The 57,270-nt window shown below is 72.3% G+C and carries 51 protein-coding genes (1 of these 51 only partly in view); 24 read left to right on the top strand and 27 right to left on the bottom strand.

The features are described 5' to 3' along the window. Positions 1-95 carry the end of a GNAT family N-acetyltransferase gene (locus ACFY9E_RS07740; protein ID WP_390980428.1) on the top strand. It extends 775 nt beyond the left edge of the window, so 95 of the gene's 870 nt are visible here — the last part of the coding sequence; its start codon lies beyond the left edge, outside the window; the stop codon is at positions 93-95. On the opposite strand, the gene ACFY9E_RS07735 is transcribed toward ACFY9E_RS07740, so the two are convergent. Together ACFY9E_RS07735 and glnA are read right to left on the bottom strand one after the other, a co-directional pair. Next, the gene (locus ACFY9E_RS07735) at positions 92-358 is read right to left on the bottom strand and encodes a hypothetical protein (protein ID WP_390980426.1); all 267 of its coding nucleotides are present in this window, start codon (positions 356-358) and stop codon (positions 92-94) included. The genes ACFY9E_RS07740 and ACFY9E_RS07735 overlap by 4 nt on opposite strands. A 111-nt stretch (positions 359-469) precedes the next feature. Beyond that, complete coding sequence (gene glnA, locus ACFY9E_RS07730; protein ID WP_363120828.1) at positions 470-1,879, bottom strand: type I glutamate--ammonia ligase; 1,410 nt, start codon at positions 1,877-1,879, stop codon at positions 470-472. A 210-nt stretch (positions 1,880-2,089) separates the two neighbouring features. On the opposite strand from glnA, the gene ACFY9E_RS07725 reads away from it, so the two are divergent. Continuing rightward, positions 2,090-2,557, top strand: coding sequence for an RDD family protein (locus ACFY9E_RS07725; RefSeq protein ID WP_390980424.1), 468 nt, complete (start codon positions 2,090-2,092; stop codon positions 2,555-2,557). Positions 2,558-2,636: 79 nt separating this feature from the next. Here the strand turns inward: ACFY9E_RS07725 and ACFY9E_RS07720 are convergent, their stop codons facing one another. The 4 genes from ACFY9E_RS07720 to lipB all read right to left on the bottom strand — a co-directional run bounded on the left by ACFY9E_RS07720 (position 2,637) and on the right by lipB (position 5,748). Then, the gene (locus ACFY9E_RS07720; protein ID WP_390980422.1) at positions 2,637-3,338 is read right to left on the bottom strand and encodes a DUF4191 family protein; all 702 of its coding nucleotides are present in this window, start codon (positions 3,336-3,338) and stop codon (positions 2,637-2,639) included. Positions 3,339-3,413: 75 nt separating this feature from the next. Then, positions 3,414-3,617: a hypothetical protein gene (locus ACFY9E_RS07715; protein WP_390980420.1), complete on the bottom strand. Its 204-nt coding sequence runs from the start codon at positions 3,615-3,617 to the stop codon at positions 3,414-3,416. 262 nt (positions 3,618-3,879) lie between these two features. Next, on the bottom strand, positions 3,880-4,845 hold the full coding sequence (lipA, locus tag ACFY9E_RS07710; RefSeq protein WP_390980418.1) for a lipoyl synthase: 966 nt from the start codon (positions 4,843-4,845) through the stop codon (positions 3,880-3,882). A 102-nt stretch (positions 4,846-4,947) separates the two neighbouring features. Continuing rightward, positions 4,948-5,748 carry a lipoyl(octanoyl) transferase LipB gene (gene lipB / locus ACFY9E_RS07705; RefSeq protein ID WP_390980417.1) on the bottom strand — a complete coding sequence of 267 codons (801 nt, stop codon included), beginning with the start codon at positions 5,746-5,748 and terminating at the stop codon, positions 4,948-4,950. Positions 5,749-5,986: 238 nt separating this feature from the next. Here lipB and ACFY9E_RS07700 point away from each other — a divergent pair, with 238 nt between their 5' ends. Beyond that, entirely contained in the window at positions 5,987-7,465 is a 1,479-nt protein-coding gene (locus ACFY9E_RS07700) for a regulator (protein ID WP_390980415.1), read from the top strand. A 211-nt stretch (positions 7,466-7,676) separates the two neighbouring features. Here ACFY9E_RS07700 and ACFY9E_RS07695 read toward each other — a convergent pair whose 3' ends face one another. Together ACFY9E_RS07695 and ACFY9E_RS07690 are read right to left on the bottom strand one after the other, a co-directional pair. Further along, positions 7,677-9,083, bottom strand: a complete 1,407-nt coding sequence (locus ACFY9E_RS07695) for an FAD-dependent oxidoreductase (protein ID WP_390980413.1) — start codon at positions 9,081-9,083, stop codon at positions 7,677-7,679. A 283-nt stretch (positions 9,084-9,366) separates the two neighbouring features. Continuing rightward, complete coding sequence (locus ACFY9E_RS07690) at positions 9,367-10,269, bottom strand: TIGR01777 family oxidoreductase (protein ID WP_390980411.1); 903 nt, start codon at positions 10,267-10,269, stop codon at positions 9,367-9,369. 71 nt (positions 10,270-10,340) lie between these two features. Here ACFY9E_RS07690 and ACFY9E_RS07685 point away from each other — a divergent pair, with 71 nt between their 5' ends. Next, entirely contained in the window at positions 10,341-10,838 is a 498-nt protein-coding gene (locus tag ACFY9E_RS07685; RefSeq protein ID WP_390980409.1) for a GNAT family N-acetyltransferase, read from the top strand. Positions 10,839-10,845: 7 nt separating this feature from the next. Here the strand turns inward: ACFY9E_RS07685 and ACFY9E_RS07680 are convergent, their stop codons facing one another. Further along, on the bottom strand, positions 10,846-12,030 hold the full coding sequence (locus ACFY9E_RS07680; RefSeq protein ID WP_390980407.1) for a MarP family serine protease: 1,185 nt from the start codon (positions 12,028-12,030) through the stop codon (positions 10,846-10,848). A gap of 278 nt (positions 12,031-12,308) precedes the next feature. Here ACFY9E_RS07680 and ACFY9E_RS07675 point away from each other — a divergent pair, with 278 nt between their 5' ends. Continuing rightward, a complete protein-coding gene (locus tag ACFY9E_RS07675; RefSeq protein ID WP_390982001.1) occupies positions 12,309-13,085 on the top strand; it encodes an N-acetylmuramoyl-L-alanine amidase in 777 nt (258 codons plus the stop codon). Positions 13,086-13,139: 54 nt separating this feature from the next. Then, a complete protein-coding gene (locus tag ACFY9E_RS07670) occupies positions 13,140-13,376 on the top strand; it encodes a hypothetical protein (RefSeq protein ID WP_390980405.1) in 237 nt (78 codons plus the stop codon). On the opposite strand, the gene ACFY9E_RS07665 is transcribed toward ACFY9E_RS07670, so the two are convergent. From ACFY9E_RS07665 to ACFY9E_RS07635, 7 genes are all read right to left on the bottom strand, one after another. Then, positions 13,377-13,895 carry a DUF4240 domain-containing protein gene (locus ACFY9E_RS07665; RefSeq protein WP_390981999.1) on the bottom strand — a complete coding sequence of 173 codons (519 nt, stop codon included), beginning with the start codon at positions 13,893-13,895 and terminating at the stop codon, positions 13,377-13,379. It lies immediately after the preceding gene. A gap of 56 nt (positions 13,896-13,951) precedes the next feature. Further along, positions 13,952-14,938 (bottom strand): WYL domain-containing protein, encoded by a 987-nt coding sequence (locus ACFY9E_RS07660; RefSeq protein WP_390980403.1) that lies wholly within the window; start codon positions 14,936-14,938, stop codon positions 13,952-13,954. A gap of 59 nt (positions 14,939-14,997) precedes the next feature. After that, on the bottom strand, positions 14,998-17,700 hold the full coding sequence (gene aceE / locus ACFY9E_RS07655) for a pyruvate dehydrogenase (acetyl-transferring), homodimeric type (protein ID WP_390980401.1): 2,703 nt from the start codon (positions 17,698-17,700) through the stop codon (positions 14,998-15,000). Between the two features lie 267 nt (positions 17,701-17,967). Next, positions 17,968-18,591 carry a GntR family transcriptional regulator gene (locus tag ACFY9E_RS07650; RefSeq protein ID WP_033312601.1) on the bottom strand — a complete coding sequence of 208 codons (624 nt, stop codon included), beginning with the start codon at positions 18,589-18,591 and terminating at the stop codon, positions 17,968-17,970. Positions 18,592-18,827: 236 nt separating this feature from the next. Then, positions 18,828-20,636, bottom strand: coding sequence for a 2-oxoglutarate dehydrogenase, E2 component, dihydrolipoamide succinyltransferase (gene sucB, locus ACFY9E_RS07645; RefSeq protein ID WP_390980399.1), 1,809 nt, complete (start codon positions 20,634-20,636; stop codon positions 18,828-18,830). Positions 20,637-20,699: 63 nt separating this feature from the next. After that, positions 20,700-22,088: a dihydrolipoyl dehydrogenase gene (gene lpdA, locus ACFY9E_RS07640; protein WP_362039465.1), complete on the bottom strand. Its 1,389-nt coding sequence runs from the start codon at positions 22,086-22,088 to the stop codon at positions 20,700-20,702. A 452-nt stretch (positions 22,089-22,540) separates the two neighbouring features. Further along, the gene (locus tag ACFY9E_RS07635; RefSeq protein ID WP_390980397.1) at positions 22,541-24,067 is read right to left on the bottom strand and encodes a leucyl aminopeptidase; all 1,527 of its coding nucleotides are present in this window, start codon (positions 24,065-24,067) and stop codon (positions 22,541-22,543) included. Between the two features lie 346 nt (positions 24,068-24,413). On the opposite strand from ACFY9E_RS07635, the gene ACFY9E_RS07630 reads away from it, so the two are divergent. The 5 genes from ACFY9E_RS07630 (at position 24,414) to ACFY9E_RS07610 (ending at position 31,050) form a co-directional block, all read left to right on the top strand. Beyond that, positions 24,414-26,447 carry a hypothetical protein gene (locus ACFY9E_RS07630; protein ID WP_390980395.1) on the top strand — a complete coding sequence of 678 codons (2,034 nt, stop codon included), beginning with the start codon at positions 24,414-24,416 and terminating at the stop codon, positions 26,445-26,447. A 130-nt stretch (positions 26,448-26,577) separates the two neighbouring features. Then, positions 26,578-28,110 (top strand): GT4 family glycosyltransferase PelF, encoded by a 1,533-nt coding sequence (gene pelF / locus ACFY9E_RS07625; protein ID WP_390980393.1) that lies wholly within the window; start codon positions 26,578-26,580, stop codon positions 28,108-28,110. Then, positions 28,107-29,615, top strand: coding sequence for a hypothetical protein (locus ACFY9E_RS07620; RefSeq protein WP_390980391.1), 1,509 nt, complete (start codon positions 28,107-28,109; stop codon positions 29,613-29,615). Before pelF ends, ACFY9E_RS07620 begins: the two co-directional genes overlap by 4 nt. After that, positions 29,612-30,271: a spherulation-specific family 4 protein gene (locus ACFY9E_RS07615; RefSeq protein ID WP_390980389.1), complete on the top strand. Its 660-nt coding sequence runs from the start codon at positions 29,612-29,614 to the stop codon at positions 30,269-30,271. The genes ACFY9E_RS07620 and ACFY9E_RS07615 overlap by 4 nt, the downstream gene beginning before the upstream one ends. After that, positions 30,268-31,050, top strand: coding sequence for an endo alpha-1,4 polygalactosaminidase (locus ACFY9E_RS07610; RefSeq protein ID WP_390980387.1), 783 nt, complete (start codon positions 30,268-30,270; stop codon positions 31,048-31,050). Before ACFY9E_RS07615 ends, ACFY9E_RS07610 begins: the two co-directional genes overlap by 4 nt. Here ACFY9E_RS07610 and ACFY9E_RS07605 read toward each other — a convergent pair. Beyond that, entirely contained in the window at positions 31,010-31,621 is a 612-nt protein-coding gene (locus ACFY9E_RS07605; RefSeq protein ID WP_390980385.1) for an RDD family protein, read from the bottom strand. The two genes, ACFY9E_RS07610 and ACFY9E_RS07605, sit on opposite strands and share 41 nt — an antisense overlap. Positions 31,622-31,704: 83 nt before the next feature. After that, entirely contained in the window at positions 31,705-32,487 is a 783-nt protein-coding gene (locus ACFY9E_RS07600) for an adenosylcobinamide-GDP ribazoletransferase (protein ID WP_390980383.1), read from the bottom strand. 60 nt (positions 32,488-32,547) lie between these two features. On the opposite strand from ACFY9E_RS07600, the gene ACFY9E_RS07595 reads away from it, so the two are divergent. Beyond that, positions 32,548-33,312, top strand: coding sequence for a hypothetical protein (locus tag ACFY9E_RS07595; RefSeq protein ID WP_390980381.1), 765 nt, complete (start codon positions 32,548-32,550; stop codon positions 33,310-33,312). Here the strand turns inward: ACFY9E_RS07595 and ACFY9E_RS07590 are convergent. Further along, on the bottom strand, positions 33,252-33,950 hold the full coding sequence (locus tag ACFY9E_RS07590) for a hypothetical protein (protein ID WP_390980379.1): 699 nt from the start codon (positions 33,948-33,950) through the stop codon (positions 33,252-33,254). The two genes, ACFY9E_RS07595 and ACFY9E_RS07590, sit on opposite strands and share 61 nt — an antisense overlap. A gap of 134 nt (positions 33,951-34,084) precedes the next feature. Further along, on the bottom strand, positions 34,085-35,203 hold the full coding sequence (gene cobT, locus ACFY9E_RS07585; protein ID WP_390980377.1) for a nicotinate-nucleotide--dimethylbenzimidazole phosphoribosyltransferase: 1,119 nt from the start codon (positions 35,201-35,203) through the stop codon (positions 34,085-34,087). 184 nt (positions 35,204-35,387) lie between these two features. Here cobT and ACFY9E_RS07580 point away from each other — a divergent pair, with 184 nt between their 5' ends. Then, complete coding sequence (locus ACFY9E_RS07580; RefSeq protein ID WP_390980375.1) at positions 35,388-36,434, top strand: methyltransferase domain-containing protein; 1,047 nt, start codon at positions 35,388-35,390, stop codon at positions 36,432-36,434. Between the two features lie 25 nt (positions 36,435-36,459). Here ACFY9E_RS07580 and ACFY9E_RS07575 read toward each other — a convergent pair whose 3' ends face one another. After that, on the bottom strand, positions 36,460-37,659 hold the full coding sequence (locus tag ACFY9E_RS07575) for a bifunctional adenosylcobinamide kinase/adenosylcobinamide-phosphate guanylyltransferase (RefSeq protein WP_390980373.1): 1,200 nt from the start codon (positions 37,657-37,659) through the stop codon (positions 36,460-36,462). 221 nt (positions 37,660-37,880) lie between these two features. On the opposite strand from ACFY9E_RS07575, the gene ACFY9E_RS07570 reads away from it, so the two are divergent. Then, positions 37,881-38,093 (top strand): hypothetical protein, encoded by a 213-nt coding sequence (locus ACFY9E_RS07570; protein ID WP_352115922.1) that lies wholly within the window; start codon positions 37,881-37,883, stop codon positions 38,091-38,093. A gap of 55 nt (positions 38,094-38,148) precedes the next feature. Here ACFY9E_RS07570 and ACFY9E_RS07565 read toward each other — a convergent pair whose 3' ends face one another. Beyond that, positions 38,149-38,850 (bottom strand): methyltransferase domain-containing protein, encoded by a 702-nt coding sequence (locus ACFY9E_RS07565; protein ID WP_390980371.1) that lies wholly within the window; start codon positions 38,848-38,850, stop codon positions 38,149-38,151. A gap of 83 nt (positions 38,851-38,933) precedes the next feature. Continuing rightward, positions 38,934-39,533 (bottom strand): DUF3043 domain-containing protein, encoded by a 600-nt coding sequence (locus ACFY9E_RS07560; RefSeq protein ID WP_390980369.1) that lies wholly within the window; start codon positions 39,531-39,533, stop codon positions 38,934-38,936. 318 nt (positions 39,534-39,851) lie between these two features. Here ACFY9E_RS07560 and ACFY9E_RS07555 point away from each other — a divergent pair, with 318 nt between their 5' ends. From ACFY9E_RS07555 to ACFY9E_RS07530, 6 genes are all read left to right on the top strand, one after another. Continuing rightward, positions 39,852-40,634 carry a PspA/IM30 family protein gene (locus ACFY9E_RS07555; protein ID WP_390980367.1) on the top strand — a complete coding sequence of 261 codons (783 nt, stop codon included), beginning with the start codon at positions 39,852-39,854 and terminating at the stop codon, positions 40,632-40,634. Between the two features lie 22 nt (positions 40,635-40,656). Continuing rightward, positions 40,657-40,935, top strand: coding sequence for a hypothetical protein (locus ACFY9E_RS07550; RefSeq protein WP_390980365.1), 279 nt, complete (start codon positions 40,657-40,659; stop codon positions 40,933-40,935). A 69-nt stretch (positions 40,936-41,004) separates the two neighbouring features. Further along, positions 41,005-42,225, top strand: coding sequence for a histidine kinase (locus tag ACFY9E_RS07545; protein WP_390980363.1), 1,221 nt, complete (start codon positions 41,005-41,007; stop codon positions 42,223-42,225). Then, a complete protein-coding gene (locus ACFY9E_RS07540; RefSeq protein ID WP_390980361.1) occupies positions 42,222-42,905 on the top strand; it encodes a response regulator in 684 nt (227 codons plus the stop codon). The genes ACFY9E_RS07545 and ACFY9E_RS07540 overlap by 4 nt, the downstream gene beginning before the upstream one ends. A gap of 159 nt (positions 42,906-43,064) precedes the next feature. Beyond that, a complete protein-coding gene (locus ACFY9E_RS07535) occupies positions 43,065-46,187 on the top strand; it encodes an efflux RND transporter permease subunit (protein WP_390980359.1) in 3,123 nt (1,040 codons plus the stop codon). A 116-nt stretch (positions 46,188-46,303) separates the two neighbouring features. Next, complete coding sequence (locus ACFY9E_RS07530) at positions 46,304-48,532, top strand: protein kinase (RefSeq protein ID WP_390980357.1); 2,229 nt, start codon at positions 46,304-46,306, stop codon at positions 48,530-48,532. A gap of 16 nt (positions 48,533-48,548) precedes the next feature. Here ACFY9E_RS07530 and nadA read toward each other — a convergent pair whose 3' ends face one another. Further along, on the bottom strand, positions 48,549-49,733 hold the full coding sequence (gene nadA / locus ACFY9E_RS07525; protein WP_390980355.1) for a quinolinate synthase NadA: 1,185 nt from the start codon (positions 49,731-49,733) through the stop codon (positions 48,549-48,551). Positions 49,734-50,016: 283 nt separating this feature from the next. On the opposite strand from nadA, the gene ACFY9E_RS07520 reads away from it, so the two are divergent. Then, on the top strand, positions 50,017-50,373 hold the full coding sequence (locus tag ACFY9E_RS07520; RefSeq protein ID WP_031109243.1) for an iron-sulfur cluster assembly accessory protein: 357 nt from the start codon (positions 50,017-50,019) through the stop codon (positions 50,371-50,373). Positions 50,374-50,463: 90 nt separating this feature from the next. Here the strand turns inward: ACFY9E_RS07520 and ACFY9E_RS07515 are convergent, their stop codons facing one another. Beyond that, a complete protein-coding gene (locus ACFY9E_RS07515) occupies positions 50,464-52,551 on the bottom strand; it encodes a hypothetical protein (protein WP_390980353.1) in 2,088 nt (695 codons plus the stop codon). A 146-nt stretch (positions 52,552-52,697) separates the two neighbouring features. Continuing rightward, the gene (locus tag ACFY9E_RS07510) at positions 52,698-52,907 is read right to left on the bottom strand and encodes a hypothetical protein (protein WP_390980351.1); all 210 of its coding nucleotides are present in this window, start codon (positions 52,905-52,907) and stop codon (positions 52,698-52,700) included. 132 nt (positions 52,908-53,039) lie between these two features. Between ACFY9E_RS07510 and ACFY9E_RS07505 the strand changes: the two genes are divergently transcribed. After that, complete coding sequence (locus ACFY9E_RS07505; protein WP_390980349.1) at positions 53,040-54,014, top strand: PfkB family carbohydrate kinase; 975 nt, start codon at positions 53,040-53,042, stop codon at positions 54,012-54,014. 63 nt (positions 54,015-54,077) lie between these two features. Here the strand turns inward: ACFY9E_RS07505 and ACFY9E_RS07500 are convergent, their stop codons facing one another. Further along, entirely contained in the window at positions 54,078-55,457 is a 1,380-nt protein-coding gene (locus ACFY9E_RS07500; protein WP_390980347.1) for an aminotransferase class V-fold PLP-dependent enzyme, read from the bottom strand. Between the two features lie 264 nt (positions 55,458-55,721). Between ACFY9E_RS07500 and coxB the strand changes: the two genes are divergently transcribed. After that, positions 55,722-56,687: a cytochrome c oxidase subunit II gene (gene coxB / locus ACFY9E_RS07495; protein ID WP_031131839.1), complete on the top strand. Its 966-nt coding sequence runs from the start codon at positions 55,722-55,724 to the stop codon at positions 56,685-56,687. Continuing rightward, positions 56,684-57,270 (top strand): cbb3-type cytochrome c oxidase subunit I (locus tag ACFY9E_RS07490; RefSeq protein ID WP_390980345.1); only part of this gene is annotated, 587 nt, incomplete at its 3' end. The genes coxB and ACFY9E_RS07490, both read left to right, overlap by 4 nt.

Raw genomic sequence — 57,270 nt, 5'->3', positions numbered from 1 at the left:
CCCCGAGCTCCAACGGCGGCGCCGTCGCGACCTACGAGGCAGCCGGCTTCGAGCCACTCCCCGAGGTCAGGGACCGACGCCGCGACAGGCCCTAGTACGGCGCCCTGAAGTTGACGTACCCCAGCAGCAGGATCACCGCCGCCACGCAGCCCAGCACCAGGGCGGTCGAGATCCAGGAGGAGCGGTGGCGGGACGAGACGTACTCCGGGTCGGGGCGGAACGGCACGGGTCCGGGCGGGTTTTCCTTCCAGCGCGCGGCGAGCATACGGGCCCTGGCGGAGGGCTCCTTGTGCTCGGCGCCGTCCGCCCACGCGAGGTCGAACTCGCGCTCCTGGTCGTCCTGTTCGTGTTGGGACATGCCCGCTCCACCCCCCGTGTGGTCCTGCCCCAAGAATAGAACACACGCCCGCGCCCCCGCTGTCGGAAACGACAGCGGGGGCGCGGGCGTCATGCCTCGATCAGGCGTCGATCACACGTCGAAGTACAGCTCGAACTCGTGCGGGTGCGGACGCAGCTGCAGCGGCGCGATCTCGTTCGCGCGCTTGAAGTCGATCCACGTCTCGATCAGGTCCGGGGTGAACACGTCGCCCTGGAGCAGGAACTCGTGGTCGGCCTCCAGACGGTCCAGGACCGCGCCGAGGGAGGTCGGGACCTGCGCGACGTTCGCGTGCTCCTCGGGAGCCAGCTCGTACAGGTCCTTGTCGATCGGCTCGGCCGGCTCGATCTTGTTCTTGATGCCGTCCAGGCCCGCCAGCAGCAGCGCCGAGAAGGCCAGGTACGGGTTGCCGGAGGCGTCGGGTGCGCGGAACTCCACGCGCTTGGCCTTCGGGTTCGAGCCCGTGATCGGGATACGCATCGCGGCGGAGCGGTTGCGCTGCGAGTACACCAGGTTCACCGGCGCCTCGAAGCCCGGCACCAGGCGGTGGTACGAGTTCACCGTCGGGTTGGTGAAGGCCAGCAGCGACGGGGCGTGCTTGAGGATGCCGCCGATGTAGTAGCGGGCGGTGTCCGACAGGCCCGCGTAACCGGCCTCGTCGTAGAAGAGCGGCTGGCCGCCGGTCCACAGCGACTGGTGGACGTGCATGCCCGAGCCGTTGTCACCGAAGATCGGCTTCGGCATGAAGGTCGCGGTCTTGCCGTTGCGCCAGGCGACGTTCTTCACGATGTACTTGAAGAGCTGGAGGTCGTCGGCCGCGGCGAGCAGCGTGTTGAACTTGTAGTTGATCTCGGCCTGGCCGGCGGTGCCCACCTCGTGGTGCTGACGCTCGACCTGCAGGCCGGCCCTGTTCAGCTCCAGGGAGATCTCGGCGCGCAGGTCGGCGAAGTGGTCGACCGGCGGGACCGGGAAGTAGCCGCCCTTGTAGCGGACCTTGTAACCACGGTTGTCCTCCAGGGCGCCGGTGTTCCAGGCGCCGGCCTCGGAGTCGATGTGGTAGAAGGACTCGTTCGCGCTGGTGGCGAAGCGGACGGAGTCGAAGACGTAGAACTCGGCCTCGGGACCGAAGTACGCGGTGTCGGCGATACCGGTCGACGCGAGGTAGGCCTCGGCCTTCTTCGCCACGTTGCGCGGGTCACGGGAGTACTGCTCGCCCGTGATCGGGTCGTGGATGAAGAAGTTGATGTTCAGCGTCTTGTCACGGCGGAACGGGTCGACCCGGGCGGTCGAGAGGTCCGCGCGCAGCGCCATGTCGGACTCGTGAATGGCCTGGAAACCCCGGATCGAGGAGCCGTCGAAGGCCAGCTCCTCGTCGGCGTCGAACGCCTCCGCAGGCACCGTGAAGTGCTGCATCACGCCCGGGAGGTCGCAGAAGCGGACGTCGATGAACTTGACGTCCTCGTCCGCGATGAACTTCTTGGCCTCGTCGGCGTTCTGGAACATCCAGCTCCTCCTACTCCCGACCGTCCCGCCGGGGTGGTAGTTCGTTCGTGCGGCCAGTGCGGGTGGCACACGCTGACCTCGACCCTAGGGACGGGTGATTTCTCTGGCGTGACCCATTTGTTTCGCACAAGTTAACCGGCTCCCTCTCCACCGTAGCCCGGACACACCCCGCCGTGCCCTGGTCATTTGCGGGCGCAGTACCGTGGACGGGTGGACAACAGGCAAGCACTCGGATCGTGGCTTTCCGGGCCCCGCGCGGCCGCGGAAGAGGCCGGTGTCGACTTCGGATACCGGGGCGAGCAGCTCGGTCTGCCCGAGGAAGGGCCCGGTTCGATCGCCCGCCCGGGCCGCCGGCTGGGCGCCCTCGCCGTCGACTGGGGCCTGTGCCTCCTGATCGCATACGGTCTCATCACCCAGAGCTACAACGAGGCGGCCCAGATCTGGGCCCCGCTCACCATGTTCGCGCTGATGGTCCTCACGCTCGGCACGGTCGGCTTCACCCCGGGCAAGCGCCTCCTCGGCCTGCGGGTGCTGGCCCTGGACACCGGCCGGGTCAGCCCGTGGCGCGCCGCACTGCGCACGGTCCTGCTCTTCCTCGCGATCCCCGCCCTGATCTGGGACCGCGACGGCCGCGGGCTGCACGACCGGATGGCGGGCACGGTCGAGGTCCGCATCTGACCCCGACCGCGACAGGAACCATGAACGAGGGGCGCCCGGATCGATCCGGGCGCCCCTCGTCCATGTCGTGTGCGGGGTGTCAGCGCGCCTTCGGCCCGCCCTTCGGCAGCCGCATGCCCTTCGGCATGGGGCCCTTCGGCAGCGGCATGTTGCTCATCAGGTCACCGAGGGCGCGCAGCCGGTCGTTGGTGGCCGTCACCTGCGGGCCGGTCAGCACGCGCGGGAGCTTCAGCATGGTGGTCCGCAGCTTCTTCAGCTCGACCTGACCCTCGCCCGTGCCCACGAGCAGGTCGTGCACCGGGACGTCCGCGACGATGCGGTTCATCTTCCGCTTCTCGGCGGCCAGCAGGGTCTTCACCCGGTTCGGGTTGCCCTCGGCGACCAGCACGATGCCGGCCTTGCCGACCGCGCGGTGCACCACGTCCTGGTTGCGGTTCATCGCCACCGCGGGGGTCGTCGTCCAGCCCCGGCCGATGTTGTCCAGCACCGCCGCCGCGGCACCGGGCTGTCCCTCCATCTGCCCGAAGGCGGCCCGCTCGGCCCGGCGCCCGAACACGATCGCCGACGCGAGGAAGGCGAGCAGGAGGCCCAGGATGCCGAGATAGATGGGGTGACCGATCAAGAAACCGATCGCGAGGAAGACACCGAAGGTGACGATTCCGACTGCCGCGAGTACAAGACCGATCTTCTTGTCGGCCCTGCGGGTCATCTTGTAGGTCAGAGCGATCTGCTTCAGTCGCCCGGGGTTCGCAGCGTCCGCTGCAGGTTCCTTCCTCGCCATGCCACGAAGTCTACGTGGCCCCACAAGCGCCGACGACGGCAGTGCCCGCGGGGGCCCCTGGGGGAGGGCCGGGGGTCAGGGGCGGACGGACAGGGACTGCTCGATGACGCGCTGCGCCTCGAACCGGTCCTTGGCGCGACGACGGTCCTCCAGTACGGAGGTCCAGGCGTTGCGGCGGGCGGTGCGCTGACCGCTGCTCATCAGCAGTGACTCCACGGCGCGCAGTGCGGTCGTGAAGGACGGAATGGCGATGGCGCGGACGGGCGGCGCGGCCTGCATGGGTGAGGTCCCCCCTCGGGTGCGGGTGTACGTGCTGTGAGTTCAGCGTCACTGATTGGTGTTACCAGGGCGTGACCGGCCGGTCAAACACCCATGAAGCCCCGGCGCGGAGTGGCGGAACGCCGACGCGGTCCTGACATGTGCCCTCATCTGCGAGGACGGTCAGGACCGCGTCAAATCGGTCGCTACCGGCGGGTAGTCTCTTGTGCGCGAATTCACACGCTTGTCTCGCCCCTGAGTGGGAAAGGGCGGTGACGGTTCGTCAGACGGCCTGCGCCGCGACGTGCCCGTCCCGCTTCTCCATGGCCATCCCGTAGAGCCGTCCGGCGCGGTACGAGGAGCGCACCAGCGGCCCGGACATCACGCCGGAGAAGCCGATCTGCTCGGCCTCCTCCTTCAGCTCGACGAACTCGTGCGGCTTGACCCAGCGCTCCACCGGGTGGTGACGCACGGAGGGCCGCAGGTACTGCGTGATGGTGACCAGCTCGCAGCCCGCCTCGTGCAGCTGCTTCAGCGCGTCGCTGACCTCCTCGCGGGTCTCGCCCATGCCGAGGATCAGGTTCGACTTGGTGACCAGCCCGTAGTCGCGGGCCTCGGTGATCACCTTCAGGGAGCGCTCGTAGCGGAAGCCGGGGCGGATGCGCTTGAAGATCCGCGGGACCGTCTCGACGTTGTGCGCGAAGACCTCGGGCCGGGAGGAGAAGACCTCGGCCAGCTGCTCGGGGATCGCGTTGAAGTCCGGGGCCAGCAGCTCGACCTTCGTCCGGCCGGCCTCGCGGCCCTCGGTCTGCTGGTGGATCTGGCGCACGGTCTCGGCGTACAGCCAGGCGCCGCCGTCCTCCAGGTCGTCGCGGGCGACGCCGGTGATCGTGGCGTAGTTCAGGTCCATCGTGACCACGGACTCGCCGACGCGGCGGGGCTCGTCGCGGTCGAGCGCCTCGGGCTTGCCCGTGTCGATCTGGCAGAAGTCACAGCGCCGGGTGCACTGGTCGCCGCCGATGAGGAAGGTCGCCTCGCGGTCCTCCCAGCACTCGTAGATGTTGGGGCAGCCGGCTTCCTGGCAGACCGTGTGCAGACCCTCGCTCTTCACGAGCTTCTGCATCGCGGTGTACTCGGGGCCCATTTTCGCCCGGGTCTTGATCCACTCGGGCTTGCGCTCGATGGGGGTCTGGCTGTTGCGGACCTCCAGGCGCAGCATCTTGCGTCCGTCGGGTGCGACTGCGGACACGACCGGCTCCCTAGCGATTGATTCTTCGGCGTCCTCAAGGGTACGCCCGTTGATTTGAATGCCTGTGTGGGCGCTACCCCTCTAGCTCCGCCACGGGCCGATTTATGCCGCCGGCGTCTTCTCGATCTCCCGGGGCTTCGGCTCGGCGTTCTCCAGGACCTCCCGCAGATGGCGTTCGACCACCGGCAGGACCTCCTCGATCGTCACGTCCCGGCCGAGCTCGCCGGCCAGCGAGGCGACGCCCGCGTCGCGGATGCCGCACGGGATGATCCGGTCGAACCACTTGTTGTCGGGGTTCACGTTGAGCGCGAAGCCGTGCATCGTGACGCCCTTGGCCACCCGGATGCCGATCGCGGCGATCTTGCGGTCCTCCCGGCGCTGGCCCGCGTTGGACGGCGCGTACTCGGGGCCGTTCATGCGCGGGTCGAACTCCTCGTCGTGCAGCCGGGGGTCGAAGTCCAGCGACAGCCCGCCGAGCGCGGGGCGCCGCTCGACCGGGTCGCCCAGGACCCACACGCCGCTGCGGCCCTCGACCCGGCTCGTCTCCAGGCCGAACTCGGCGCAGGCGCGGATCAGGGCCTCTTCGAGGCGGCGCACGTGCGCCACGACGTCGACCGGGCGCGGGAGCTTCTGGATCGGGTAGCCCACCAGCTGGCCGGGGCCGTGCCAGGTGATCTTGCCGCCGCGGTCCACGTCGATGACCGGCGTGCCGTCGAGGGGCCGCTCGTTGTCCGCCGTACGCCGCCCGGCCGTGTAGACCGGCGGGTGCTCCAGGAGCAGTACGGTGTCGGGGATCTCGTCCGCGAAGCGCGCCGCGTGCACCCGGCGCTGCTCGTCCCACGCCTCCTGGTACTCGACGGCCTCGTCACCGAACCCCATGCGGACGAACCGCAACTCACTCACGGCAAGCGCCTCCCTCGAACGGGTGTGTAAGGCACGTATCGCGCCCAAGTCACTGTACGTCCGGCCCGGACGCGTCAGTCCCGGGGGCAATCCTCACACGATCGGATGAATGTCCGCCAAAGTGTGTGATGGGGTGTTTACTCTCCGCTACATTCGCGCCGTTCGGCAAGGCATAAGGCCTGCTCACAGGCAATCCCCGCACATCACGAAGGCCGTAAGGCAGGAGACCGCACCGCAGATGACGGAACGACCCGCGCAGCGCACCCCCAACCGACAGCTCGCCGCGCTCATCGCAGAAGCGGGGTTCTCCAACGCGGGACTCGCCCGTCGCGTGGATCAGCTCGGTCTCGAACACGGGCTCGACCTCAGATACGACAAGACCTCCGTCACCCGGTGGCTGCGCGGCCAGCAGCCCCGGGGCACCACCCCCGCCCTGATCGCCGAGGTCTTCACCCGGCGGCTGGGCCGCCGCCTCACCGCCCAGGACCTCGGCCTGGACGCCTGCGCCCCCGTCTACGCGGGGCTGGAGTTCGCCGCCACCCCCGAGGAGGCCGTCGACATCGTCAGCGGGCTGTGGCGCAAGGACTCCGGCAGCCACGCCGAGCTTCGCAAGATCGCCTTCACCCCGGCCGGGCTCGTGGTGCCCAGCCGCGACTGGCTGATCGGCCGCGCCGACGAGAAGGTCGCCCGGGGCGAGCCGGCCACCGCCCGCATCCCGGCGCAGGGCCGCCCCCTTCTGCGCCCCACGGCCACGCCCGAGCAGGGCGTGCCGTCCCTGCCCCGCCAGCGCGGCCAGGCCGAACGCGGCCCCGGCCAGAAGGTCACCGCGGGCGACATCGCCGCCCTGCGCTCGGTCGGGGAGCTGTTCCGCACCCTCGACGACGCCTACGGCGGCGGCCACGCCCGCCAGGCCCTCGTGCGCTACCTGGAGCACGAGTGCGAGCCCATGCTGCGCGGCACCTACGGGGAGCAGACCGGCCGCCGGCTGTTCGCGGCCGCCGCCGACCTGACCCGGCTCGCGGGCTGGACGTCGTACGACATCGCCGCGCACGGTCTCGCCCAGCGCTACTTCGTGCAGGCGCTGCGGCTCGCCCAGGCGGCCGGGGACCGGGCGTACGGCGCCTACGTGCTGGTCACCATGAGCCGCCAGGCCGTCTACCTCGGGCACGGGCGGGAGGCCGTCCAGCTCGCCCGCGTGGCCCAGCAGGGCGTCGGCACCTCCGGGCCGCCCGTCGTCCAGGCCCTGCTGCACGCCTCCGAGGCACGCGGACACGGGGTGCTCGGCGAGGTCCGGGCCTGCACCGCGGCCCTGGTCCGCGCCGAACGCGCCCTGGAGACGGCCCGGCCCGGCGACGACGTGCCGCACTGGGCGAGGTTCTTCGACGAGGCACAGCTCGCCGACGAGTTCGGCCACTGCCACCGCGACCTGCAGCAGTTCCGCGCCGCCGCCCAGCACGCGGAACGTTCCTTGCAGCTCCGGGCCCCGTCCTACGCCCGCAGCCGCCTCTTCTGCCGCGTCGTCCTGGCCACCGCCCGCCTGGGCCTCGGCGAACTCGACCAGGCCTGCCAGCTCGCCGCGGAAGCGGCAGGCCAGGCGGCCGAGATGCGCTCGGTTCGGGCGGTGGAGTACGTGAGGGACTTCGAGCGGCGGCTGGAGCCGTACAAGGACGCGGCCCCGGTGCGCACCTACCGCGACAAGGTGGCGGCCCTTCTCTAGGGAGGGTCCGCACAGTCCCGCCTGCCCCGCGACGCCCGGCACGCTCCCCCAAGCTCTGCGAGCAGGGGGCACCCTCATGACGCCGCAGGGCCCGCCCTCCGGGCGGACGGCGCGACTTCGCGGACACCCCCGGGGGCGCCGGGCTGTGCCGGGGTGCGGCCGCGCCGCGTGGGCGCGGCAGGCCGCGGCGCGCCGGCGCCCGGCGCGCCGCCTACGCGGCCCGTGGCACGGAGGGCACGGGATCCGCGACGTGCATCGACCGCCCCGCCCCCAGGTCCGCCACGATCGCCGCCGAGGCCCGGTGCCCGGAGTGCAGGGCGCCCTGGACCGTGCTCGTGTCGCGGTGATCCCCGCACACATACAGCCCGGCGATCAACCGCACCGGCCGCCGCAGGTCGTGCGGCGGCCGCATCGCCGGCACCGCCTCGGCCGTGTGATGCACGGCCAGCGTCTCCCACCGGGCCGTCGACACCCCGTACAGCCGCGCCAGATGCATCCGCACCGCCGTGTCGACGTCCCCCGGCGGTCGTCCCAGCACCGTCGAGGACACCAGCGCTCGTCCCGCCGGTGCCCGGGACGGATCGACCCGGCTGATCACCGCCGTGTGCGCGACCGGCCCACCCAGGTCCGCGTCGAGCAGCAGCGACGCCCCCGTCTCCGGCGGCTCGTCGGTCGTGTGGTGCACCACCGTCACCGGATGGAACTCCGGCACCCGCAGACCCGGCAGCAGCTCCGCCGCGGCCCGGGCGTCCGTCGCCACCAGCACCGCCCGGCACCGGATCTCGCCGTGCTCGGCGGTGGTCACCGAGGTCGTCGAGACGGAGGTGACGCGCACGCCGGTGTGCACCGTGCCCGGCGGCAGCGTGCGCGCGAGCAGCTCCGGCAGGGCCTCGGCGCCGCCCTCCGGCAGGCACAGCCGCCCCCGGGCGAAGGAACGCAGCGCGAGGTCCGCGCACCGGCTGGACGTCGTCAGGCCCGGGTCGCACAGCAGGGCGGCGAGCAGCGGACGCAGGAAGCCGTCGATCGTACGGGCGGGCAGCCCGCGTGCCGCCAGGGCCTCACCGGCGGGCAACTCCGGGCGGGCCAGCAGCCGTTCGGCCGGTGTGCCCGCCAGCCGGGTCAGGGCGGCACCCAGCCGGGCCTGGTCGACCGCCGTGCCGAGCGGGGCGCCGGACCGGCTCCGGGGGACGGAGACCTGCCGTCCGGGCACGGCCACCGGCCGTTTGGGCGGCCTGGGTGCGGACGGCGGCCGGGGAGCACTCGCCAGGGCGCGTACCGCGTGCAGTGCGCCCCGTGCGCCCCCTGAGCCCGGCTGGACGCCGGCCCGGTGGTGGCGTCCGTCGCCGTGCAACAGGACGCCGGGCGCGAAGGGCCGCAGCACCAGCCCGTCGAGACCCGGCGTCCGCCGTAGTTCCGGATACGCCGTCGACAGCAACTGGCCGACCCTGTCGAGCCGGAAGCCGTCGACCTTCTCCGTCGCCATCCTGCCGCCGACCCCATGGGCGGCCTCCAGGACCATGGTCGTCACTCCTGCGCTGGTCAGCCGGTGCGCGGCCGAGAGTCCGGCGACCCCGGCCCCCACGACGACCACGTCCGCCTGGTACGCGGGCTCAAGCACGTGCCCCTCCTCGAGGTTGCGCGGGCGCTGGAGACGTCATGCCCTCAACAGGCCCCAGGGATACGCGAGTTCTGGTCGAGGGTAGGGCCGTGATCGGTCAGCGGGAGTCGCGCATGAACAGGGCACGGTCGCACGGCGGTCGCATACGGATGTCGTGTGGGCATGAAGTGGTCGCAGGAGGCTGGTGCGCGAGTCGAGGAGCTGTCTCGGACCTGCCGGTCGGATCTCGGACAGACGGCCGGTCCACGTCGGGCGGGCCCGTTCCGGCGGGGTGCGGGGGCCGTCAGAGCGCCGCCCGGATCGCTCCCTCGATCTCCGGGAACGCGAACCGGAAGCCCGACTCCAGCAGGCGCGTCGGCAGCACCCGGGCGCTGCCGAGGACGTCCCCGGCCATCTCGCCGAGCACGCTCCGCAGGACGGGCGCGGGCACCGCGAACAGCGTCGGTCGACGCAGCACGCGGCCCATCGCCGCCGTGATCTCACCGTTCGTCAGGGGGTTCGGGGCGGTGACGTTGAACGGCCCGGACAGGCCGTCGGTGTCGACGAGATGCCGGATCGCGGCGACCTCGTCGTGCAGGGCGATGTACGACCAGTACTGCCGCCCGTCGCCCATCCGTCCGCCCATCCCCGCCCGGAACAGCGGGAAGAGCCGCTGCCAGGCCCCGCCCTCGCGGGAGACGACCAGCCCGGTTCGCGTGAACACCGTGCGCACACCGGCCTCCTGGGCGGGTGCGGCGGCCCCCTCCCACTCCACGCACAGCTCGGGCAGGAAGCCCTCTCCCGGGGGCGCGCTCTCGTCCACCGTCCGCTCGCCGGTCTCGCCGTAGTAGCCGATGGCGCTGCCGTTCACGAAGACCCGCGGCCGGTCCGCGTCGTCCAGCGAGGCGATCGCCTCGGCGAGCGCCGTCGTGCCCTTCACCCGGCTGTCGCGGATCCGCTGCTTGTAGGACTCCGTCCAGCGCCGGTTGCCGACGCCGGCCCCCGCGAGGTTCACCACCGCGTGGCACCCGGCGAGCCCGGCCGCGTCCACGCGCCCGCCCTCGGGGTCCCAGCGGATCTCTCCGGCCGCCCGGGGCGTGCCGCGCACCAGGCGGCGCACCTCGTGCCCGTCGGCGGTCAGGGACCGCACCAGGGCACTGCCGATGAGGCCGGACGCACCCGCCACCGCGACTCTTGAACGCTCCATGAACCCATCCTGCCGGGTGGCTCCGTAAATCCCTTGCAAGGTCTCGACCAGCTCGCCGTAGGGTGACGCCCATGCCCGAGCTCCCCGCACCGCGCATCCGCGCCGCCCGGCCCGACGACGACGGTGCGCTGGCCCTGCTCGACCGGCTCACCTGGTCGCACCTGCACGCGGTGATGCCCGAGCCGCAGCCGCCGTACGCTCCCTTCTTCAGCGAGCGGCACGCCCCCGAGGACTGCCTGGTCGCCGAGCTCGGCGACCGGCTCGCGGGCTATCTCCACCTCGGTTTCCCCACTCCGCTCGACTCGAACCGGCACGTCCGCCAGATCCAGGGACTCGCCGTCGCCGAGGAGGCACGCGGCCGGGGCGTCGGACGGGCGCTGGTGCGGGCCGCCACCGACGAGGCCCGCCGACGCGGCGCACGCCGCATCACCCTGCGGGTCCTCGCGCACAACACCCCGGCCCGGGCGCTCTACGAGGCCGAGGGGTTCGTGGTCGAGGGGATCCTGCCCGAGGAGTTCCTGCTCGACGGGAAGTACGTCGACGACGTGTTCATGGGGCGCTTCCTGTGAACCGGCGCTACGAGGCGGCCGGCTCGCCCGTGTCCACCGGTGCCGTGGCGGCCGCGGCGCTGCGCGCGTCGGAGGCGACCTCGTCCGCCGTCAGGACGTAGCCCGTCTCGGCGTCCGAGGTCGAGCGGGCGAAGACCACGCCGAACACCCGGCCGTCGGTGGTCAGCAAGGGGCCGCCGGAGTTGCCCGGGCGGACCGTGGAGCGGATCGAGTAGATCTCGCGGGTGGCCGTCCCGTCGTTGTAGATGTTCTGGCCCGTCGCCCGCACCCGGTTCGCGACCGTGGCCGCCTGGAGGTTCAGGTCGCCGTCCTGCGGATAGCCCGCGACGACCGCGGAGTCGCCGCGCTCGGCGTCGTCGTCGAACCGCAGCACGGGCGCCCTGAGACCCGGCACGTACAGCACGGCCACGTCCTTCTGCGGGTCGAAGAGCACCACGCGCGCCTCGTACGTCCGCCCGACCCCGCCGATCTGCACGGTCGGCTCGTCGATGCCCGCCACCACATGGGCGTTGGTCATCACGTGCTCGCGCGCGTACACGAATCCGCTGCCCTCGCGGCCCTGCGTGCCCGCGACGCCCTCGACCTTGACCGTGCTCCGCTTGGCGGCGTCGGTGGCGGCGGCCGTGACACTGTCTCCGGTGGGCTTGGCGACCTCGGCCGTCGACTCGTTCTCGAAGGGGTTGAAGACCTGCGGGAAGCCCGCCTGCGTGAGCGCGGACGTGGCCCCCGAGAACCAGGCCGGCGTCGTGTCCGGCATCGTCCGCTGCACCGCGCCGAGCAGCCGCGAGTCCCGGATCGCCGAGGTGACCAGCGGCGAGGAGGACGCGCCCAGGACACTCGCGACCACCCACGCCACGATCAGCACGGCCACCGAGTTGGCCACGGCCCCGCCGACCCCGTCCGCCACCCTGAGCGGTCCCCGGTCCAGCTCCCGCCGCAGCCGCAGCGCGAGGCGCCCCGCCAGCTCGTGCCCCACCACGGCCGGGAGCAGCACCGTGAACACCGCCGTCACCGTCGCCCGCGTCGTCCCCGGCTCCACCAGGTCCATGACCCACGGCAGGATCCACACGCCGACGACCGCACCGCCCACGAAGCCCGCCAGCGACACGCAGCCGGCCACCAGGCCGCGCCGGTACCCGGACGCCGCGTAGGCCAGGACGACCAGCAACAGCAGGATGTCGAGCAGGTCCACGCACGCCGCCTTTCTCTCGGAACCCCTTAATACGCGGGGGGAGGGCCCGGTGATCAGTCACACGCGCGCGGGATGATCGGAATCGGCCACGCGGGCGTGCACACGGAGAAACGTCGCGGACCGTGACGATGGTTCCACCGGGTGGCACATCACACATCGCGGACGGACCGGATCAGGCCGACAGTGGGACCATGCGTGTCTTGCGAAGACGGCGTGGCGCACGCGGGCACTCCGTCGCCGGGACACCCGGCACAGCCGGCCTGCCGCGCGCGGCCCGGGTGGTGCTCGGCTGCCTGCCGGGCGTCGCCGCCGCCGTGGCGCTGGTGCTGTGCGCCCAGGGCGTCGAGAACGCCGCCGAGACCGGCTCCCGCGCCGCCCCGGCCCGTTCCGCCGCCACGCCCCACACCGCTCCTCGCCCGCCGATCGTGCCCAGAGCGCGGTGGCTGGGCGACGCCGCCCGCGCGCAGCCCCGCCCCCGCTACGACGACCGGGTCGCCGCCGTCTTCGTGCACCACACCGACTCGCCCAACGGCTACGACTGCGCCGACGCGCCCCGCATCCTCCGGGACCTGTACACCGGCCAGACCGGCACCCGCGACTGGGACGACATCGGCTACAACTTCGTCGTCGACCGCTGCGGCACCGTCTACGAGGGCCGCGCCGGGGGCGTGGAGCGCGCGGTCACGGGCGCCCACACCCAGGGCTTCAACCACCGCACCACGGGCATCGCCGCCCTGGGCACGTTCACCGAGGGCATGCCCGTCCCCCGGCCCATGATCCGGGCGATCGCCGCCCTGTCCGCCTGGAAGCTGGGCCTGACCGGCACCGACCCGCGCGCGGACGTCCGCCTGGTCTCCAGCAACGGCCTGAGCCGGTACGCGGCCGGCACCACCGCCCGCCTGCCCGCCCTCGCGGGCCACGACGACGGCTACATGACCAGCTGCCCGGGCGCCGCCCTGCACGCCCGCCTGCCCGAGATCAGAGAGCTCGCCGCCCGGCTCCAGGGCCGGCCGGACGGCCCACGGCAAGGTCACAGCGAACGCGCAGCGTCCTGAGATCCGAGCCCCCTACGGTCGGTCCCCACAGACAGCCGACCGGAGGTGGGGACCATGAACGACGGTCGTACGAAGGCCCCGGGGGTCGCCGGGCGCCCGGGGACGCGGCCGGAGGCGGTGCGCGGTCCCTGGGCGATGCTCCGCGCGGCCGTGACGGTCGTCCTGGGCCCGGCCGCGGTCACCGCGTCCGCCCTCGACCAGGCCAACGCGGCTCCGCTGCACCCCGCGGTGCGGGCCGACGCGACCCACGCGTACCTTCCGTCCGGCGCGAGCCGCCGCAGGGTCGCCTGATCAGCCCCTGAAACGCTCCCACAGCCGGGGGTAGCGCTCGGCGAGCAGCCCCTCGTTCTCGAAGTCGAGGGGGGTGCCCTCGGGTTCGGGCGGCGCCGGCGCGATCTCCAGGTCGGGGGCGACCACACCGGTGAGCTGCTCATAGGCCTCGTCCGCCGCGTAGCCGAGTTCCTCGCCGTCGCCGTCGATCTCCTCGTCGAAGTCGCCCAGCAGATCGGCGAGCGCGTCCGGGTCGTGCACGGCACCCTCGAAGACCTCGCGGCCCTGGCCGATCAGCCAGCAGCGGAAGAAGTCGAAGGCGTCGTCGCTCGCCCCGTCGAGCAGCACCCAGGCGGCGCCCCACAGGTCCCAGCGGTAGGCGCGGTTGTAGCGGGACTCGAAGTGCCGGGCGAAGTCCAGGACCGAGTCCGGGTCCAGCCGGGCGAGCCGGTCCACGAGCAGGTCGGCCTGCTCCTCCGGGTCGCCCTCGGCGGCCTCCCGGGCCTCGTCCACCAGCTCCCAGAACTCCGTCTCGTCCATCACGGGTCCAGCATCGGCCCTGGGACACGGGGGCGCACCCGGAGTGCGCGGGATCGTTATGCGCCGTCCCCGGGCCGGTAGAGCCGGGCCAGCCGTGCCGCGTCCGCGGCGAACCGCTCGCGCAGGGTCTGCGGCGCCAGCACCTCCACCTCCGGGCCGAGGGCCGCCAGCTGGGTGTGGGCGACCTCCTCGGACTCCACCGGCAGGGTCACGGTCACCCAGCCGTCGCCGTCGGGGCCCTCCGCGTCCGCCAGCGCCTCCCGGGCGGTCATCGAGTCGAGGGCGTACGGCAGTGCGCGCACACCGTCGGGGGACAGCCGCACCACGACCCGGGCCCGCAGGATGGACCGCGCGAACTGCTCCGCCCGCTCCTCCCAGAACGCGGGCAGGTCGAAGTCCGGCTCCCGCTCGAAGCGCTCGCCGTCCGCGTCCACCGCCGTGAACCGGTCGATCCGGTACACCCGGAAGGACTCAGAGCCGGCCACCCGGGCGCACAGGTACCAGACGCCCGCCTTCAGCACGAGCCCGTACGGCTCCAGCTCGCGGACGACCTCGTCCTCCCCGCGCCGGTAGCGCGCGCTGATCCGCCGGTCGTCCCACACCGCGTCGGCGACGGCCGGCAGCAGCGCGGGCGTCTTCGGCTCCTTGAACCAGCTGGGCGCGTCCAGGTGGAACCGCTGGGAGGCCGTCCTGGAAGCGTCCCGCAGGGAGGGCAGCAGCGCCGCCGACACCTTCAGCCGGGCCGCCGAGGCGGCGTCCTCCAGGCCCATCTCGCGCAGCGCCCCGGGCACCCCGGACAGGAACAGCGCCTCGGCCTCGCCGCGGTGCAGCCCGGTCAGCCGCGTCCGGTACCCGCCGACCAGCCGGTAGCCTCCGGCCCGGCCCCGGTCCGCGTACACCGGCACGCCCGCCTCCGACAGTGCCTGCGCGTCCCGGGTGACCGTCCGCTCCGACACCTCCAGCTCACGGGCGAGCTCGGCGGCGGTCATGGAGGGCCGGGACTGGAGCAGCAGCACCATCTTGATCAGCCGGGCAGCGCGCATGGCCACATCATGCAGCAGGCCCCCGCCGAAGCGAGGGCCTGCCCGTCACCGGTCCGTTCTCACAGACCGTACTTCTCCCGGGCTTCCTTCACGGACGCCGCCTTGACCTCGCCGCGCTTGGCGAGCTGGGCCAGCGCCGCGACGACGATCGACTCGGCGTCCACACCGAAGTGGCGGCGGGCCGCCTCACGGGTGTCCGAGAGGCCGAAGCCGTCGGCGCCCAGCGAGGACCAGTCCTGCTCGACCCACTGCGCGATCTGGTCCGGGACCTGGCGCATGTAGTCGGAGACCGCCAGCACCGGGCCCTCGGCACCCTGGAGCGCCTGCCGCACGAACGGCACCCGCTCCTCGCCGCGCAGCAGCGCCTCGTCCGCCTCCAGGGCGTCCCGGCGCAGCTCGCTCCAGGACGTCGCCGACCACACGTCGGCCGCCACGCCCCACTCCTCGGCGAGCAGCCGCTGCGCCTTGAGCGCCCAGTGGATCGCCGTACCGGAGCCGAGCAGCTGGATCCGCGGGGCGTCCGCCGGCGGCGTGATGCCCGCCGACTCCGCCGTGTTGAAGCGGTACAGGCCCTTGACGATGCCCTCGTCGACGCCGGCGACGGACGGCTTCGCGGGCTGCGGCAGCGGCTCGTTGTACACGGTCAGGTAGTAGAAGACGTTCTGGTCCTCGTCCGGGGCCGCCTCGCCGTACATCCGGCGCAGACCGTCCTTGACGATCGTGGCGACCTCGTAGGCGAACGCCGGGTCGTACGTCAGCGCCGCCGGGTTGGTCGCCGCGATCACGGGGGAGTGGCCGTCGGCGTGCTGGAGGCCCTCGCCCGTCAGCGTCGTGCGGCCGGCCGTGGCGCCGACGAGGAAGCCGCGGCCGAGCTGGTCGCCGAGCTGCCACATCTGGTCGGCCGTGCGCTGCCAGCCGAACATCGAGTAGAAGATGTAGAACGGGATCATCGTCTCGCCGTGCGTCGCGTACGACGTCGAAGCGGCGATGAAGTCGGCCATCGACCCGGCCTCGGTGATCCCCTCGTTGAGGATCTGGCCGTTCTTGGCCTCCTTGTAGTACATCAGCTGGTCGCGGTCGACCGGCTCGTACGTCTGGCCCTTCGGCGAGTAGATGCCGAGCGACGGGAAGAGGCTCTCCATACCGAAGGTACGGGCCTCGTCCGGGACGATCGGCACCCAGCGCTTGCCCGTCTCCTTGTCGCGGACCAGGTCCTTGACCAGGCGGACGAAGGCCATCGTCGTCGCGACGTTCTGCGACCCCGAGCCCTTGTCGAAGGAGGCGAACGCCTTCTCCGCCGGGGCGGGCAGCGGGGCGACCGGGTGGACGCGCCGGGCCGGGGCCGGACCGCCGAGGGCGGCACGCCGCTCCTGGAGGTAGCGGACCTCGGGCGAGTCGGCACCCGGGTGGCCGTAGGGCACCACGCCGTCGACGAAGTCGCTGTCCTTGATCGGCAGGCCGAGCAGGTCGCGCATGGTCTTGAACTCGTCCACCGTCAGCTTCTTCATCTGGTGGTTGGCGTTCTTCGACGCGAAGCCCTCGCCCAGGGTGTGGCCCTTGACCGTCTGGGCCAGGATCACGGTCGGCGCGCCCTTGTGCTCGACGGCGGCCTTGTACGCGGCGTACACCTTGCGCGCCTCGTGACCACCGCGCGAGAGGTGGAAGCACTCCAGGATCTTGTCGTCGCTCAGCAGCTTCGCCATCTCCGCGAGCGCCGGGTCGCCGCCGAAGAAGTCCTGGCGGATGTAGGCCGCGTCGCGGGTCTGGTACGTCTGGATCTGCGCGTCCGGTACCTGGCGCAGACGGCGTACGAGCGCGCCCGTGGTGTCGAGCTGGAACAGCTCGTCCCAGGCCGTGCCCCACAGCGTCTTGATCACGTTCCAGCCGGCGCCGCGGAACTGGGCCTCCAGCTCCTGCACGATCTTGAAGTTGGCGCGGACCGGGCCGTCCAGGCGCTGCAGGTTGCAGTTGATGACGAACGTGAGGTTGTCCAGCTCCTCACGGGCCGCCAGCGCGAGGGCCGCCGTCGACTCGGGCTCGTCCATCTCGCCGTCGCCGAGGAACGCCCACACGTGCGAGGCGGAGGTGTCCTTGATGCCGCGGTTGGTGAGGTAGCGGTTGAAGCGTGCCTGGTAGATGGCGGAGAGCGGGCCCAGACCCATGGAGACGGTCGGGAACTCCCACAGCCAGGGCAGGCGGCGCGGGTGCGGGTAGGAGGGCAGGCCGTTGCCGCCCGACTCGCGGCGGAAGTTGTCGAGCTGCTCCTCGTTCAGACGGCCGTCGAGGAACGCACGGGCGTAGATGCCGGGGGAGGCGTGGCCCTGGATGTAGAGCTGGTCGCCGGAGCCGTCGGCCTCTTTGCCCTTGAAGAAGTGGTTGAAGCCGGTCTCGTACAGCCAGGCGGCGGAGGCGAAGGTGGCGATGTGGCCGCCCACGCCGTACTTGCTGCCCCGGGTCACCATCGCGGCCGCGTTCCAGCGGTTCCACGCGGTGATCCGCTGCTCCATCGCCTCGTCACCGGGCACGGCCGGCTCGGCGGAGGTGGGGATGGAGTTGACGTAGTCGGTCTCGAGGAGCTTCGGCAGCGCGATGCCGGCGCCCTCGGCGCGCTCCAGCGTGCGGCGCATCAGGTATGCGGCACGGTGCGGCCCGGCAGCCTTGGTGACCGCGTCCAGGGAGGCCTGCCATTCGGCGGTCTCCTCCGGGTCCCGGTCGTGGAGCTGGTCGAGCTCGCTCGGCTGGATGGCGTTGGGGTCGGTCATGTCGCCGCCTTCCTCAGTCGAAGGGGGTTCCCTCACATAAGGGGATCGGGGGTGCCCTTTGTCTTTGGCAGGACAGGGCTGGGGCTTGGGTGGCAAGCCCGTCGGCGACTGTAACTCGCTGATCGATGATCGATCAAAGGGTTGAGGGGCAAAACCTCTTGATCACGAGAAAGTAGGCACGGGGTGCCTCCGACGGTGGCACGCGGTGACCTGTTTTCGAACGGTTTTCGCAGGTCGGAGGCGTTTGAGCGAGGGTGTGCTCGGGTGTCACGCCCGGGGCGCGCAGCCCAGGACGTGCGCCTTCACGAGTTCCGCGATCCGGGGGTCGCGGCGCTTGAACGCGGCGACGAGCTCCTCGTGCTCCTCGGCGTACGACTGCTGCTGGGTGCCCAGCCAGCGGATCGACAGGGCCGTGAACACCTCGATGCCGAGCCCTTCCCAGGTGTGCAGCAGGACGGAGTTGCCGGCCGCGCGCACCAGTTCGCGGTGGAAGGCGACGGTGTGGCGGACCTGAGCCGTGCCGTCGGAGACGCGGTCGGCCTCGTACAGGGCGCTGACGTGGGGTTCCAGCGCCGAGCAGTCCTCCGCGAGCCCTTGGGCGGCCAGCTCCGCGGCGATGGCCTCCAGGCCGGCCCGGACCGGGTAGCTCTCCTCCAGGTCGGCGGCCGTGAGGTTGCGGACGCGCACGCCCTTGTTCGGAGCGGACTCGATCAGGCGCAGGGACTCCAGCTCGCGCAGGGCCTCACGGACCGGGGTCTGGCTGACCTCCAGCTCGGTGGCGATCCGGCGCTCGACGATCCGCTCGCCCGGCTGCCAGCGTCCGCTGATGATCCCCTCCAGGATGTGCTCGCGGATCTGCTCGCGGAGCGAGTGGATGACGGGCGCGGTCATGAGGGCTCCTTACGCGGGATTGACGTTTAGACAATACGGCCGGTTCGCTCCGCGGGTGGGGCGGCTGGGGGCGCTTTGGTGCAGGTGAGACGAGACTTACACAGGAGGTGTGGGACGGTCGTTCGGCTGCCGTGCCCGCGTGGCCGGTCGCGCAGCTCCCCGCGCCCCTAGGGGACGACGGTGCCCCGCTCGGAAGATCCGAACGGGGCACCGAACAGCCGTACCGGCCAGGGAGGTCAGAGGCCGAGCTCGACCTCGAACTCGCCCGCCTCCAGGATGGCCTTGACCGCCGTCAGGTAACGGGCGGCGTCGGCGCCGTCCACCAGGCGGTGGTCGTAGGACAGGGTCAGGTACGTCATGTCGCGGACGCCGATGGCCGTGCCCTCCTCCGTCTCGATGACGGCGGGGCGCTTGACCGTCGCGCCGATGCCGAGGATGGCGACCTGGCCCGGCGGCACGATGATCGTGTCGAAGAGCGCGCCGCGCGACCCGGTGTTGGAGATGGTGAAGGTCGCGCCGGACAGCTCGTCCGGGGTGATCTTGTTGGCCCGGACCTTGCCCGCGAGCTCGGCCGTCGCCTTGGCGATACCGGCGAGGTTGAGGTCACCGGCGTTCTTGATGACCGGGGTCATCAGGCCCTTCTCGGAGTCCACCGCGATACCGATGTTCTCGGTGTCGAAGTAGGTGATGGTCCCCTCGGCCTCGTTGATCCTGGCGTTGATCGGCGCGTGCGCCTTCAGCGCCTGGGCCGCGGCCTTGACGAAGAACGGCATCGGGGAGAGCTTGACGCCCTCACGCGACGCGAACGCGTCCTTGGCACGGGCGCGCAGCTTCATCAGGCGGGTGACGTCGACCTCGACGACCGAGGACAGCTGGGCCTGCTCGTGCAGGGCCTTGACCATGTTGTCGCCGATGACCTTGCGGATCCGCGGCATCTTGATGGTCTGGCCGCGCAGCGGCGACGCCTCCAGCGCCGGGGCCTTCTTCGCCGCCGACGGAGCGGCGGCGGGGGCCGGAGCGGCGGTGGCGGCCTTCGCGGCCTCGGCGGCGGCGACGACGTCCTGCTTGCGGATACGGCCGCCGACGCCGGTGCCCTTGACGGCGGCCAGGTCGACGCCCTGTTCGGCGGCGAGCTTGCGCACCAGCGGGGTCACGTAGGCGCCGTCGTCGGCCGGCTTGGCGGCGGCCGGAGCGGCCGGGGCCTGGGCCGGAGCCGGGGCGGGCGCCGGAGCGGCCGGGGCCGGGTCGGGCGCCGGGGTGGTCTGCTGCGGAGCCGGGGCGGACGGCGCCTGCGGGGCCGGAGCCGGGGCGGCCGGGGCCTGCGGGGCCGGGGCGGCCTGCTGCGGGGCCGGGGCCTGGGCGGGCTCGGGCTGCGCCGGGGCGGCCGGGGCCTCCTGCGCGGGGGCGGCGGCCGGAGCGGCACCCGCCTCGCCGATGACGGCGAGCTTGGCGCCGACCTCGGCGGTCTCGTCCTCGCCGACCACGATCTCCAGCAGGGTGCCCGAGGTGGGCGCCGGGATCTCGGTGTCGACCTTGTCGGTGGAGACCTCGAGCAGCGGCTCGTCGGCCTCGACGCTGTCACCGACCGACTTCAGCCAGCGGGTGACGGTGCCCTCGGTGACGGACTCGCCGAGCGCGGGCAGGACGACGTCCGTGCCCTCGGCGGAGCCGCCGCCGGTGGCGGCGTCGGCGGTGGGAGCGGGCGCCGGGGCGGCCTGCTCGGTGGACGGGGCGGCCGGGGCCGGCTCGGGAGCGGGCTCGGCGACCTGCTCGGCCTGCGGGGCCGGGGCGGCGGCGGGCGCGCCGCTGCCGTCGTCGATCAGGGCCAGCTCGGCGCCGACCTCGACCGTCTCGTCCTCGGCGACCTTGATGGAGGCCAGGACACCGGCGGCGGGCGAGGGGATCTCGGTGTCGACCTTGTCGGTGGAGACCTCGAGCAGCGGCTCGTCGGCCTCGACGCGCTCGCCCTCGGCCTTCAGCCAGCGAGTGACAGTGCCCTCGGTGACGCTCTCGCCGAGCGCCGGAAGGGTTACGGAAACCGCCATGGTTTCGGTTGCTCCTTACGGAAAGTGCGGAAGTCTGTGTCGTCGCGTTCGTCGACCGAGGGGTCAGTCGTGCGCGTGGAGGGGCTTGCCGGCCAGGGCCAGGTGGGCCTCGCCGAGCGCCTCGTTCTGCGTCGGGTGGGCGTGGATGAGCTGCGCGACCTCGGCGGGCAGCGCCTCCCAGTTGTAGATCAGCTGGGCTTCGCCGACCTGCTCGCCCATGCGGTCGCCGACCATGTGGACGCCGACGACGGCACCGTCCTTGACCTGGACGAGCTTGATCTCGCCCGCGGTGTTGAGGATCTTGCTCCTGCCGTTGCCCGCGAGGTTGTACTTCAGAGCGACGACCTTGTCCGCACCGTAGATCTCCTTGGCCTTGGCCTCGGTGATGCCCACGGAGGCGACCTCCGGGTGGCAGTACGTCACCCGCGGGACACCGTCGTAGTCGATCGGGACGGTCTTCAGACCGGCCAGGCGCTCCGCCACCAGGATGCCCTCGGCGAAGCCGACGTGCGCGAGCTGGAGGGTCGGGACGAGGTCACCGACGGCGGAGATGGTCGGCACGTTCGTGCGCATGTACTCGTCGACCAGGACGTAGCCGCGGTCCATGGCGACGCCCTGCTCCTCGTAGCCCAGGCCCTGGGAGACCGGGCCGCGGCCGATGGCCACCAGCAGCACCTCGGCCTCGAACTCCTTGCCGTCGGCGAGGGTGACCTTGACGCCGTCCTGGGTGTACTCGGCCTTCTGGAAGAAGGTGCCCAGGTTGAACTTGATGCCGCGCTTGCGGAACGCGCGCTCCAGGAGCTTGGAGGAGTTCTCGTCCTCGACCGGGACGAGGTGCTTCAGGCCCTCGACGATCGTGACCTCGGTGCCGAAGGACTTCCAGGCGGAGGCGAACTCGACGCCGATGACACCGCCGCCCAGGATGATCGCGGACTTGGGCACGCGGTCCAGGACGAGGGCGTGGTCGGAGGAGATGATCCGGTTGCCGTCGATGTCCAGGCCGGGCAGCGACTTCGGCACGGAGCCGGTCGCGAGCAGGATGTGGCGGCCCTCGACGCGGCGGCCGTTCACGTCCACGGAGGTGGGGGAGGACAGCCGGCCCTCACCCTCGATGTACGTCACCTTCCGGGAGGCGACGAGCCCCTGCAGGCCCTTGTACAGGCCCGCGACCACGCCGTCCTTGTACTTGTGGACCCCGGCGATGTCGATGCCCTCGAAGGAGGCCTTCACACCGAACTGCTCGCTCTCGCGGGCCTGGTCGGCGATCTCGCCCGCGTGCAGCAGGGCCTTGGTGGGGATGCATCCCCGGTGCAGGCAGGTGCCGCCGACCTTGTCCTTCTCGATCAGGGCGACGTCCAGGCCCAGCTGCGCCCCGCGCAGGGCCGCGGCGTAACCACCGCTGCCACCGCCGAGGATCACTAGGTCGAAAACGGTGCTGGCGTCGTTCGCCACGTCACGTCCTCCATGCATGTGCGCCGTGAGCCGGTCTTCAGTGACCGGCAGGCGGCTGGTGTCCGGCCGCTCGTTCTTCGGCCCTTCGGTGGGGCCCTGTCCTGCCGAGCCCCATCTTCGCACTTGTCAGCACACAAGGAGACGCCGGGCTGCGGTGTGAGACACCCCACGTTCAGATGAGCCGCCCCGGGGGGCGGCGCCCAAGGGGCGCGGGGCTGTGTCTGATCTGCGGCTCCGCCGCGCGGGCGCGACCTGCCTTGATGCCGTGGGCGGGATCAGGCCCTGAAGGGGCGCGGGGCTGTGTCTGATCTGCGGCTCCGCCGCGCGGGCGCGACCAGCCTTGAAGCCGTGGGCGGGATCAAGGCCCTGAAGGGGCGCGGGGAACTGCGCGAACAACCCCCACGCCCCCGCACTCGCCACACAACCGGCGAGACCGGGCCAAGAGGCGATACTCAGCCGAGGTCGCCCGCGGCGGTCAGCTCGGCCAGCCGCACCAGCGTCCGCACGCCGGTGCCCGTGCCGCCCTTCGGCGTGTACCCGAACGGCCCGCCCTCGTTGAAGGCCGGCCCGGCGATGTCCAGGTGCGCCCAGGTGATGCCCTCGCCCACGAACTCGCGCAGGAACAGACCGGCGACCAGACCGCCGCCCATCCGCTCACCCATGTTCGCGATGTCGGCCGTGGCCGAGTCCATCCCCTTGCGCAGGTGCTCCGGCAGCGGCATCGGCCACGCCGGCTCCCCGACCTCCTCCGCCGCCTCGTGCAGCGCCGCACGGAACGCGTCGTCGTTGCCCATGATCCCGAACGTCCGGTTGCCCAGCGCCAGCACCATCGCCCCGGTGAGCGTCGCCACGTCCACGATCGCGTCCGGCTTCTCCTGCGACGCCGCCCACAGCGCGTCGGCCAGCACCAGCCGGCCCTCCGCGTCGGTGTTGAGCACCTCCACGGTCTTGCCGCTGTACATCCGCAGCACGTCACCCGGACGGGTAGCGGAACCGGAGGGCATGTTCTCGGCCAGGGCGAGCCAGCCGGTGACGTTGACCTCCAGTCCGAGGCGCGCGGCGGCGACGACCGCGGCGAACACGGCGGCCGCCCCGCTCATGTCGCACTTCATCGTCTCGTTGTGGCCGGCCGGCTTCAGCGAGATGCCGCCCGAGTCGTACGTGATGCCCTTGCCGATGAAGGCGAGGTGCTTCCTGGCCTTGGAGGAGGTGTACGACAGCTTGACCAGGCGCGGTCCCGCCGCCGAGCCGGCGCCGACGCCGAGGATGCCGCCGTAGCCGCCCTTGACCAGGGCCTTCTCGTCGAGCACCTGCACCTTGATGCCGTGCTCCTTGGCCGCGGCCTGGGCGATCGCGGCGAACGACTCGGGATTCAGGTCGTTCGGCGGGGTGTTGATCAGATCGCGGGCGCGGTTGAGCTCCTCGGACACGGCGACGGCACGCTCGATCGCGGCCTTGTACGCCTTGTCGCGGGGCTTGCCGCCGAGCAGGGCGACCTCGGCGAGGGGAGCCTTGCCGTTCTTCGCCTTGGGGTCCTGGCCGTTGGCCTTGTAGGCGTCGAAGGAGTACGCGCCGAGCAGCGCGCCCTCCCCGATCGCGCCGGCGTCGGCGGCGTCGGCCAGCGGCAGCGCGAAGGCGGCCTTCCTGGATCCGGCCAGGGCGCGGGCGGCGACACCGGCGGCCTTGCGCAGGGTCTCGGTGCCGTAGTCGGCGTCCTTCTCCGGGACCGCGCCCAGGCCGACCGCCAGGACGAGCGGTGCCTTGAAGCCGGACGGCGCCGGCAGCTTCGTCACCTCGCCCTCGCCGCCGGAGGCGCCGAGAGTCTCCAGAACGCCGGCGAGCCTGCCGTCGTACGCCTTGTCCACGGCCTCGGCGCCCGGTGCGACGACCGGTCCCTTGGCACCCTTGGCGACACCGATCACGATCGCGTCGGCCCGCAGGCCGGACGCCGCGGCGGTGCTGAGAGTGAGAGCAGTCACGGTGGTGAAATCTCGCTTCCGATGTGAAGTTGCAGTGGTCGAACGATGTGGGTCGACCGGGCCCGACAGCCGACCCTATTCCGACCTCAGGGTCCGGTATCCACGGGGCCTTCCCCGGTACGGCGAACACTCGACGTCGAGACTACGCGCGTGGTCCGGTTCGCTCATTCCTGCGGGCGTTCACCTGTCGGTGGCGTAGTGGCCATTTCTTGATCCCTCACACCGGTGAACTGGGTCACACTCGTCGCGATCCGGTGAGCGCCCTGCTCGCCGCTTTGCATGATTCCCACGGGTCCTCCTCTGCTCGACCGAACGAGGGTGCCGGGGATCTTCTGGGGGAGGAACCATGGCGCAGCGTGCGCGCAGATGGAGGAACACGGCCGCCGCGATGACGGCGGCGGGCATGATCACGGCCGGGGCCTCCGCGCCCGGGGCGGCGGCCGCCGTGGAACCCCGCGTCGATCTGAGGGTGCTGGTGGTGGACAACGGCGACAGCCCCGTCAGGGCCGTCACCGCCCAGCTCAGGAGCACGGGCATCCCGTACACGACCATCGACCTGAACGACTCCGGACGGCCGACGATCACGGCCTCGTTCCTGAGCGACACCGTGAGCGGCCGGCCGCGCGCCAAGTACCAGGGCGTCGTCCTGCCGAACGAGGCCCCCTTCGGCGCAGGCTCCGCCGAACAGAGCGCGCTGGAGACCTACGAACGCACCTACGGCATCCCGCAGGTCGACGCCTACACCTGGGCGCACCCGGCAGTCGGCCTCGACTACACCGGCGAGGGTGGCTGGGCGGGCACTCTTGACGGGCGCGAGGCGACCGTCACCGCGGCCGGGAAGTCGGGCGTGTTCGGCTACCTCGACGGCGCGTTCCGCTTCGAGGACAACGCCCCTGCCGTGCAGGAGAGTTACGGCTACGTCGCCCGGCCCCGCACCGGCTTCACCAGTTACGTCGACCTCCCCGTGCCCGGCGGCACCGGCCGCGGCAGCCTCGTCGGCGAGTACGCCCACGACGGACGCCGCGAACTCGTGGTGACCTTCGCCTACAACCACAACCAGCAGCAGTTCCGGCTGCTGGCCCGCGGCATCGTCGAGTGGCTCACCCAGGGCGTGCACCTGGGACAGACCCGCAACTCCTTCGCGGTGCACGTCGACGACGTGTTCGCCCCCGACAGCCGCTGGGACACCGAACGCAACTGCACCCCGGGCGACTTCGACTGCGCGGGCGGCGCTGGCGAGGGCACCACGCCGATCCGCATGACCGCGGACGACGCCGCCCATGCCGCCCGGTGGCAGCGTGACCACAGCTTCATCATGGACATGGTCTTCAACGCCGGCTCCGGCGAGGAGTGGAAGACCGAGCACGGCGGCACCGACGCCCTCGCCGCCCGGCTGCTCGCCGACAAGGCGCAGTACCGCTGGGTCAACCACACCTACACGCATCCCTTCCTGGGCTGCGTCCAGGACACCTCCAGCGTGCCGTGGAGCTGCGCGAAGAACGCCGACGGCTCGACGAAGTACATGAGCCGCGCCGAGATCGCCGCGCAGATCCGCGACAACCACCAGTGGGCCGTGAACAAGGGCCTGCCCGTCGACCGCACCGAGCTGGTCACCGGCGAGCACTCGGGTCTGAGGACCCTGCCCCAGCAGCCGGACGACAACCCGAACCTGGCCGGCGCCCTCGCCGACACCGGCGTCAAGTGGATCGCCTCGGACAACTCCCGCGAGCCCGAGCAGCGCCCGGTCGGCAACGCCCTGACCGTCCCGCGCCACCCGATGAACGTGTACTACAACGTGGGTACGGCGGCCGAGATGGCCGACGAGTACAACTGGGTCTACACCTCGCGCGGTGACGGCGGCAGCGGCGTCTGCGAGGACAACCCCACGTCGACGTGCCTGGACGAGCCGCTCGACGTGTCCACCGGCTACGCCGAGCACATCGTCCCGCAGGAGGCGCGCACCGCCCTCGGGCACGTCCTCGCGGGCGACCCCCGGCCGCACTACGCGCACCAGTCCAATCTGGCCGAGGACCGGCTGCTCTACCCGGTCATGGAGAAGGTGCTCGCCGACTACCGGGCCCTGTTCACCGACAGCACGCCGCTGGAGAACCCCCGGCAGAGCGCCATCGGCACCGAGGTGCAGCGCCGCGCCGCCTGGCAGAGCGCCCTGGCGAACAACCGCGTGACGGCGTACCGGATCGGCGGCACGGTCACGGTCACCGCCCCGTCCGGAACGCAGATCCCGATGACCGCCCCGGAGGGCACCAAGAAGCAACTCACCCTCGGCACCAGCGCGTTCGGCACCCCGTACGCGGGAGCCCGCTCGGCCTGGGCGACCCCGGCCGCACTCCAGTCGGCCCTCACGCTGAAGCTGCCCTAGAGGGAGCGCGGGGCCGCATGTGACATGCGGCTCCGCCGCGGGGGCGCGACCAGCTCGCACGAAAGCCGCACTCGGCGTCCGGGCGAGCAGTTCCCCGCACACCATCCGCATCACAGGGGGAAAACACCGCATGAGGCGCACAGGCCGTCATGTCACCATGCTCACGGAAGGCACCTACCCGCACGTCCACGGCGGCGTCAGCACCTGGTGCGACCAGCTCGTCAAGGGCATGCCGGAGGTCGACTTCCACATCGTCTCGCTCACCGGCAGCGGCCGCGAACCCGTCACCTGGGAGCTGCCGCCCAACGTCTCCCGGCACACCTCCGTGCCGACCTGGGGCCCGCGCCCCGGCCGCGGCCGACCCCCGTACGGCAGGGCCCGCCGCCGCTTCACCGAGAGCTACGAGCGTTTCCTGCTCTCCGTCCTGGACCCCGGATCCCACGCCGACTTCGGCGACTCCCTGAACGAGCTGGCCGAACTCGCCCGCGACGGGCTGCTGCCGGCCGCGCTGCGCACCGAGACGGCACTGCGGTCGCTCATGTGGATCTGGACCATGCCGCACCTGCCGACGGCCGCCGCCCGCCCGACCGTGCACGACGCGCTGACCGCCACCGACCTGCTGGAGCACGCCCTGCGCCCGCTCGGCGTCCGCATACCCGAGAGCGACGAGGGCACCGTCGCGCACGCCGTCAGCAGCGGCCTCGCGACCCTGCCCGCGCTCGCCGCCCGGCATCTGGACGGGGTGCCTTTCCTGCTCACCGAGCACGGCATCTACCTGCGCGAGCGCTACCTCGGCTACCGCCGCGAAGCCCAGCGCTGGCCCGTGAAGGCCTTCATGCTGGGCTTCTACCGCGAACTGAACTCCTACGGCTACCGTGCCGCCGACCTGATCACGCCGTGCAACCAGTACAACCGCCGCTGGGAGGAGCGCGGCGGCGCCGACCCCGGCAAGATCCGCACGGTGTACAACGGCGTCGACCCGGCCGCCTTCCCGCATGCCGGCCCCGAGCCCGAGGTCCCCACCCTGTCCTGGTGCGGCCGTGTCGACCCCATCAAGGACCTGGAGACGCTCATCCGCGCCTACGCCATGGTGCGCGCGGAGATCCCGGCGACCCGGCTCAGGCTCTTCGGCCCGGTCCCGCCCGGCGGCGAGGCCTACCGCACCCGCCTGGAGAAGCTCGCCGCCGAACTGGGCGTCACCGACGGCCTGACCTTCGAGGGCCGCATCAGCGAGGTCCGGCGGGCCTACGCGGCCGGGCATCTGGTCATGCTGTCGTCGATCTCCGAGGGCTTCCCGTTCTCCATCATCGAGGCCATGTCCTGCGGCCGTACGACGGTGTCGACGGATGTCGGCGGAGTGCGCGAGGCCGTCGGCGACACGGGCCTGGTCGTGCCCCCGCGCGAGCCGGAGAAGCTGGCCGCCGCCGCGCTCACCCTGCTGAAGGACGACCGACGGCGCCTGCGCCTGGGGGAGTTGTCCCGCCAGCGGGTCATCGACCGGTTCACGCTGCGCCGCTCGGTGGACGCCTTCCGCACCATCTACAAGGAACTCGCGGGCGAGGACGAGGTGTACGAACCCACGGTGGAGACCGTCGCGGACTGGACCCTGGAGCTGCGCGACCCCTGGTACGCGGCCGTCGCCACGGACGGAGCCGGCTGGTGAGCGAGAGCGTCCGGACGCCCCCGGGCTCCCGCCCCGGCGCCCTCCCCGGCGTCCCCCGGCAGCGCACCCCCGGCTGGGCCCGGCCCGATCCGGTCGACGAACTCGCGGACTACCTGGGGGACTTCGCCGCCGCGGCCGTCCACCCGGACGAGATAGCCGCCCTGCTGGAGTCCGACGGCCTCTCCGACGACCAGATACGCGAGCGGTACGGCGTGGAGAACTCCTTCGCGCTCGCCGAGACCCTCTACGAACGCGTCGAACGCCGCTACCCCGAGCCCGAAGGCCCGGCCCCCGACCCCTGGCGGACCGGCCTGCTCGGCTGCCTGCTGCGCGGCGTCGTCTTCGCCCTGCCCGGCCTCGCCCACGTCCTCGGTGCCCCGCTGCTCGCCGGCCCCGGCGACGTCGGCCTCCCCGCGGGCACCGTTCCGCTGCTGGCAGGCGCCCTGTGCGGCTGGACCTGGAACCAGGGCCTCGCCCACCGGGCGTACGCGTGGCTGGGGCTGGGTGACCGGCCGGCCGCCCGGCGGGCCCTGCTGCTCGGCGCCCCGGCGGGCGCGCTGCTCGGCTGCCTGGTCGCCCTGTCGTGCGCGGGCGGCACCGCCCCGGCCGTGGTCGCCTTCGCCGCCGGGCAGTCCTGCTACCTGGCCGCGGCGACCGTCCTGCTGGTGATGGGCCGCGAACGGCTCCTGCTGGCGGCCCTCACCCCGATGGCGACGGGCGCGGCCCTGTCCCTCGTCGCCCCGCTGCCCGAAGCCGCGCGCCTGGCCCTGCTGCCGGCCTCTCTCGTGGCGGTCGCCGGGCTCGCACTGCGCGAGGTGGCGCCCGCGCTCAAGGACGTGCCCGGCTGGACCGCCGGGCTCGTCGCCCTGCTCCCGTTCGGCGCGTTCGGCGCCCTCCCCGGCCACGGCCGCCCGACCGCACCCCGGCTCACGGGCTCCCTGCCCTACGCCCTGTTCGGACTCGCCACCGGCGTCCTCGTGCTGAACGCGGCCCTCGGTGACGTCCTCGCCGGCGCGTCGGCCGGCGCGGTCGCCGCGCCCGCCGCCGTGGCACTCACCCTCAGCATGGGGCCCGCGGAATGGCTGCTGTACCGCTTCCGCAGCGGCGGCCTCGCCGGGCTGCGCTCCAGCGGCACCGTCCGGGACTTCCGGCGCACCACCGTCCTGACGGCCGTGCGGTGCCTGGCCGCCTACCTCGCCGTCCTGCTCACGCTGAACCTCGCCGTCTCCGCACTGTGGCCGCAGGCCCCGGTCCCCAACGGCTTCCGGCCGGCCGCGCTGCTCCTGCTGGGCGTGGTCCTGTGGACGGGCCTGCTGCTCCAGTCGTTCGGCGCGGTGTCCGGCGCGACGGCGGTGTGCTGCGCCGCGGCCCTCGTCCAGACCCTGCTCCTCGTCACCCGCACCGGCGATCCGCACCTGACCGGCATGGCCGTGTACGGCACGGCCGCCGCCGTCCAGGCCGTCCTGGTGTGCACCCTGCTGGGGAGGGCAACCGCCCACCGATGAGCACTCTCCTGGTCCCGTACTACGAGCACCCGTCCGTCCGCCCCGCCGAGTGGGACGCGATCGTCGCGGCGGCGCCCCGCCTCTACGGGGTCGTCCTCAACCCGGCCGACGGCCCCGGCGACCGCCCCGACGCGGCCTTCGCCGAGGTCGCCGCCCGGCTGCGGGCCGCCGGTGTCCGGGTCCTGGGCTACGCCGACACCGACTACGGCCGCCGCGCCGCCAACGACGTCGTCCGCGACCTCACCCGGCACCGAGACTGGTACGGCACCGACGGCGCCTTCCTCGACCAGGTGCCCTCCGGGCCCGAGCGGTTCGAGGACTACCAGAAGCTGGCGGTGGCCGCCTGGGGCGTCGGCTGCGGCACCCTCGTCCTCAACCACGGCACGGCACCGCACCCCTGCTACGCCCGCATCGCCGACGTCCTCGTCACCTTCGAAGGCCCCTGGGACGCGTACCGCGCCCTGCCCCCGCGGCCCCGGCCCGGCGGCCCGGACGTACGGCTGTGCCACCTGGTGTACGACGTCCCGCCAGGCGCCGACGCGGAAGGCCTGGCCCGGGCGCGGGGCGCGGCGGTGCACTGCGCGGTGCCCGGGACCGGAGATCATCCGTGGGGCACACTGCCGTACACCCTCCAGAACGCGGAGAACACCCCGTGAGACGCCTGCCCCTTCTCGTCGTCGCCCTGCTCCCCGTGCTGCTCTCGGGGTGCACCCAGGCTCCTGACGACAAGCCCGGCCCCCGCTGGCAGCCCCGCCCCGGCACCGACTGGCAGTGGCAGCTCAGCGGGCGCCTGGACACCTCCGTCGACGTGCCCGTCTACGACATCGACGGCTTCGACCACTCCGAGGACACGGTCACCCGGCTGCACCGCGAGGACCGCAAGGTCATCTGCTACCTCTCCACCGGCGCCTGGGAGGAGTTCCGCCCGGACGCGGAGAAGTTCCCCGAGTCGGTCCTCGGCCGCGGCAACGGCTGGAAGGGCGAGCGCTGGCTCGACATCCGCCGCACCGACGTCCTGGAGCCGCTCATGGCGGCCCGGATCGACATGTGCCGCGACAAGGGCTTCGACGCGGTGGAGCCCGACAACATGGACGGCTACCGCAACGACACGGGTTTTCCTCTGACGGCCACCGACCAGCTCCGCTACAACCGCCTCGTCGCCCGGCTGGCCCACGACCGGGGCCTGGCGGTCGGGCTGAAGAACGACCTGGACCAGATCCCGGAACTGGTCGGGGACTTCGACTTCGCGGTCAACGAACAGTGCGCCCAGTACGGCGAGTGCGCGGCCCTCAAGCCGTTCGTCGAGGCGGGCAAGGCCGTCTTCCACGTCGAGTACGAGGTCCCCACCGGCCGCTTCTGCGCCGACTCGCGCCGTCTGAAGCTCAGTTCGCTGCTCAAGAAGTACGAACTAGGGGTGTGGCGACGGGCCTGCTGAGCCCGATGCCGGTGACGGCCGTGCCCGCGATCCGGTCGGCGAGGGACCGGCGGCCGGGGGCGAGGACCGGCAGCGCGTTCAGCAGGAACAGCACCACCGCGACCGCCCACACCAGCACCGACAGCACGACCTGACCTTCCACCAGCAGCACGCACGCCACGGCGTACACGGCGACGTCCGCGGCGGTGGTGACCGCGGCCCGGCGTGCCGCCCTGAGCCGGCGCGGGAGGTTCGGGGTGACCTTCAGCCCGGCCACGGCCTTGCCGATCGTGCGGCCTGCCACGGCCAGGCACGCCCACTGGTAGAGGAACACCGTCAGCACCAGCAGCCCGAAGGCCTGCTCGACGTACAGCACCGACTTGTCCCACAGGGTCAGTCCCAGGTCCTGGGAGGCGTCGAGCACGTCACCGCGCGAGGTCAGCAGGTCGAAACCGCCGCGGGTGGCCAGCTCCGGCACGTCCGTGACGAGCGCGGAGACCCGGTGGAAGGTGAGCACGGCGAGCGCCGAGGCCAGCGTCACCACCAGCGCGAAATCGACGAGCCAGGCCATGGCGCGGCGCAGCTTCGGCATGAACGTCCCCCGATCACTTTGTGTGCCGGGGCAGGAAGCTAGCGACTGAGCGGCCCGAGCGGGAGAGGGACGAGGAGATCGTTTCAGCCCAGTGACAGAACGACCAGCGCCGTGGTCGCCGCCGTCTCCGCCAGACCGCCGAAGACGTCCCCCGTGACCCCGCCGAAGCGGCGGGTGCAGTGGCGCAGCAGCGTCTCGGCGGCGGCCAGGGAAAGGACGACCGCGAGCACGCCGCGGACCATGTCGTACGGGCCGAGCAGGGCCCCGGCCGCCGCGGCGGCCCCCACGACGGCCACGGCGGCGGTCACCGCCCCCCGCGGCGGCACCACACCGGCGACCGCCGCCCCCAGCCCCTCCGGCCGCGCCGCCGGCACCCCGGCCCGGGCCGCGAGGGTCAGGGCCAGCCGGGCGAGTGTGGCGGAGACGACGGCGGCGCACGCGCCCCGGGCCCAGGACGTCTCGTAGGCCTGGGCGAGCGCGGCGACCTGCGCGAGCAGGACGAGGACGAGGGTGACGACCCCGAACGGCCCGATGTCCGACTGCTTCATGATCCGCAGTGCGTCCTCGGCGGGCTTCCCGCTGCCCAGCCCGTCGGCGGTGTCCGCGAGCCCGTCGAGATGCAGCCCCCGGGTGAGCACGGCCGGCACGGCGACGGTCGCCACGGCGGCGAGTGGGGCGCCCGCACCGAGGAGCAGCAGCACCAGCCCGAGACCGGCGGCAGCGGCACCGACCGCCAGCCCGGCCAGCGGAGCGCACAGCATGCCGCCGCGCGCGGCCTCCCGGTCCCACCGGGTCACCCGGACGGGGATCACCGTGAGGGTGCCGAAGGCGAAGCGGAGGCCGTCGAGGGGCGAGGTACTGGGCACCGGCGCAGGCTACCGGCCGGTCAGGAGAGCGGGAACGGTGGCCGAGGATAAAGTGCGCATATGGGATGGTTCGAGCGGAACATCATGGAACCCGGCAAGCTGCCATTGCTTCTCGCTCTCGTCTCCTTCGTCCTGACCTTCGTGATCACCCGGGGTATCACCCGTCTCATCCGGGCGGGCAAGGGCCCCTTCCGCAACATCAGCGGCAGCGGCGGTGTCCACGTCCACCACGTGGTGCCCGGGGTCATCCTGACGATCGTCGGCGGCTTCGGCGCGGTCGCCGGCGGGCGGCACGGCTTCGGCTCGTGTCTCGCGGCGGTGCTCTTCGGCATCGGCGCGGGCCTGGTCCTCGACGAGTTCGCCCTGGTCCTGCACCTCGCCGACGTCTACTGGACCCCGGACGGCCGCAAGAGCGTGGAGATGGTCGTCCTGACCGCCTCGCTCGTGGGCCTGCTCCTGATCGGCTTCTCGCCGCTGGGCGTGAACGACCTCAACGACGACCAGCAGCAGAACCGCGCCGTCGTCCTCGGGAACATCCTCGTGAACTTCGCGTTCGCCCTCATCGCCCTGTTCAAGGGCAAGGTCCGCCTCGCGGTCCTCGGCGTGATCGTCCCGCTCGTCGCCCTGGTCGCCGCCGTGCGGCTGGCCCGCCCCACCTCCCCGTGGGCCAAGCGGTTCTACCGGAACCGGCCCCGGGCCCGGGCCAAGTCGGGCCTGCGGGCCTACCACCACGACCGCCGCTGGGTCGGCCCCCGGCGCACCTTTCAGGACTGGATCGGCGGCGCGCCCGACCCCGAGCCGGCCCGGTCCCTCGAACGCCGCTGACGGGGCTCGACGACCGCGCACAGCACCAGCACCGCCACGATCGCCGCGAGGTGCTCCTTGCCCGCCAGGTTCTCCTTCAGCACCACTTCGACCACCATCGCCACGACCACCACCGAAGCCGTGGCCCGGGCGCGGTAGCGCCACCCGAGGAAGACGGCCAGACCCACCACCGCCGCCGACGGCCCGGTGTCCACCACCCACCGGTCCGAGGCGGGCAGACCCAGCGGCGAGTCCGGGCCGAGCCAGATGCCCAGACGCGCGTACAGCGTGCCGGCGAGCGTGGCGACGTAGGCGATGACGAGGGTCCGCCACCAGCCCAGGCACAGCTCCGCGACGCCGAACACCAGCAGGATCTGCGCGAGCGCGCCCCACACCGGCAGGTCCAGCGCCGGCACGAACAGCGACAGCGGCGTCCGCAGCAGCGCCGCCCACAACGGGTCCGCGGCCCGCACGCCGCCCACGTCCTGCACGAACTGATAGCCCCACGCCTGGTTGTGCACGAGGTGCAGCACGGCCGTGAGGCACACCGCCGTGACCGCCATCGGCACGGCACGCCACCGCCGCTCGGCCAGCGGCCCGCGCACCGCGGCGAACAGCGCACCCCATTCTGCGCGGGCCCAGCGGGCGAGCGTGGTCATCCGGCGGTCGTCCTCGTCCGTGCGTGGATACGTCTGAGGGTGTCTGCGACTCAGTCAAACCGACACCACGTTCCAAGACCGACCGGAACGAGACGAAGTTGAGCCAGGCGTGAGTGACCTGGATCTCGGGGGTGCTACTGCCCGGCGGAGGCCTCGGAGGCCTCGGAGGCCTCGGACGCGTCCGGCCCGGCCGGCTCCTCGGACTCCTTCGGCTTCTCCGGCAGCTCCGCCGCCAGCGCGGCCGCGGCCTGCACGAGCGGCAGCGCCAGCAGGCCGCCCGCGCCCTCGCCGACGGTCACCCCATGGGTCAGCAGCGGCTCCAGGGCCATCCGGTCCAGCGCCTTCGCCTGGCCGGGCTCCCCGCTGTCGTGCGCGGCCAGCCACCAGTCCGGCGCCCGGAACGCGATCCGCTGTCCGACCAGCGCGCACGCGGCCGTCACGACCCCGTCCAGCACCACGGGCAGCTTGCGCACCGCGCTCTGCAGCAGGAAGCCCGTCATCGCGGCGATGTCCGCTCCGCCCACCGCGGCCAGCAGCTGCAACTGGTCCCCGAGCACCGGCCGCGCCCGGCGCAGCGCGTCCCGGATCGCCGCGCACTTGCGCATCCACGCCAGGTCGTCGATCGCCAGCCCGCCCCGCCCGGTGACGACCGACGCGTCGACCCCGCACAGCGCCGCGACCAGCACGCCCGCCACCGTGGTCCCGCCGACGCTCACATCACCGAGCACCACCAGGTCCGTGCCCGAGTCGGCCTCCTCGTCGGCCACGGCGACCCCGGCCCGGAACGCCGCCTCGGCCTCCTCCGGGGTCAGCGCGTCCTCGATGTCGATCCGCCCGCTGCCGCGCCGCACCCGGTGCCGTACGACGTCCTCGGGCAGCGAGTCGGGGTCGCAGTCCAGGGCCATGTCCACCACCCGCACCGGCACGCCCAGCCGCCGTGCCAGCACCGACACCGGCCGGCCGCCCTCCAGCACCTCGCGCACCAACTCCCCGGCGCCGCCCGCCGGCCGGGCCGAGACGCCGAGCCCGGCGATGCCGTGGTCACCGGCGAAGAGCACGACCCGCGGCCGTTCCACCGGCCGCACCGGCACGGCGGACTGCGCCGCCGCCAGCCACTCACCCAGCTCGTCCAGGCGCCCCAAGGATCCGGGCGGCACGATCTGCCGCTCCCGGCGCGCCTCGGCGTCACGGCGGATCCCGCCGTCCGGACGCTCGATCAGATCGGTGAAGTCGTCGAGATTCAGCGAGCTCATTCGCCGAACAGTACCGGCACCGGTCGAACAGCACGGCGCCACATCACGACTCCGTCGAGGCGACGTCGTTGCACCCGGGATCGGCATCCCATACGTTCCGTTTTGCAGCGGATTGTCGTACGTGGCTCGTGCGACGTCCACGCCGTACGTCCTTGCCGTACGCCGCCGCGCCCGGGAGCCGCCCATGCCCGCACACCCCGCCCCCTCCGCACCCCCCGCCCCGCAGGCGACCACTCGGGTCCACGAACCGCGCCGGGAGGACTGCCCCTGGTGCGGCTCCTCTCGGCTGCGCAACCGGCTGCGCACCGGTGACCTGCGGCAGTACAAGCCCGGCAGCTTCACCGTCGACGCGTGCCGCGACTGCGGCCACACCTTCCAGAACCCTCGTCTCACCGCGGAGGGCCTGGCCCTCTACCACCGGACCGTGCGCGGGGCGCCCAGGGACCCGGCGAGCGACGGCCTCCTCGCCCTGCGCGCCAGTCCGCGCCGCCACCGCTCGGCAGCCCGCGCGATGCTGCGCTTCGGCGAGCCGGAGAGCTGGCTCGACGTGGGGACGGGTCACGCCCGCTTCCCGGCCACGGCCCGGCACTTCTTCCCCTACACCGCCTTCGACGGCCTGGACCCCACCCCGCGCGTGGTCCGCGCCCGCTCGGCCGACCGGGTCGAGGAGGCCCACGTCGGCCGCCTGACGGACCCTCGGATCGCCGCCCCGCTGCGCGCCCGCTACGACGTGGTCAGCATGCTCCACCACCTGGAGGGCACCCCGGACCCGCGAGCGGAACTCCACGCGGCCCTGTCCGTCCTGCGCCCCGGCGGCCACCTGCTGCTGGAGACCCTGGACCCCCGCAGCCTCTTCGCCGTCCTCCTGGGCCGCTGGTGGCTCGCCCACGACCAGCCCCGCCACCTGCACCTGATCCCCCCGCCCAACCTGCGGGCGGAACTGGAGGCGGCCGGCTGCACGGTCCTGACGCTCGACCACCGCCCGGTGCACGTCCCCCACGACCTCGCGGGCGCCATGTCCCTGGCCCTCTCCCACGCCCTGCCGGCCCCGGACACCCCCTGGCGGGCGATCCCCCCGCCCCCGGTCCACCGGCACGCCCGTACGGCCCTGCTCCGCGCGGGCATCCCGCTGGTGGCCCTGGCGGCGGCGGCGGACCTGCTCCTGGCCCCGGTGGCCCGCCGCACGCGCTGCGCGAACACCTACCGGGTGATCGTCCGCAAGGCCCCGTAGCCGCCCGGGGCAGCCGTGGCCTCCCTCAGCCCCGCAGCACCACGGCCTGCCCCGCCACCACCAGCAGCACGTGCTCGCACTCGTCCGCGAACCCCGCGTTCAGTCGCCCGAGTTCGTCCCGGTACCGCCGCCCCGACGCCGTCGCCGGCACGATCCCCGAGCCCACCTCGTTCGACACGGCCACCACGGTCCGCCGGGTGACCCGCACCGCCTCCGTGAGCTCCCGCACCCGCTCCCGCAGCACCTTCTCCCCGCGCTCCGCCCACACCGCGTCGTCCCACGCCCCGGCGGAATCCATCGCGTCGGTCAGCCACAGCGACAGACAGTCGATCAGCACAGGCGGCCCCTCGGCCTCCAGCAGCGGCACCAGATCGCAGGTCTCGACCGTCTGCCACGACCCCGGCCGCCGGTCCCGGTGCGCCGCCACCCGCGAGGACCACTCCGTGTCCCCGTTGCGCGAGCCGCCCGTCGCCACGTACAGCACGTCCGGGAAGGCCTCCAGCCTCCGCTCCGCCTCCACGGACTTGCCCGACCGCGCCCCGCCCAGCACCAGCGTCCGCCGCGGCACGTCCGGCACGTCCTCGTACGCCCCCACCACCAGCGTCACCCCGTCCGGCACGGCCCGCGCCCCGGCCGCCGCCAGCCGCCGCCCGAGCTCGGGGCCGGGCGGCACGTCGTGGCCGAGGTGGACGGCGACCACATCGGTCGTCGGCCCGACCGCCCCCACCGCCCGCAGTTTCGCCAGCGCGTCCGGCCGGCCCACGACGTCCGCCAGGACCATGTCGTAGGACTCGGCCGGTGCCTCCAGGCCCGCGGGCGCCCCGCCCGGCGGCAGGTACAGCAGCCGCTGCCCCTCCGGCCCGGTCACCGCGTACCCCGTGCCCGGCGCGTCCAGCGCCACCGCCCGCACCCGGTGCCCCGTCAGCAGCGTCAACTCCCGCCCGTCCGGCACCCGTCCCGGCTGCGGCAGCCCCGCGGGCACCTCGACCGCCGGCCCGTCGTGCGGATGCGACAGCAGCACCTGCCGTACGCCGGTCAGGGAACGGCCCGCCCGCGCCGCCGCGAACGCCGCGCCCGGCGTCAGGTCGAGCAGCAGGGCCCCGTCCAGGAGCAGCGCGGTGGCCGCCCGCGCGTCCGGGCCGAGGGCGGCCGCACAGGCCGCGCAGGGACAGTCGGGGCGGGGGAGACCCGCGGGGGCGCCGGTGCCGAGCAGAGTGAGTTCCACGGCACCGATTTTCGCCTGCCCGCCCGGCTCCTGCGCGCCTGGCACCCCGGATGGAGCCCCCGCGCGAGCCCGTAGGGGAGGCGTGGGTGACAACCCGCGCGCAACCGGTCACCCGCAGTCCTGTGACGGGACACCCGGCGGAGCGCATAGGCTCGGGGCGGGAGCCGGACCAAGATCCGGCTTTTCGCTGTGCAGTGTGCTCACACACATGGGAGGCGTACATGGCGGCATGGACGTGGCGGTTCGAGAAGACCGACGGGACGGAGGTCCAGCCCGCGGTGCCGCCGGAGGAGTTCCCCACCCAGGGGGACGCCGAGTCCTGGATCGGAGAGCACTGGAAGGCCCTCCAGGAGGGCGGTGCCGACCAGGTGCGGCTGTTCGAGGACGCCGCGGAGATCTACGGGCCGATGAGCCTGCACGCGGCCGAGGCGTGAGCCCCGGGCGGGGGCCGACGGCCCCCGCCCACCCCTCGTGCGCGTGTTCCGTGTGTCAGCCGCGCACGCCGCACAGGTGCAGCAGCGCGGCCACCCCGCGGTACGGATCCGTCCGCCCGGCCTTCTCCTCCACCGCGAGCAGCGTCTCCACGTCGGCCGGGACCTCCGCGCCGTCCGCCGCCGTGTCGGTGAACACCCGCACCCCGTACCAGGCGTGCAGCGGCGCCCCGATCCCCGCGAGCGTCGACGTCAGGTCCTTCAGCCGGTCGGCGCGCACGTCGAGACCCAGCCGGTTGCGGTAGGAGACCGTGTCGAAGGCGGCCAGCGCCCCCGGCCAGTCACCGGACAGGCCCGGCCGGAACGCGAGCGCGTCCCCGTTCCGCACGAGCAGGGACAGCAGCCCGCCCGGTGCGAGCATCCGGGCGAGGCCCGCGAGCAGCGGGTCGGGCTCCTCGACGTACATCAGGACGCCGTGGCACAGCACCACGTCGAAACTGCCGGGCAGGAAGTGCACACCCGTGTCCCGGCCGTCGCCCTCGATGATGCGCATCCGCTCCCGGATGCCCTCCGGTTCCCCGGCCAGGGACTCCCGGGCCGCGGCGACCATCGTCGAGTCCTGCTCCAGACCGGTCACCTGGTGCCCGGCCCGGGCCAGCCGCAGCGCCTGCGTACCCTGGCCCATCCCCACGTCGAGCACCCGCAGGCGCTGACCGACCGGGAACCGGCCGACTATCTGCTCGTCCAGCTGGCGGGCCACCAGCTCCTGCCGGACGACATCGCGCAGCCCGCCCAGCTTGTCCAGCCAGGCCTGCGCCGCACCCCCGGAGAACGGCGTCGTGGTCAGGGCCGCTCTCCACGCTTGACCTGCGGCTTCGGCAGCCGGAGCCGGCGCATCTGGAGGGAGCGCATCAGGGCGTAGGCGACCGCGCCGCGCTTGTTGTCACCCGCGAAGCGCTCGTTCAGCTGCTTCTTCAGACGGAAGGACGTGACGAACGAGTCGAGCACGATCAGCACGATCACCACGAGCCACAGCAGCAGCGCGATGTTCTGCAGCGCGCCCACCCGCACCATGCTCAGCACCAGGATGACCACGGCCATCGGCAGGAAGAACTCCGCGATGTTGAACCGCGAGTCGACGAAGTCGCGCGCGAACCGGCGGACCGGCCCCTTGTCCCGCGCGGGCAGATACCGCTCGTCGCCGCTCGCCAGCGCCTGGCGCTGCCGCTCCATCGCGGCACGGCGCTCCTCGCGCTGTCGCTTGGCGGCCTCCTTGCGCGTCATCGACGTGTTGGCCACGCTGCGGCGCGAGGACTGGGCCTGGCTGCGCTTGGGCGTGGGGCGGCCCTTGGGGGCCTCGGGGTGACGGGGCTGACTGGAGTCGGTCACCGGCGCCTTGTCGGCGTCCTGGGCCTTCTCATCCTTCGCACGGCTACGGAACACAAAACCCAAGGGTAAGGGCTTCCGGGCATGGACCCCACTCCCGTGGGGAACGATCCGGCAACACCAGTCGTCAGTAAGGGGACAGAGGGGACGTTGCGTACGCCTCCGGATGTTTTCCCGGGGTGTACGGCTCCGGTGGCCCCGGGGATCACCTACTCCCTACGCCGGAGCGGGAGCGTACGCAGTCGTCCTTGGGGATGAGCGCATCCGTCCCCGAACAGTGCGGTAATGGATGCAGGGCCCGTACTGTGGGTTCTGTCGCAGGAGCAGCTGCCGGAGTCGGTCAGAAGGGGGCGCGCGAAGCCCATGAGCGGTGTCATGAAGCGTATGGGGATGATCTTCCGCGCGAAGGCGAACAAGGCCCTTGACCGGGCCGAGGACCCGCGCGAGACCCTCGATTATTCGTACCAGAAGCAGCTGGAGCTGCTGCAGAAGGTCCGCCGCGGCGTCGCCGACGTGGCGACCTCCCGCAAGCGTCTGGAACTCCAGCTGAACCAGCTGCAGTCGCAGTCGGGCAAGCTGGAGGACCAGGGCCGCAAGGCGCTCGCGCTGGGCCGTGAGGACCTGGCCCGCGAGGCGCTCTCCCGCCGGGCCGCGCTCCAGCAGCAGGTGACCGACCTGGAGACGCAGCACGCGACGCTCCAGGGCGAGGAGGAGAAGCTCACCCTCGCGGCCCAGCGGCTCCAGGCCAAGGTCGACGCCTTCCGCACGAAGAAGGAGACGATCAAGGCGACGTACACCGCGGCCCAGGCGCAGACCCGGATCGGCGAGGCCTTCTCCGGCATCTCCGAGGAGATGGGCGACGTCGGCCTGGCCATTCAGCGCGCCGAGGACAAGACGGCCCAGCTCCAGGCCCGCGCCGGCGCGATCGACGAACTGCTCGCCTCAGGCGCCCTCGACGACCAGTCGGGCATGCACAAGGACGACATCCAGGCCGAGCTGGACCGGCTCTCCGGTGGTACGGATGTAGAGCTGGAACTGCAGCGCATGAAGGCCGAACTGGCCGGAGGCTCGGGCAGCGGGCAGCAGGCCCTCGAAGGCGGCTCCGGCCAGCAGTCCCCGCAGCAGCCGCAGGACACACCGCGCTTCGACAAGCAGTAGGGGCCACGCCTAGGAGGGCGACATGATCGTACGGATCATGGGGGAAGGCCAGGTGAGACTGGCCGACGGCCACCTCGCCGAGCTGAGCCGGCTGGACGACGAACTCCTGGCGGAGATGGAGAACGGCGACGGCCCCGGCTTCCGCCGCACCCTCCAGGCCCTCCTGGCCAGGGTCCGCGACCTGGGCGACCCCCTGCCCGACGACTCCCTGGAACCTTCGGAACTGATCCTGCCGTCCCCGGACGCCACGCTGGAGGACGTCAGGGAGCTCCTGAGCGACGACGGTCTGATCCCGGGCTGAGTGCAACCCCGTGGTCGGGCCGAGGAGGGTCTGGGGGCGCGGCCCCCGGTCCGGCTACCGTGAACAGCCGTGAGCACTCTCGCGCGGGCCCGGTGCCGGGCCAAGGCGCATCCCCTGGCCATGGACGCCGTCCTGGCCGCGGCCGTCCTGATCTGCATGGTCGCCGGCTCGTTCGTGGAGCCCCGGCACCGGGACAGCGTCAGCTGGGCGCTGCGCACCCCCGACTCCCTCAGCCTCGTCCTCATGGCCCTCGGCGCCGCCGCCCTGGTCTTCCGCCGTCGGGCCCCGATGACGGTCCTCGCCCTCACCGGCACCGTCTCCGTGGTCGAGTCGGTCACCGGCGACCCCCGCGCCCCCGTCGCCATGTCCGCCGTCGTCGCCCTGTACACCGTCGCCTCCACCACCGACCGCCCCACCACCTGGCGCGTCGGCCTGCTCACCATGACCGTGCTGACCGGCGCCGCCATGTCGGCCGGCTCCCTGCCCTGGTACGCCCAGGAGAACCTCGCGATCTTCGCCTGGACCGGCATCGGCGCCACCGCCGGCGACGCCGTCCGCAGCCGCCGCGCCTTCGTCCAGGCCATCCGGGAGCGCGCCGAACGGGCCGAGCGCACCCGCGAGGAGGAGGCCCGCCGCCGGGTGGCCGAGGAGCGCCTGCGCATCGCCCGGGACCTGCACGACGTCGTCGCCCACCACATCGCCCTGGTCAACGTCCAGGCCGGAGTCGCCGCCCATGTCATGGACAAGCGCCCCGACCAGGCCAAGGAGGCCCTCGCGCACGTCCGCGAGGCCAGCCGCTCCGCCCTCAACGAGCTCCGCGCCACCGTCGGCCTGCTGCGGCAGTCCGGCGACCCGGAGGCCCCGACCGAACCCGCCCCGGGCCTGGACCGCCTCGACGAACTCACCGGCACCTTCCGCAGTGCCGGCCTGCACATCGAGGTCGCCCGCGCCGACCAGGGCACCACCCTCCCGGCGGCCGTCGACCTGGCCGCCTACCGGATCATCCAGGAGGCCCTCACCAACGTGCAGAAGCACGCCGGGCCCCGGGCCAAGGCGGAGGTCAGCGTCGTACGCGTCGGACCGAACATCGAGATCACCGTGCTCGACGACGGCAGCGGCGAGAACGAGACCCAGCACAGCGGCGGCGGCCACGGACTGCTCGGCATGCGCGAGCGCGTCAGCGCCCTGCGCGGCACCCTCACCACCGGTCCCCGCTACGGCGGCGGCTTTCGCGTCCATGCCATCCTGCCGGTCAAGAACCGCACACCCACCGGGGAGGACCCCGCATGACCATCCGTGTCCTGCTCGCCGACGACCAGGCGCTGCTGCGCAGCGCCTTCCGTGTGCTCGTCGACTCCGAGCCCGACATGGAGGTGGTCGGCGAGGCCCCCGACGGCGCCGAGGCGGTGCGGCTGGCGAAGGAGCAGCGCGCGGACGTCGTCCTGATGGACATCCGCATGCCCGGCACCGACGGCCTCGCCGCCACCCGCATGATCAGCGCCGACCCCGACCTCGCCGAGGTCCGGGTGGTGATCCTGACGACGTTCGAGGTCGACGACTACGTCGTGCAGTCGCTGCGCGCCGGAGCGTCCGGCTTCCTCGGGAAGGGCTCCGAGCCCGAGGAACTGCTGAACGCCATCCGTACCGCGGCCGGCGGCCAGGCCCTGCTCTCCCCGGCGGCCACCACGGGCCTGATCGCCCGGTTCCTCGCCACGCAGGACCCGGCCGACGACGAGCGCGACCCGGCCCGCGGCCAACGGCTCGACTCGCTCACCGTCCGGGAGCGCGAAGTGCTCGTCCAGGTCGCCGGCGGGCACTCCAACGACGAGATCGCCGAGCGCCTCGAGGTCAGCCCGCTGACGGTGAAGACGCACGTCAACCGGGCCATGGCCAAGCTGGGCGCCCGGGACCGGGCCCAGCTGGTGGTCACCGCGTACGAGTCCGGCCTGGTCCGTCCAAGGGTGGAGTGAGCTCGACCCGGGTGTACTGCGGCCGGAGTATGCGCCGCATAAGGAAATGGACCTGGGGCCTACGAAACCCCGTTCCCCCATGGCCCAGGGTGTAGGGGCGGGCGCTCATCTGCGCGTCCGCTGCCGCTTCTGCCGCTAACAGAAGAGAGATCCTCACCCATGTCCTGGCTGTCCAGGTTCAGCCTCGCGCAACGGGCCTTGATCGGGCTGATGTCGATCATCGCGCTCGTCTTCGGGGCGATCGCGATACCCCAGCTCAAGCAGCAGCTGCTGCCCACCATCGAACTGCCCGTGGTGTCCGTGCTGGCGCCCTACCAGGGCGCGTCACCGGACGTGGTCGAGAAGCAGGTCGTCGAACCCATCGAGGACACCCTCGAAGCCGTCGACGGCATCAGCGGCGTCACCTCCACCGCCAGCGAGGGCAACGCCGTGATCATGGCGTCCTTCGACTACGGCAACGACACCAAGCAGCTGGTCGCCGACGTCCAGCAGGCCGTCAACCGGGCCCGCGTCCAGCTCCCGGACGACGTCGACCCGCAGGTCGTCGCCGGTTCCACGGACGACATCCCCACCGTCGTCCTCGCCGTCACCTCCGGCCGGGACCAGCAGGCCCTGGCCGACCAGCTCGACAAGACCGTCGTGCCGGACCTGAAGAGCATCGACGGCGTCGGCCAGGTCACCGTCGACGGTGTGCGCGACCTCCAGGTCACCGTCACGCCCGACGACGCGAAGCTGGCGAAGGCCGGTCTGACCGCGCAGTCCCTGTCCCAGGCGCTCCAGGCGGGCGGCGCGACCGTCCCGGCCGGCTCCTTCGACGAGGGCGGCGCCAACCGCACGGTCCAGGTCGGCGGCGGTCTCACCTCGCTGAAGCAGATCCAGGAGCTGATGGTCACGGGCGAGCCCGGCGGCAAGGGCAAGCCGGTGCGCCTCGGCGACGTGGCCACGGTGAAGCAGCAGGAGGCCACGGCCGACTCCATCACCCGCACCGACGGCAAGCCCAGCCTCGCCGTCGCCGTCACCATGGACCGCGACGGCAGCGCGGTCGCCATCTCCGACGCCGTCCGGGACAAGCTCCCGGACCTGCGCAAGGACCTGGGCTCGGACGCGACCCTCACGGTCGTCAGCGACCAGGGCCCGGCCGTGTCGAAGTCCATCAAGGGCCTGACCACCGAGGGCGCGCTCGGTCTGCTCTTCGCGGTCCTGGTGATCCTGGTCTTCCTGGCCTCGATCCGCTCGACCCTCGTGACCGCGGTGTCCATCCCGCTGTCCGTGGTACTCGCCCTGATCGTGCTGTGGACGCGCGACCTGTCGCTGAACGTCCTCACGCTGGGCGCCCTCACCATCGCCATCGGCCGGGTCGTCGACGACTCGATCGTGGTCCTGGAGAACATCAAGCGCCACCTCGGCTACGGCGAGGAGCGCCACTCCGCCATCCTCAACGCCGTCCGCGAGGTGGCCGGCGCGGTGACGTCCTCGACGCTCACCACGGTCGCGGTGTTCCTGCCGATCGGCCTGGTCGGCGGCATGGTGGGCGAGCTGTTCGGCTCGTTCAGCCTGACCGTGACGGCCGCCCTGCTCGCGTCCCTCCTCGTCTCCCTGACGGTCGTGCCGGTCCTGTCGTACTGGTTCCTGCGCCCGCCGAAGGGCACCCCCGAGGACGCGGCCGAGGCACGCCGGCTGGCCGAGGAGAAGGAGGCCAAGAGCCGCCTCCAGCGCATCTACGTCCCCGTCCTGCGCTTCGCGACCCGCCGCCGCCTCACCAGCGTGGCCATCGCCCTCGTCGTCCTGGTCGGCACGTTCGGCATGGCGCCGCTGCTGAAGACGAACTTCTTCGACCAGGGCGAGCAGGAGGTCCTCACCGTCAAGCAGGAGCTGAAGCCCGGCACCAGCCTGGCCGCGACCGACGCCCAGGCGAGGAAGGTCGAGAAGCTGCTCGCTGGCACCGAGGGCGTGAAGGACTACCAGGTCACGGTCGGCTCGTCCGGCTTCATGGCGGCCTTCGGCGGCGGCACGGACTCCAACCAGGCCTCGTACCAGGTGATGCTGGAAGGCTCGGCGTCCTACGAGGACGTCCAGAGCAGCATCGAGAAGGGCCTGGCCGGGCTGAAGGGCATCGGCACGACCACCGTCGCCGCCGGTGACGGCTTCGGCAGCCAGGACCTCAGCGTGGTCGTCAAGGCCGCCGACGCCGACGTCCTGCGCACGGCCGCCGAGGAGGTCCGCAAGACGGTCGCCTCCCTCGACGACGTCACGGACGTCTCCAGCGACCTGGCGACCAGCGTGCCCCGCATCTCGGTCAAGGCCGGCGACAAGGCGGCCGCGGCCGGCTTCAACGACCAGACCCTCGGTGCGGCCGTCGCCCAGGCGGTCCGCGGCACCACCGCGGCCAAGGCGATCCTGGACGACACCGAGCGCGACGTCGTCATCCGCTCGGCGAAGCCCGCCACGACCCTGAAGCAGCTTCAGGACCTGCGCCTGGGCGGCACGGTGAAGCTCGGCGACATCGCCACCGTCGAGCTGGTCGACGGCCCGGTCTCCATGACCCGCATCGACGGGCAGCGCGCGGCCACCATCACCGCGAAGCCGACCGGCGACAACACCGGCGCGGTCAGCACCCAGCTCCAGTCCAGGATCGACGCGCTGAAGCTCCCCGACGGCGCCACGGCGTCCATCGGCGGCGTCTCCGAGGACCAGGACGAGGCGTTCGCCAACCTGGGCCTGGCGATGCTGGCGGCCATCGCGATCGTGTTCATGCTGCTGGTGGGCACCTTCCGGTCCCTGATCCAGCCGCTGATCCTGCTCGTCTCCATCCCCTTCGCCGCCACCGGCGCGATCGGCCTCCTGATCGCCACCGGCACTCCGATGGGCGTTCCGGCCATGATCGGCATGCTCATGCTGATCGGCATCGTGGTGACGAACGCGATCGTGCTGATCGACCTGATCAACCAGTACCGCAAGCAGGGCCACGGCGTCGTGGAGGCCGTGGTCGAGGGTGGCCGGCACCGGCTGCGCCCGATCCTCATGACCGCCCTGGCGACGATCTTCGCCCTGCTGCCGATGGCCCTCGGCATCACCGGCGAGGGCGGCTTCATCGCCCAGCCGCTGGCCGTGGTCGTGATCGGCGGTCTGGTCACGTCGACCCTGCTCACCCTCCTGCTGGTGCCGACGCTCTACGCGATGGTCGAGCTCCGCAAGGAGCGCCGGGCGAAGAAGCGCGCGGCGAAGAAGGGCCTGCCTGCCGAGCGGACGGACGCGGAGGAGCCGGAGCCCGCGAACGTCTGACGGCCTGACCCGGCGGCGGCCGGGCACCGGACCTCCATGGCCGGTGCCCGGCCGAGCGCGTAGGCGTTCCGTATCCTGTGGCCTCGAACTGCTCTACGGGGGAAGGGGATTCGGGCGTGCCGCTGCACAGCGACGACCCGAAGTCGATCGGCGGCTACAGGCTGTTCGACCGGCTCGGGGCCGGGGGCATGGGCGTCGTCTACCGGGCCAGGGCACGTTCGGGCCGTGACGTGGCCATCAAGGTCGTCCACGCCCAGTACGCCGCGGACGCCGTCTTCCGCGCCCGGTTCCGGCAGGAGATCGAGGCCGTCCGCAAGGTCAGCGGTGCCTTCACGGCCCCGGTCCTGGACGCGGACCCCGAGGCGGCCCGGCCCTGGATGGCCACCCAGTACGTGCCCGGGCCCTCGCTCGCCCGGCGGATCCGCGACCAGGGCGCCCTGCCGGACGCCGAACTGCGCGGTCTGGCCCTGGGCCTGGTGGAGGCCCTGCGCGACATCCACCGGGCCGGGGTGGTGCACCGGGACCTCAAGCCGGCCAACGTCCTGCTGGCCGAAGACGGCCCCCGCGTCATCGACTTCGGCATCTCCCGCGCGGCGGAGAACCACCAGACGCTGACCGAGACCGGCCAGATGATCGGCACACCGCCCTTCATGTCTCCGGAGCAGCTTGTCGACGCCCGTACCGTCGGCCCGGCGTCGGACGTCTTCTCGCTCGGCTCCCTGCTGGTGTACGCGGTCACCGGCCGGGGCCCCTTCGACACGGACAGCCCCTATCTGACGGCCTACCGGGTGGTCCACGACGCACCGGTGCTGGACGGGGTCGCGCCGCGGCTGCGCGGGCTGCTGGAGAGCTGCCTGGCCAAGGACCCCGCCGACCGGCCCGGACTCGACGATCTGGCCCGGGAGTTCACGACGGTTCTGCCCGAGCCGGCCGACGGCGATCCGGCCACCCTGGCCCTGCGCGCGGAGCGGCTCCCGGCCGTCGAGGTCACCCGCGCCGTGACGATGGTGGACCCGCCGGGCCCCGCCCGCCCCCGCCGCCGCATCCGCCCGCTGCTCGCCGCGACGGGCACGGTCGGCGCTGTCGCCCTCGGCCTGACGGCCTATCTGACGCTCGGCCCCGGCTGGGCGCAGAGCGCGGACCGGTCCGGTTCCTCGACCTCCGCGAGTTCCCGATGGGTGGCGCCGCCCACCGGCTGGAAGCCCTGGCAGACGACGGTGTACGAGACGGCCGGGCACGGTGTGCGCACGACGCCGAAAGCGCAGGCCGACGGGTTGCGGGGCGGGCCGGAGTGTCGGGTTGACCAAGGCGCCGTCTACTGCGCGGGCGACGGAATCCTGCCCGTACGACTGGACGGGAGGACGGGCGCGACCGTCTGGCGTGCCGGCTCGCCGGCATCCGTGACCGGCGACGGCTCCTCCAGGTTCGAGATCATCGGCATCCGGGACGAAGCGGTTCTGGTCCAGCAGGAGCCTCCGGGCGAAGGGGCGACCCGGGTCCTCGCCTTCGACACCGCAACCGGAGACCGGCTCTGGCACCGCGAGGTGAACGACGCGTGGGCCGATGTGTTCGTCTCCGGCGACCTCGTCGTAATCCCGGAGGGCGACGGCACCTCGGTGACGGCCCGCTCGCCCCGCACCGGCGCCCAGCGCTGGACGGAACGGCTGCCCGCGAAGCACTTCTGCGTGATCACGGAGGCCGCCGGGAAGCTGTACCTGAACTGCGGCCCGGAGGACGGATCGACGGACAGCCTGGTCATGGAACTGCACCCTGCCGACGGCCCGGCCCGCCGGCTGACCGTACCGAGCAGAGCCAACTACTTCGGCACCTACGACGGCCGGTTCCTCTTCCTGGACCTGACCCAGGACGAGGACGGGAACACTCTCGTCGGGCAGGACGCGCCGTATGAAGGGATCCGGCTGGTGGACCCCGGCACCGGGGCGCAGAGCACGACGAAGCTGGCCGAGGAGTACGAGGGACAGGTGACGCTGGCGGACGGCACCCTGTGGTTCGCCACCTCGAGCGGACGGGTCACCGCCGTGTCGGCCCGCACGGGCCGACCGCTGTGGCAGACCCCGACCAGCCTGGAACAGCCAAGCGAGGCGACGTACGATCCGCGGACCCGGGCCGTGTACCTGGCCAGTGCCAGCGGCCGTGTCGGGGCGCTCGACGCGAAGAGCGGCACGCTGCTGTGGGAGACGCTGCCGCGGGCCCAGAGCAACGACACCGAATGGGGCGCCGGCAGGGTGCGGCTCCTCGAAGGGGCCCTGGTCGCGACCACCCCCGGCGGCGCCGTCTTCAGCCTCGACCCCGCGCACCCCGAGCGGAAACCGCGCTCGGGGTGACGACGGGCAGGGCGGGTTACGGCAGCGCCAGCATCCGCTCCAGGGCCAGCTTCGCGAAGGCCTCCGTCTCCTTGTCGACCTCGATGCGGTTGACGAGGTTGCCCTCGGCCAGGGACTCCAGGGCCCAGACCAGGTGGGGGAGGTCGATGCGGTTCATGGTCGAGCAGAAGCAGACCGTCTTGTCGAGGAAGACGATCTCCTTGCCCTCGGGCGCGAAACGGTTCGCCAGGCGGCGGACCAGGTTCAGCTCCGTGCCGATGGCCCACTTGGAACCGGCCGGCGCGGCCTCCAGGGCCTTGATGATGTACTCCGTCGAACCGACGTAGTCCGCCGCGGCCACGACCTCGTGCCGGCACTCGGGGTGGACCAGGACGTTCACGCCCGGGATGCGCTCACGCACGTCGTTCACCGAGTCCAGGCTGAAGCGGCCGTGCACCGAGCAGTGGCCGCGCCACAGGATCATCTTCGCCGCGCGCAGCTCCTCGGCCGTCAGACCGCCGTTCGGCTTGTGCGGGTTGTAGAGGACGCAGTCCTCCAGGGACATGCCCATGTCCCGCACGGCGGTGTTGCGGCCCAGGTGCTGGTCCGGGAGGAACAGGACCTTCTCGCCCTGCTCGAAGGCCCAGTCCAGGGCGCGCTTGGCGTTGGACGAGGTGCAGATCGTGCCGCCGTGCTTGCCCGTGAACGCCTTGATGTCGGCGGAGGAGTTCATGTACGAGACGGGCACGACCTGCTCGGCTATGCCGGCCTCGGTCAGCACGTCCCAGCACTCGGCGACCTGCTCGGCCGTCGCCATGTCGGCCATCGAGCAGCCGGCGGCGAGGTCGGGCAGCACGACCTTCTGGTCGTCGGACGTCAGGATGTCCGCCGACTCCGCCATGAAGTGCACGCCGCAGAAGACGATGTACTCGGCCTCCGGGCGGGCGGCCGCGTCCCGGGCCAGCTTGAACGAGTCACCGGTCACGTCGGCGAACTGGATGACCTCGTCGCGCTGGTAGTGGTGGCCGAGCACGAAGACCTTGTCCCCGAGCTTCTCCTTCGCCTTGCGGGCGCGCTCCACCAGGTCCGGGTCGGACGGCGAGGGCAGGTCGCCGGGACACTCCACACCGCGCTCGCTCTTCGGGTCGGCCTCACGGCCGAGGAGCAGCAGGGCGAGGGGCGTCGGCTGTACGTCGAGGTCCTGGGTCTGGGCGGTGGTCACGACACGCACCCTTTCTGTTTCTGCGACTTTTCGTCGATTTGACGCTATCTATCATAACCGGTTCACGTCACTTTGACGATGGCCATAGCGTCGGTGTGACGTGAATCCCGGTGAGCCGCCGTTCATTCCCGGGAAGACCCGGAAAGAGCCGTTTTCCGGTTCCCGGTGCGTGTGCGAGCATGAAAAGGAGCCGAGATCGAGCGCCCGGCCCCGGAATGAATCCGAGGCCCCGCCGGTTGGAACCGTCGGCAAGCAGTCTCCGTACAACCCGGGAGAGATGTAGATGTCCGTATCGGACGAGACCAGCACCGTCACCGACGGCATCATCCTGACCGACGCCGCCGCGTCCAAGGTCAAGGCGCTGCTCGACCAGGAAGGCCGCGAAGACCTCGCGCTGCGTGTCGCCGTCCAGCCCGGCGGCTGCTCCGGCCTGCGCTACCAGCTCTTCTTCGACGAGCGCGCCCTCGACGGCGACGTGGAGAAGGACTTCGGCGGTGTGAAGGTCGTCACCGACCGCATGAGCGCCCCGTACCTGGGTGGTGCCACGATCGACTTCGTGGACACCATCGAGAAGCAGGGCTTCACGATCGACAACCCGAACGCGACGGGCTCCTGCGCCTGCGGCGACTCCTTCAGCTGAGCCTGCCGAGCCGCCACCGGCGGCCGCGCACACGACGAAGGCGGCGGCCCCCTCCGACGGGGCCGCCGCCTTCGCGTCGTACGGCCGTTCCTACCGCTCCCGCGTCGGGGGAGCCGGCAGCCGCGCGCCCTCCTTGGCCAGCGGGACCGCCTTGCCGTCCGCGTTCACCACGGCCCGGTCACCGAGCGGCTCGTCCAGCTGCACGGTCTTCTGGAACTGCTTGGCGATCATGACGCAGACCTTGTCCGGCCACGGGGTCGACGTCACCGTGACCGTCACCTCGTCGCCCTTCTCGCTCGCCTTCGCGTCGTAGTCGGCGCACACCCCGCCCGTGAAGGTCACCGTCAGCTCCGAGCCCTCGGCCCGGTAGCCGTCCACCTTCACCTCGCGAGGACCGGGAGCCGACGTCGGCCGGTCACCGGGCCCGTCCGTCTCCGCCTCCGGCGAGACGAGGTACTTCGGCTCCACCGCCGGGTACGTCACGGTGAACGGGTCCTTCGCGCCCGGTGCCGTCACCTCGAACAGCCAGGACGGCACCAGCGCCTGCCGTCCGTCCACGACGTGCGCGGCCAGCCCGAACACCGCGTTCTCGACCGTGACCGCGTCCTGCCTCGGAGTGCCGCTCGCCGGCTGCTCGCAGGGCTGCTCCAGCCGGTCCTTGAGCGGCACGGGGCTGGCGCAGCCGCCGATGCCCATCCGGTGATCGCTCTTCGGCCGCCCGTTCATCAGCTCCAGCGCCTTCCCGGCGCTGACCACGGGGTAGGTGTCGCCCTTCACCGGCGTCTTGAGCTGACCGCTGCCGCCGACGACCTCCCCCTCCGAGCCGACCGTGATCCCGGTCGTCCAGCCGTGCGTGGGCAGTCCGCCGATCTCGGGAGCGGCGTTCACCACCCGCTGGGCCCCCATGACCTGGCTCGCGTCGAGCTTCGCGTCGTCCTGGCCCACGGCCTTCAGCACGGGCGCGGCGGCCTTCTCGGCCACCTCCTCGCTCACCGGTGTGCCCCCGGACTGCGGGGAGGTGCAGGTGTCGGTGCCCTTGCAGTTGTCGGTGCCCGGGGCATAACGGCTGAACGTCCAGGCCCCCGGTGCCTGCCTGTTCACCTGGAGGCTCGGCCCGGACCCGTCCTGGCCCCCGATCTTCCAGGCCTCGCCCTGCGCCACCGGTGCCCCCTCGACCCCGAGGGCCTTCGCCAGCCGGGCCACGTCCTCCTCGCTCACCTCGCCCCGCGCCCGGTACACCGCCGCCTTGCCCGGGCCGTCCGGCAGGGTGCCGTCGGCCCGGTAGGTGGCGCCGTAGGGGTTGGGCTCGCCGGGCGCGATGCCGTTCCCGCCGTCCGTCGTGGACTCCGAGTACCCGTCGAGCGCGAGCGGCGGGGGAGTGCCGTCCCCACCGGGCGCACCGGACGTCGTTCCGCCGCCCGCCCCACCGGACGCGTTGGAGGCGAGCCAGGCCCCGCCCCCACCGATCAGCAGCACGGCGGCGGCGACGGAGGCGATGATCGCGGGCGTGCGGGGACGGCCACCCGCGGGGTGGACCAGATCCCCTTCGTCGCGGGGGAGGTCGCCACCCGGTGCCGCGACGGCGTCGTGGGCCGGTCCCGGGGTGGCACGGGGGTGGGTCTTCCCGGTGCTGGTGTCGTCGGGCCCGGCGTCGCCGGACGACTCCGGTGCCGGGGCGGGGCGGACGTCCTCGGCGTCCGCGCCTTCCGCGGCGCCTTCGCGATCCGGGGCCGGCCCGGCACCGGCTTCCCGGGCCCCGGCCGCCGTGGCCGGCTCGTCCTCGGTCTGCCGGTCTTCGGGCGCGTCCGTCTGCGAGGCTTCCGGCACACCGTGCTCGTCCGTCCGTGCGGCTTCCGGCGCGCCGTGCTCGACGGCCGCCGGGGCCGCGGGGGCCGGCGTCTCGGCCTCGCCGCCTTCCGCCGCCTGAGCCTCGCCGCCCTCCGCCGCCTCGGCGTCACCAGCCCGCTTCCCGTCACCAGGGGCGCCGGAAGGCTCGGTGGCCTCGGCGGCCTCGTCGGACCCGGCGGTACCCGGCGACCCCTCGGCTTCGGCCGACGCCTCGGCCCGCGCCGAGGTTCCGGCGTCCGCCGTACCCGGCTGCTCGGCCTCCGGGACGCCGGCGGTCGCGCCGCCCGCTTCCCTGGCGTCGTCGTCGTTGTCGGGTCGCTCGGTGTTCACCGCATCGCTCCTTCGGCTGCACAGCTGTCCCATGGGACCCGGCCCGTCATCTACGGGCCCGCTGGTGGGTCGTATCCCGCCTCCCCTTTACGGGGGACAGCGATGGGACGCGGCGGGGGAGCACACGGTTCCCGCGAATGCGCCGTTCAGTCGCCGTAGTCCTCCATGGCGTCGAGCAGCCGTGCGGACGCCGGGGGTACGGACACGCCGTGGATCAGGGCCGGGGAGACCGGCCGCGAGGCGACCCGGTCGGGGACCGCCCAGTGCGGAGCCATCCGCGCCCCGTCACCCGGCAGCGACGCCAGTTCGCCTTCCAGATCGACCGGAGCGGGCACATGGACCTTGAGGTTCGTCATAGCGGCACCGTATGCACGGCCGAGCTCACGGAGAAAGATCTACTATCGGGTAGTTTCGATGCCTTCAGAGCCGCCCCGCCCACCCGATAGCGTGAACCGTCAAGGTCCGCCTCCCTCAGGAGAGTCCACGCCGTGCGCATCGCAGTCTCCGGCTCCATCGCCACCGACCACCTCATGACCTTCCCCGGCCGCTTCGCCGACCAGCTCGTAGCGGACCAGCTGCACACGGTCTCGCTGTCGTTCCTGGTCGACAAGCTCGACGTCCGCCGCGGCGGCGTCGCCGCGAACATCGCGTTCGGCATGGGACAGCTCGGCACCCGGCCGATCCTGGTCGGCGCCGCGGGCGCGGACTTCGACGAGTACCGGGCCTGGCTGGAGCGGCACGGGGTCGACACCGCCTCCGTCCGCATCTCCGACACGCTGCACACCGCCCGCTTCGTGTGCACGACCGACGCCGACCACAACCAGATCGGCTCCTTCTACACCGGCGCCATGAGCGAGGCCCGCCTCATCGAGCTCAAGACCGTCGCCGACCGCGTCGGCGGTCTCGACCTCGTCTCCATCGGTGCCGACGACCCGGAGGCCATGCTCCGCCACACCGAGGAGTGCCGCTCCCGGAACATCCCGTTCGCCGCCGACTTCTCCCAGCAGATCGCCCGGATGGACGGCGAGGAGATCCGCATCCTGCTGGACGGGGCGACGTACCTCTTCTCCAACGAGTACGAGAAGGGCCTCATCGAGACCAAGACCGGCTGGAGCGACGCCGAGATCCTGTCCCGGGTGGGCCACCGGGTCACCACCCTCGGCGCCCGCGGCGTACGCATCGAGCGGACCGGCGAGGACCCGATCGAGGTCGGCACGCCCGACGAGGAGCGCAAGGCCGACCCGACGGGCGTCGGCGACGCCTTCCGCGCCGGCTTCCTCTCGGGTCTGGCGTGGGGTGTCTCCCTGGAGCGTGCCGCGCAGGTCGGGTGCATGCTGGCGACGCTCGTCATCGAGACGGTGGGGACGCAGGAGTACCAGCTGCGGCGCGGGCACTTCATGGAGCGGTTCACCAAGGCCTACGGGGACGAGGCGGCGGCGGAAGTGCAGGCGCATCTTTCCTGATCGTCGTCCGTGCGGGGGCGCGCGGGGGCTGGTCGCACAGTTCCCCGCGCCCCGTCGGGCCGGTCAGCCCACCCGGCGGACCAGATATGCGGTGCCCCGGTCCGCCGGCTCCTCCCCGAGGTACTCCTGACCGCGCATCTCGCACCACGCGGGAATGTCCAGCCGGGCCGCCTCGTCGTCCGACAGGACCCGCACCAGGGCGCCCACCGGCACATCGCCGATGACCTTCGCCAGCTCGATCACCGGAATCGGGCAGCGCTTGCCGAGGGAATCCACGACCAGGACGTCCTCCTCGCGGGCGACCGCGGAGGCGACCGGCGCGCCCAGCTTCTCCCGGACCCCTGCCACGGTCCCGGGAAGGACCGCCAGGAACCTCTCCACTTCCTCCTCGGCCACCCCCGGCGGCAGCGAAACCCGCACGTTTCCCTCACTCAGCACGCCCATGGCCCGCAGCACATGGCTCGGCGTCAGCGTGCTGCTCGTGCAGGACGATCCGGACGAGACGGAGAAATCCTCGCGGTCCAGCTCGTGCAGGAGCGCCTCGCCGTCGACGTAGAGGCAGGAGAAGGTGACGACCCCGGGCAGCCGGCGTACCGGATGGCCCACCACCTCGACGTCGGGGACCAGCCGCGGCACCCGTGCCCGGATCCGTTCCGTCAGCTCCCGCAGGCGCGCCGCCTCCTCGGCCGCCTCCGCCCGTACGGCCCGCAGCGACGCGGCCGCCGCCACGATCGCCGGGATGTTCTCGAAGCCGGGCGCCCGCCCCGACTCCCGCTCGTCCACCGGCCCTTGCGCCGCGAACCGCACACCCTTGCGCACGACGAGCAGCCCGACCCCGGACGGCCCGCCCCACTTGTGCGCACTGGCCGCGAGCAGGGACCAGTCCCCTTCCACCGGCCCCCACCCCAGCGACTGCGCCGCGTCCACCAGCAACGGCACCCCGGCCTCCCGGCACACCTCGGCCACCGCCGCGACGGGCTGCTCGGTCCCGACCTCGTGGTTGGCGGACTGGAGACAGGCCAGCGCGGTGTCCTCGCGCAGGGCACCGGCGTAGGCCGCCGGGTCCGCCAACCCGGTGCGGTCCACCCCGACCTGGGTGACGCTCCCTCCGGCCGCCTCGAGGAGCTCCGCCGAATGCAGTACAGAGGAGTGTTCGACCGCAGACACGATCAGGTGACGCCCGACCCGCCGCCGCCCGGCCAGCGCCCCGGCAATCCCCGTGTGCACGGCACGGGTTCCGGACGAGGTGAAGGTCAGCTCGTCCGGCCGGCATCCCACCGCCTCGGCGGCGGCCTCCCGCGCGGCGTCCAACAGCACCCGGGCGCGCCGCCCCTCCCTGTACAGACGGGCGGGATCCGCCCACCCCTCGTCGAGCGAGGCCAGCAGAGCCTGCCGGGCGATCGGATGCAGCGGAGCAGCGGAAGCAGCGTCGAAGTAGGCCACACGTCAACGCTAGAACGTCCCCGGGGACCGTGGGCCTCGGGGGCGCGGGGAACTGCGCGAACAGCCACAAAACACCCGCAGCCGCCAAATCAGCGAACCACCCGGGTGAGTAGGCACCCCTCCCCGAGAACCCCCGGAGGGCGTCGGCTAGGGTTTGGTCCGCATAAACATCCAAACCCCTGCCCGACGCAGGGCCGCGACCGACCAGCGAGAAGGCCAGGCCGCAGCCGATCCGCGCGGGCGAGACTCTCGGGAAGGCGCTACGTGAGTCCCAACGGCTCCGACCGCTCGCCGCGGCGCCCGATGCGGCGGAAGCTGCTGCAGGCACTGACCGCGGGCCTGGTCTTGGCGACAGCCACCGGTTGCTCGTACAACTGGGAAGACTTCCCCCGCCTTGGTATGCCCACCCCGACCACGGAAGAGGCTCCGCGGATCCTCTCCCTGTGGCAGGGTTCCTGGGCGGCTGCGCTCGCCGTCGGCGTGCTGGTGTGGGGTCTGATCCTGTGGAGTGCTTTCTTCCACCGGCGCAGCCGCACCAAGGTCGAGGTTCCTCCGCAGACCCGGTACAACATGCCCATCGAGGCGCTGTACACCGTGGTCCCGCTCATCATCGTCTCGGTGCTGTTCTACTTCACCGCCCGTGACGAGTCCGAGCTGCTCAGCCTCAAGAAGAAGCCCGACGTCACGGTCAACGTGGTCGGCTTCCAGTGGAGCTGGTGCTTCAACTACATCGAGCCGGTCGCCGGTTCCACGGGTGACGCCAAGAAGTCCCCCGAGCTGGACGCGATCCCCGACCGGTTCAAGGACGACTTCCCGGCCAACGCCGGCGGCGTCTACGACTGCGGTACCCCCGGCACCCGGAACCCGCAGACCAACAACCCGGGCCCGACGCTCTGGCTCCCCAAGGGCAAGACGGTCCGCTTCGTGCTGACCTCGCGTGACGTCATCCACTCCTTCTGGGTGGTGCCGTTCCTGATGAAGCAGGACGTCATCCCGGGCCACACCAACGCCTTCGAAGTGACCCCCAACAAGGAGGGCACCTTCCTGGGCAAGTGCGCCGAGCTCTGCGGCGTCGACCACTCTCGGATGCTGTTCAACGTGAAGGTGGTCTCCCCCGAGCGCTACGAGCAGCACCTCAAGGACCTCGTGGACAAGCAGCAGAACGGTTACGTTCCTGCCGGTATCGAGCAGGCGGGCCCCGAGAAGAACCGAAGGTCGAACATCCTGTGAGCATCCTCAACGAACCTCAGGGTGCCGCGGCGGCAGGGTCCCACTACGAGGACGAGCTGCCGGTCAGGCGCCAGAACCGCGGCAGTGTCGTGATCAAGTGGCTGACGACGACGGATCACAAGACGATCGGCACGCTGTACCTGGTGACGTCGTTCGCGTTCTTCGTCATCGGTGGTGTGATGGCGCTGCTCATGCGCGCCGAGCTCGCCCGGCCTGGTCTGCAGATCATGTCGAACGAGCAGTTCAACCAGGCGTTCACGATGCACGGCACGATCATGCTGCTGATGTTCGCGACGCCGCTGTTCGCCGGCTTCGCGAACTGGATCATGCCGCTGCAGATCGGCGCGCCGGACGTGGCGTTCCCGCGGCTGAACATGTTCGCCTACTGGCTGTACCTGTTCGGCTCGCTCATCGCGGTGGGCGGATTCCTCACGCCGCAGGGCGCGGCCGACTTCGGCTGGTTCGCCTACAGCCCGCTGTCGGACGCGGTCCGCAGCCCGGGCATCGGCGCCGACATGTGGATCATGGGTCTGGCCTTCTCCGGCTTCGGCACCATCCTCGGCTCGGTCAACTTCATCACCAC

This window comes from Streptomyces sp. NPDC012466 (assembly GCF_042955215.1).
Taxonomy (GTDB): domain Bacteria; phylum Actinomycetota; class Actinomycetes; order Streptomycetales; family Streptomycetaceae; genus Streptomyces.
The sequence above is the reverse complement of the archived record's forward strand: the minus strand, read 5'-3'. Positions and strand labels throughout refer to the sequence as shown.

Bases quoted from the DNA above. Each gene is read 5' to 3' on its own strand.
- ACFY9E_RS07735 (WP_390980426.1), bottom strand. From the start codon at position 358: ATGTCCCAACACGAACAGGACGACCAGGAGCGCGAGTTCGACCTCGCG.
- glnA (WP_363120828.1), bottom strand. From the start codon at position 1,879: ATGTTCCAGAACGCCGACGAGGCCAAGAAGTTCATCGCGGACGAGGAC.
- ACFY9E_RS07720 (WP_390980422.1), bottom strand. From the start codon at position 3,338: ATGGCGAGGAAGGAACCTGCAGCGGACGCTGCGAACCCCGGGCGACTG.
- ACFY9E_RS07715 (WP_390980420.1), bottom strand. From the start codon at position 3,617: ATGCAGGCCGCGCCGCCCGTCCGCGCCATCGCCATTCCGTCCTTCACG.
- ACFY9E_RS07700 (WP_390980415.1), top strand. From the start codon at position 5,987: ATGACGGAACGACCCGCGCAGCGCACCCCCAACCGACAGCTCGCCGCG.
- ACFY9E_RS07690 (WP_390980411.1), bottom strand. From the start codon at position 10,269: ATGGAGCGTTCAAGAGTCGCGGTGGCGGGTGCGTCCGGCCTCATCGGC.
- ACFY9E_RS07685 (WP_390980409.1), top strand. From the start codon at position 10,341: ATGCCCGAGCTCCCCGCACCGCGCATCCGCGCCGCCCGGCCCGACGAC.
- ACFY9E_RS07670 (WP_390980405.1), top strand. From the start codon at position 13,140: ATGAACGACGGTCGTACGAAGGCCCCGGGGGTCGCCGGGCGCCCGGGG.
- ACFY9E_RS07665 (WP_390981999.1), bottom strand. From the start codon at position 13,895: ATGGACGAGACGGAGTTCTGGGAGCTGGTGGACGAGGCCCGGGAGGCC.
- ACFY9E_RS07660 (WP_390980403.1), bottom strand. From the start codon at position 14,938: ATGCGCGCTGCCCGGCTGATCAAGATGGTGCTGCTGCTCCAGTCCCGG.
- aceE (WP_390980401.1), bottom strand. From the start codon at position 17,700: ATGACCGACCCCAACGCCATCCAGCCGAGCGAGCTCGACCAGCTCCAC.
- ACFY9E_RS07650 (WP_033312601.1), bottom strand. From the start codon at position 18,591: ATGACCGCGCCCGTCATCCACTCGCTCCGCGAGCAGATCCGCGAGCAC.
- sucB (WP_390980399.1), bottom strand. From the start codon at position 20,636: ATGGCGGTTTCCGTAACCCTTCCGGCGCTCGGCGAGAGCGTCACCGAG.
- ACFY9E_RS07630 (WP_390980395.1), top strand. From the start codon at position 24,414: ATGGCGCAGCGTGCGCGCAGATGGAGGAACACGGCCGCCGCGATGACG.
- pelF (WP_390980393.1), top strand. From the start codon at position 26,578: ATGAGGCGCACAGGCCGTCATGTCACCATGCTCACGGAAGGCACCTAC.
- ACFY9E_RS07615 (WP_390980389.1), top strand. From the start codon at position 29,612: ATGAGCACTCTCCTGGTCCCGTACTACGAGCACCCGTCCGTCCGCCCC.
- ACFY9E_RS07605 (WP_390980385.1), bottom strand. From the start codon at position 31,621: ATGCCGAAGCTGCGCCGCGCCATGGCCTGGCTCGTCGATTTCGCGCTG.
- ACFY9E_RS07595 (WP_390980381.1), top strand. From the start codon at position 32,548: ATGGGATGGTTCGAGCGGAACATCATGGAACCCGGCAAGCTGCCATTG.
- ACFY9E_RS07590 (WP_390980379.1), bottom strand. From the start codon at position 33,950: ATGACCACGCTCGCCCGCTGGGCCCGCGCAGAATGGGGTGCGCTGTTC.
- cobT (WP_390980377.1), bottom strand. From the start codon at position 35,203: ATGAGCTCGCTGAATCTCGACGACTTCACCGATCTGATCGAGCGTCCG.
- ACFY9E_RS07580 (WP_390980375.1), top strand. From the start codon at position 35,388: ATGCCCGCACACCCCGCCCCCTCCGCACCCCCCGCCCCGCAGGCGACC.
- ACFY9E_RS07570 (WP_352115922.1), top strand. From the start codon at position 37,881: ATGGCGGCATGGACGTGGCGGTTCGAGAAGACCGACGGGACGGAGGTC.
- ACFY9E_RS07555 (WP_390980367.1), top strand. From the start codon at position 39,852: ATGAAGCGTATGGGGATGATCTTCCGCGCGAAGGCGAACAAGGCCCTT.
- ACFY9E_RS07550 (WP_390980365.1), top strand. From the start codon at position 40,657: ATGATCGTACGGATCATGGGGGAAGGCCAGGTGAGACTGGCCGACGGC.
- ACFY9E_RS07540 (WP_390980361.1), top strand. From the start codon at position 42,222: ATGACCATCCGTGTCCTGCTCGCCGACGACCAGGCGCTGCTGCGCAGC.
- ACFY9E_RS07535 (WP_390980359.1), top strand. From the start codon at position 43,065: ATGTCCTGGCTGTCCAGGTTCAGCCTCGCGCAACGGGCCTTGATCGGG.
- ACFY9E_RS07520 (WP_031109243.1), top strand. From the start codon at position 50,017: ATGTCCGTATCGGACGAGACCAGCACCGTCACCGACGGCATCATCCTG.
- ACFY9E_RS07510 (WP_390980351.1), bottom strand. From the start codon at position 52,907: ATGACGAACCTCAAGGTCCATGTGCCCGCTCCGGTCGATCTGGAAGGC.